A 57,671-nucleotide genomic window follows, 5' to 3' on the forward strand; every position below is an offset into this window, starting at 1 on the left:
CGGATCGAGACACTGGCCAACCGGGTTCTCGCGGAACGGAGCCGCAGCGGGTACCGCCTGCCGATGGCCGGCGCGCGTTATGGCTGGGGCTCCAACGCGACGATGCTCAACCGCGCGATGCTGCTGGGCGTGGCCTGGCAGATCGGCCACAAGCCGGCATGGCGCGACGGCGTGGTCGATGTCGCCGACTATCTGCTCGGCCGCAACGCGCTCGACCGGTCGTTCGTCAGCGGCTTCGGCACGCGGTCGATGCACGCGCCCCATCACCGGTTCTGGGCGAAGGCGGCGGACGCGCGCTATCCCGCGCCGCCGCCGGGCGTGGTGTCGGGCGGGCCCAATTCCGCCGCGATGACCGACGACGTCGCCGCGCCGATGCGGGGCAAGTGCGTCGGCCAGACCTGCTGGACCGACGACTGGCGCGCCTTCACCATGAACGAGGTCGCGATCAACTGGAACGCCCCCCTGGTCTGGGTCGCCGCGTTCCTCGACGCGACACGCGACCGGGCGACCGACTGACAAAAAAAAGGGGGTGGGTAGCCACAACGGCCACCCACCCCCTCAGGGCCGACGTTCGGGGATCAGAACGTCAGACGGGTCGTGACCGAGAACTGGCGGTCGCTGATGAAGCTGGAACGCGGTGCCGTCTGCCCGTCGCCGGTCAGCAGATAGGCGGTCTTCGTCACGGTGTTCAGCAGGTTCTGCGCCTCGACACCGATCTTGAAGTTCTTGTTGACCGTGAAGAACATCGACGCGTCCATCTGCCCGGCCGCCAGCGCATAGACCGGCAGGAACGGGAAGCAGCAATCGCGGTTCGTCAGCAGGAACTTCGAGCGCCAGCTGTACGCGACCCGCGCATAGATGCTCGACTTGTCGTAGAAGGCGGCAAGGTTGAAGTTATACTTGGACAGGCCGGCGAGCGGCAGGTTGGCATAGAGCGATCCGGTATCCACCGGCGGCGCATTGCTGGCATCGGCATTGCTGGGATTGCCGTTCGGGATTTTGCCCGGATCGACATAGGTGAACGTCGCCTGCGTCCCCAGTCCCGACAGGATACCCGGCAGGAAATCATAGGTCTGCTGATAGCTGAGTTCGGCGCCCTTCACGTTCCCCTTGCCCGGCGCGTTCGCCGGACCGTTGACCAGCACGTCGAACGTCTGGCCATTGTTCGTCACCGACCGGTTGTACCCGTAATTGTCGAGGATGATGTTCGACAACTGCTTGTAGAACAGCGCGCCGCTCAGCGTGCCGACCTTGGCGAAATACCATTCCGCGGTCAGGTCGAACTGCTTGGCCTCGACAGGACGCAGGAACGGGTTGCGGGCGGTCGACTGGAAGCCGAAACTGCCGGTCGAGTTCGGCGTCACGCCGGTGAAGTTACGCAGATCGCCGAAGCTGGGCCGCGAGATCGCCTTCGATCCGGCAAAGCGGAACTGCAGTTTCTCGGTCGCCTGCAACTTGATGTTCAACGCCGGCAGCCAGTGATTGAAGCTTTGGCTGGCGACATCCGGGAACGATGCGGCATTGGCGAAGGCGAGTGCCGCCGACTGCTGGGCCGGATTCAGGGCGCAGAAGGCGTTGTTGATGTTCGAGGGGTTGGTACAGAACGCCACCGTATTGGCGGCGGTGCCGATGATCTGGGCGTTGGTCGGAAGGGTCAGCGCGCCAAAGGACTGGTCCTTGGTACGGACGAACCTGACGCCGATGTTACCCGACAGCGCCATGCCGCCGCCCAGATCGTCGATCCCGAAATCGGCGCGGGCATAGGCGCTGATCGTGGTTTCCTTGTTCCTGTAATATTCGTTCGACCGGAAGTAATCGTCCACCAGCCCGGTGCGATCCTGCAACGGCACGTAACTGCCGCCGCCCGCCGCGGCGGCGGTGCGCAGCAGCGCGGTCAGCGCATCGTGATCGCGCAGCGTCGCATCCGAGATGTACAGCGTCGAAGGCGGGTTGGTCGACTTGTTGCGGAAGAAGTCGGTGTACGAGAACAGCTCGGTCGACCCCGCCGTTGCGGTGCCGAGGACCTGCGGCCCGCCATTCGTCCACGTCTCGGACAGCGCGCCCCAGTTGTTGTAGTCGTTGGTACGCACGGTCTGGTCGCGCTTGGCATAGCGGCCGCCGACCGCGACCTTGCGCAGGAAGCTGTCGTCGCTGACATCGTAGCGCGCATCGCCACGGAACGCGTATTCGTGGCCGTCATTGTCGCTGCGATTGTTCATCGCATCGTGGAAATAGATCGCGGTCGGGTTGGCGAAATACTCCGCCGCGTCGCGGCCCTGCGGCTGGAACACCACGCGCGGTGTCTTGCCGGTCACATCGAGACCGAAACCGCCATAGCTGGTGGTGCCGACATTGTCGTCGATGCTGTCCGAGAAGGAATCGACATACTGCGCATCGAAATTCAGGTGCAGTCGCTCGACCGGATCGATCTTGGCGTTGAACGAGAAGTCCTGTGTGACCGAGCGACCCTCGGTATAGCGGTTGGCGAACACGATCGGCCCGCCATTGGGGGCGAACTGCGTCAGCACCGTGCCGTTGTTCAACGTCGGCCGGAAGCCGGGGCGATACAGCGAACCGCTCGTGAACACCCCGTTGTCGTCATAGGTCGGGGTGGTGCCGGGCAGCGGCTTGACCAGCACCGAATCGCCCAGGCCGACACTGGGTTCGATCGTATGCTCGATCCAGTTCTGGCGGGCATCGGTGCGCAGATATTGCGCGGTCAACAGCACCGTCTTCGCCGCGTTCTCGAACTGGCCGGCGGCCGAGACGCCGATGCGCTCGCGGTTGAACGACTGGGTCCGGTTGCCGCCGCCCATCGGCACGTAAACCGATTGGCGACCTGCCGGCACGGGATAGGTATCGAACAGCGTCGTCGCATATTGGGTACCCGCATTCAGTCTGCGGCCTTCGCCCGCATCCTGCACGCCATTCCCGTTACGGTCGTCGTTGAAGCGCGGCAGATAGGCGGAGATGAACACCGAGTCCGACCGGCTGCGCAACTGCGAATAGCTGCCGCTGGCGAGGATACCGAAGCGGCTGCCGCCGTCCGTGTCCCATTGCTGGCTGTACAGGCCCACGACGGAAGGCGCGCCGCGCTTTTCCAGATCGCCATAGTTCATGCTGCCCGACAGGTAGATCAGCCGCTGCTGCTGATCGAACGGCTTGCGGGTGTTGATGTTGACCGTGCCTGAGATGCCGCCCTCGATCAGGTCGGGGGTCAGGTTCTTGAACACCTCGACCGAGCCGATCAGTTCGGCCGGCACGTCGTTGAAACCGATCTCGCGTCCGCCCGACGTCGCGAACGTGTCGCGCCCGTTGAATTCGCCGCGGACATAGCTGAGGCCGCGGATGACGACGCCCGAGCCTTCGACCGAGAAATGCTGCGAGTCGCTGGGCGCGGCGAAGCGGCTGATCGCGACGCCGGGCACGCGCTGGAGCGCTTCGTTGACCGAGCGGTCGGGCAACGCGCCGATATCCTGCGCGGTGATCGCATCGACGACGGTGTCGGAATTCTTCTTGATGTTCTGCGCGGTGGCGAGGCTCTGGCGGACGCCGGTCACGACGATCTCCTCGCGCTCGGTGTCGGGCGGCGTGACCGGGGCGGCCTGCGAGGCACCCGAGGTGCCGGTGGTGGCGCCGGCCTGATCGACCGCGGTCGTCGCGGTGCCGGCGGCGACCGATGGCGTACCGGATGTCGTGCCCTGCGATCCCGCGGCCAGCGGCTTGGTCGGCGTCGCATCGTCCTGCGCCAGCGCCGGCTGCGCCGCACACAACAACGCCAACGCGGATACACCAGCGCCCATGCTGCCGATCACCTTGCGATCAGCCCGACGCCCTGCACGCTCCGTCATATCTACCCCTTCAGTCCTCATCCCGAGACCGCTTTCCGATTCGAGCCGGAAAGATCTGGTCGGCATTCTGGTCAGCAGGCACCATTGCCCGACTATCCAGTGCTGCTACCGCTACCGATAAATCGTCACAAGAGAAATATCGAAACTTGATATAAGTATTCCGCAATCGTGGTTTTTAAGACATACGGACGATGCGGGGCACGGCCCGCGAAGGGGAGAGGCATTGCCGGAACGGGATCGGGATCGGGTCAGGGTCGTGATCCTCGGGGGCGGCACCGCGGGATGGATGACCGCCGCCGGGCTTGCCAGCCTGGCCCCCGGCGCCGCCAGCGTTCATCTGGTCGAGTCGGCGGATATCGGGATCGTCGGGGTCGGCGAAGCGACCCTTCCCCATCTTCGCGCCTTCATCACCCGGCTGGGCATCGACGAACGCGCGTTCATGGCCGCGACCCATGCGACGTTCAAGCTCGGGATAGAATTCCGCGACTTCGGCCGGGTCGGCGATTCCTATATCCATCCCTTCGGCACCTATGGCCGGTCGCTCGGCGATATCGGCTTCCATCATCTCTGGCTGCGGCGGCATCAGGCAGGGGCGGCGGCGCCGATTGGCGACTATTCCGTCGGCGTGGTCGCGGCGCAGGAACGGCGGTTCGCGCACCCCGGTCCGGACCCGGACGATCTCGCCACCGGCTACGGCTATGCGTACCAGTTCGATGCCACGCGCTTCGCCCCTTTCCTGCGCGCCCATGCCGAGGCGCGGGGCGCGACGCGGACCCAGGGACGCGTCGACGGCGTCGAGCGCGATCCCGCCAGCGGCGATGTGCGCGCTATCGTGATGGCCGATGGCGAACGGATCGAAGGCGATCTGTTCATCGACTGTTCCGGCTTCCGCGCACTGTTGATCGGCGATGCGATGGACGAGGCGTGGGAGGACTGGTCGCACTGGCTGCCCTGCGACCGGGCGGTCGCGGCACCCTGCGCCTCGCCCCCCGGCCCGATCGAACCGTTCACCCGCGCGACCGCGATGGCGGCGGGCTGGCGCTGGCGTATCCCGCTGCGCCACCGCGTCGGCAACGGCTATGTCTATGCCAGCGACCACCTGTCGGACGGGGCGGCGACGGATGCGCTGGTCGAGGCCCTGGAGGGCCCGCCGCTCGCCGAACCACGCCTGCTCCGCTTCCGCGCGGGGCGGCGGCGGCGCAGCTGGGTGGGCAACGTGCTGGCGATCGGGCTGGCATCCGGTTTTCTCGAACCGCTGGAATCGACCAGCATCTATCTGGTGCAGATGGCGATCACGCAGCTGATCGAACATTTCCCGGACCGCACCGTCACCGCCGCCGACCGCGATGGGTTCAATGCGCTGGTCGATGCGGAATATGATCGCATCCGCGACTTCCTGATCCTGCACTACCACGCCACGACGCGCGACGACTCCCCGTTCTGGGACCATGTGCGGACCATGGCGATTCCCGACAGCCTGGCGGAGAAGATGGCGTTGTGGCGTCGTACCGGCCACGTCTCCCGCTATGCGCATGGGTTGTTCCTGGAGCCGAGCTGGATCGCGGTCTATCTGGGTCAGGGCATCGTGCCCGCGGGGTGGGACCCGCGCGCCGACCTGCCCGATGCCGCGGCGCTCGACCGGGCACTGGCGGCGTTGCGACGGGGCATCGCCGATGCGGTCGGCGGATTGCCCGATCACGGCACCTATCTGGCCGGCATGGGCGTGGCGGCATGACGGTGACGGGCAATCCGCGCCTCGCACTCCGCGCCATCGCGGTCATCGGGGATGGCCCGGTCGGGCTGATTGCCGCGATCGCCTTCGCCATGGCCTTGCCGCAGGCCATGGTGACGGTGATCGCCACGCCGGACGATCCCGCCGCGCTGGCCGATCGGTTGCCCGTCGCCGGCCCGCGCACGCTCGCCTTCCTCGCGACGCTGGGGATCGACGAGCCGGCGCTGGTCGCGGCCGGTGCCACCCACCGGATCGGCGAACGCTTCGCATGGGGTGACGCCGCCTTCACGCTGGGCACGGGCGAGGGCGTGCCGATCGCCGCCGGTGCCGCGCTTCACCAGTTGTGGCTGGCGCACGGCGCGACCGGCCGGTTCGAGGAACTGGTGCCGGCGGCGACGCTGGCGGCGGCGGGCCGCTTCGTCCTGCCCGAACCGGACCCGCGCTCGCTGCTGTCGCGGATCGATCATGGCCTGCGTATCGACCCGGTGCGCGGGCGCGCGATGCTGGCGGCGCGGGCTGGGGCCGCACGGGTCGCGATCATGCCGTCCGCCGACCTGCGGGTCGAGCGGGAGGCCGACGTCGTGCGCGCGGTGACCCTTGCCGACGGCACGCGGATCGCCGCCGACCTGTTCATCGACGCCAGCGGCCCCGCCGCCTTGCTGGCAGCGGACGATGGCTGGATCGACTGGAGCGCCGCGTTGCCGGTCGATCGCCTGTTGCTGACCACCGCCGCCGGTGCCCCCTCCCCCACCGATGTCTATGCCGCGGTGCCGGCGGGCTGGACCGCGACCTGGCCGCTGGCCGATCACACCCTGACCGCCTTCGCCTATGCGGGGGACATTACCGATGATGCGGAGGCCAGCCACCTGTTCGGCACGCCGGCCGATACGATCGCGCTCCATCCCGGTCGCCGGGTGCGGCCGCTGGTCGGGAACGTGCTGGCGCTGGGCGATGCCGCTGCGACGGTCGGGCCGCTCGGCCTGCCGGGGTTCGCGCTGGCCTGTGCGCATCTGTCGCTGGCGCTGGACCTGATGCCCGCATGCGATCCCGATCCATTCCTGATCGCCGAATACAACCGCCGCGCGACGCTGCAGGCGGACCGGCTGTGCGATCATGCCGCCGCCTTCTATCACGTCGCGCCGCCGCCGGGTGCGTTCTGGGATGCGGCGCGCGTCCGGGCCGTGCCGCAGGGGCTGGCCGTCCTGATGGCCCAGTTCCGCCAGCGTGGCACCCTGCCGCCGCTGGAGGAGGAGATGGTGTCGCGCGCCGACTGGACACAGGCGCTGCTCGGCCTCGGCGTGCGCCCGGTGCGCGCCGATCCGATCGCGCTGTCGGTTCCCGCCGCGACCGCCACCGACGCGCTGGCCCGATTACGCGATGCGATCGCGACGTTGCCGGGGCGGTTGCCGCCCTATCCGGACTATTTGGGGATGCTGATGCGAGGACGTGCATGACCGGGGCGCCCATCCGTCGCGTGGTGATCGTCGGCGGCGGCACCGCCGGCTGGATGGCGGCCGCCGCCGCCGCCCGTTTCCTCGACGATGGCCAGCGTACCATCACGTTGATCGAATCCGATGCGATCGGCACCGTCGGCGTCGGCGAGGCGACGATTCCGCCGATCCGTGGCTTCAACGCCCGGCTGGGCATCGACGAGGCGGATTTCCTGCGCGCGACCGGCGGCACGGTGAAACTGGGGATCGAGTTCGTCGGCTGGCGCGATGGCGGCGACCGGTATTTCCATCCGTTCGGCACGCATGGGCAGGATATCGAGGGGCTCAATTTCCATCAGCTCTGGCTGAAGCTGCGCCACCGCGACGGCATCGGCCCGATCGACGATTATTCGCTGGCGGCGGTCGCGGCCCGGCACCGTCGCTTCGCCCCGCCGCCGGGCGACCCGCGCTCGCCGCTGGCCGGGCTGGATTACGCCTATCACTTCGATGCCGGCCTCTATGCCGCCTTCCTGCGCGCCCGCGCCGAGGCACAGGGGGCGCAGCGGATCGAGGGACGCATCCTCGACGTCGACCGGGATGGCGACACCGGTTTCGTCCGTGCCGTGCGACTGGAAGGCGACCGCCGCGTCGAGGGCGACCTGTTCATCGACTGCTCCGGGTTCCGCAGCCTGTTGCTGGGCGAGGCGATGGGGATCGGGTTCGAGGACTGGTCGCACTGGCTGCCCTGCGACAGCGCTATCGCGGTGCCGACCGAGCGCAGTCGCCCGCTGCTGCCCTTCACCCGTGCCACCGCGCGTCGGGCGGGCTGGCAATGGCGCATCCCGTTGCAGCATCGCACCGGCAACGGCCATGTCTATGCCAGCCGCTTCATCGATCACGACGAGGCGGAACGCACCTTGCTCGCCCATCTCGACGCGCCCGCCACCGCCGCCCCCCGCCGCCTGTCGTTCACCGCGGGCCGGCGGGCGCGGATGTGGGCGGGCAACGTCGTTGCGCTGGGGCTGGCGGGCGGGTTCCTCGAACCGCTGGAATCGACCAGCATCCACCTGATCCAGACGGGTATCTCGAAGCTGTTCGGGCTGTTCCCCGACAGGCGGTTCACCGCGGTGGAGCGGGATGAATACAACCGGCTGATGGCGAGCCAGTTCGATGCCATCCGCGACTTCATCATCCTGCATTACCATGCGACCGCGCGCGACGATTCCCCGTTCTGGCGGCATGTCCGCACCATGGCGATCCCCGACACGCTGGCGCGCAAACTGGCGCTGTTCCGTGAAAAGGGCCGCATCTTCCGCTACGACGACGAACTGTTCTCGATCCCCAGTTGGGTCGCGGTGATGCTGGGTCAGGGGATCGATCCCGATGGCTACGACCCCGTCGTCGACGCGCTCGATGCCGACCGGGTCGCCGATGCGCTGCGCCGGATGCGCGCCGGCCATGCCGACATCGCCCGGCAACTGCCCGCGGTCGAATGACCGCCCCTTCTTCAGGACAAAGGAACATGACGGACATGATCGATCGCCGTTCGGTAATCATGGGGGCTGCGGCGCTGACGGGCGCCTGCACGATGGCGCCTCGTCCGGGCGGAGCCGGCACGGCGGCGCCCCCCTTCGTCACGGTGGACGGGCTGGGCCTGCGCCGTCATGGCGCGCCCTATCGCTATGCCGGCGCCAATATCTGGTATGGTGCATGGCTGGGCGCGCCGACCGCCTATGGCGACCGGGCGCGGCTGTCGCGCGAGCTGGACCGGTTGCAGGCGCTAGGCGTGCGCAACCTGCGCGTGCTGGGATCGGCGGAACTGTCGCCGCTCAAAAATTCGATCACCCCCGGCTTCCGCGATGCCGGCGCCACCTACAACGCCGATCTGCTCGCCGGGCTGGACTGGACGCTGGCGGAAATGGCCAGGCGCGACATGACCGCCGTCGTCTACCTGACCAATTTCTGGGAATGGTCGGGCGGGATGATGACCTATCTCTACTGGGTCAACGGCGGCGACTATATCGACATGAACGATCCGGCGCACCCATGGCCCGAATTCGCCGATCGTACCGCGGCCTTCTATGCCAATGGTCGGGCGCAGGCGCTGTACCGCGATTATATCCGCGCGCTCGTCACCCGCGTGAACGGCGTGACGGGCAAGCCCTATGCCGCCGATCCGACGATCATGGCGTGGCAGCTGGCCAACGAACCCCGCCCCGGCGGATCGGATGCCGTGGCGGTGCCCAACCTGCCGCATTACTATCGCTGGATCGACGAGACCGCGCGCTACATCAAGACGCTCGATCCCAACCACCTCGTCTGCACCGGTTCGGAAGGGCTGAAGGGATCGATCGAGCGCGAGGACGTGGTCCTTGCCGCGCACCGTTCGACGGCGATCGATTATCTGACGACGCACATCTGGCCGAACAACTGGAGCTGGATGGAGGCGGGCAACCTCGCCGGCACCTATGATGCCGGTGCCGCCAGGGTCGCGGATTACATCGCCGCGCACATCCGCCTCGCCACCACGCTCGGCAAGCCGCTGGTGATCGAGGAATTCGGTTACCCGCGCGACGGTGCCACCGCCTATGACCCGACGATCCCGACGACGTTCAAGGATCGTTTCTATCGCCAGATCTATGCCGCGATCGAGGCGGACGTCGCGCGCAGCGGGCCGCTGGCCGGATCCAATTTCTGGGCATGGAACGGCGAGGCGCGGACGCCCCATGCCGACCACCGCTTCCGGCGTGGTGACCTCGGCTATATGGGCGATCCCCCGCACGAGCCGCAGGGCTGGTACGGCGTGTTCGACAGCGACGCCTCGACCCAGGCCGTCATCCGCGCCCATGCCGCCGCGCTGGCGAAGGGCTGAACGGATGGATCACGGCACGACCCGACGCGGGACGCTGGCGGGCATGGGCGCGCTGGGGCTGTTGCACGCCGCCCCCCTGCTGGCCGCCCCCTCGCTGGCCGCCGCACCGGCGACGCGGGCGTTGAGCAACCCCGCCGCATCGACCGGGGCACAGCGCCTCTATGCCTATCTGTGGAGCCAGTATGGCAGGCGGACGCTGACCGGCCAGCAGGAGGTGGGCCGGTCCGCGAACGGCGGCCAGCCCGAACTCGATTACCTGCGCCGGACGACCGGCCGCCTGCCCGCGATGCTCGGCCTCGACTATATCGATCCGGCCGATAACGACGCGGTCAACGAACGGGCGGTCGCCTGGGCGCGGTCGGGCGGGATCGTCACGCTCTGCTGGCACTGGGGCGCACCCGATATCGGCACCGGCTACGAGAATTCGAAAAAGGATTTCGACGTCGCCGCCGCGCTGCGGCCCGGCACGCCGCAGCACGTCGCGATGCTGCGCGACATGGATCAGGTGGCCGTGCTGCTCGCGGGCCTGCGCGACCGGGGCATCCCGGTGTTGTGGCGGCCGTTCCACGAGTTCAGCGGCGACTGGTTCTGGTGGGGCAAGCATGGCCCCGACGCGTTCAAGGCGCTGTGGCGGCTGATGTACGATCGCTATACCCGCGTCCACCGGCTGACCAACCTGATCTGGGTGCTGGGCTGGGCCGGACAGAATGTCGATGCCGCCTGGTATCCCGGCCGCGCGCAGGTCGATATCGCGGGGGCGGACATCTATGTGCAGGATCACGGCAATCTCGCGCCGATGTTCGCGCAGGTGAAGGCGATCGTCGGCGACACGCTGCCGATCTGCCTGCACGAGAATGGTCCGGTGCCCGATCCGGCGCTGCTCGGCCCCGATTCCGACTGGTTGTGGTTCATGACGTGGCATAGCCGCTGGCTGACGGGCGCGGACCAGAACACCCCCGATCTGCTGCGCCGCTATTTCGCATCGCGCCGCTACGTGACGAAGGATGAACTACCCGCATGGTTGAAGGCATGAGGATCGCCGCCGCACTCGCCGCCCTGTCGCTGGCGGGGACGGCTCCCGCCGCCGGGCCGGCCGCCGAAGCGGTGACGGTGACACCCGCACCGGCCACCACCGTCGCGGGCGCCGCGCTGCCCCTGAACATCGGCGGGCGGGTCGAGCGCACGCCGGACGGCTATCGCCGGCAATGGCCGGGCACCTATCTGGAGGGCGCGTTCCGGGGCAAGGCGGCGCTGATCCGCATCGGCACCGGCGACATCGTGCTCAACGTCGCGGTCGATGGCCGGCGTGTCGCCCACCTCGTCAAGCCGCAGCCCGGCCTCTACCGGATCGGCGGTCTGGCCGGGGGACGTCATACCCTGCGCATCGACGTGGCGGGGGAAAGCCAGTCCGGTCCGACCATGATCGGCGGCCTCTATGCCACTGGCACCACCCGCCCCCTGCCCGCCCCGGCCCGTTCCCGCCGGGTCGAGTTCATCGGCGATTCGCATACCGTCGGCTACGGCAACATCTCCCCCACCCGGACCTGCACGCCGGCCGAGGTATGGGCGACGACCGACCCGGCACAGGGTGTCGCCGGGCGCCTCGCCCGCCGCTACGATGCCGATTACCGGGTCAATGCGATCTCCGGTCGCGGGATCGTGCGCAATTACGACGGCGGCATCGGCGACACGCTGCCCATCGTCTATCCCTTCACGCTGTTCGACAAGGTGGCGCGCCACGACGACGCGGCATGGCACCCGCACCTGATCGTCATCGCGCTGGGCACCAACGACTTCTCGACGGCGCTTCATGCCGGCGAACGCTGGTCGACCCGCCCCTCGCTCCATGCGGATTACGAGGACCGGTACGTCGCCTTCGTCACCGGCCTGCGCACCGAGCATCCGGGCGCGCACATCCTGCTGTGGGCGACCGACATGGCCGATGGCGAAATCGCCGCGCAGACGGCCAGGGTCGCCGCCCGCCTGAACGCCGCCGGGGATGCCCGTGTCGCGTTCGTCGCGGTGCCGGGACTGGCGATGTCGGGCTGCGACTATCACCCCTCGACCGCGGACGACCAGATCATCGCCGACCGGCTGGCCACCTATGTGGAGGCGCATCCCGCCCTGTGGACCGGACGGTGATGGCAAATAGCCGGCACGACAGGGCGGGCGGGCTTCGCCCCGCGCGCGATGCGGATGCCGACCTGAAGGAATAATGGATCGATCATGCTGAAAAAGTCATTTCCTCACTTGCTGGCCGCCCTGCTGCTGCTGGGTGCCGCCGCGCCTGTCCCGGCGCAGGAGGTGCTCGATCCCGATCCCAATACGCTGGCGCCGTCGAAGGACCCGAGGCGGACCGCGAACGGCCTGGCCCCGACGCCGCCGATGGGCTGGAACAGCTGGAACAAATTTGCCTGCAAGGTCGACGAAGCCACCATCCGCGCCACCGCCGACGCGATCGCGTCCAACGGGATGCAGGCGGCGGGATACCAATATATCGTCATCGACGATTGCTGGCACGGCACCCGCGACGCGAACGGCTTTATCACCGAGGACAGGGCACGCTTCCCCGGCGGGCTGAAGGCGTTGTCCGACTATGTCCATGCGAAGGGGCTGAAGTTCGGCATCTATTCGGATGCCGGCACCAAGACCTGCGGCGGCCGTCCGGGCAGTCAGGGGCACGAATATCAGGATGCGCTGCAATATGCGCGCTGGGGCGTGGACTATCTGAAATACGACTGGTGCTCGACGGGCGTCCGCAACGCGGAGGAGGCGTATGCGCTGATGTCGGATGCCCTGCGCGCATCGGGCCGCGCCATCCTGTTCTCGATGTGCGAATGGGGCAATTCGAAGCCGTGGCTGTGGGCGTCGAAGATCGGCAACATGTGGCGCACGACCGGCGATATCACCGACAAATGGACCGGCCATCATGGCTATAGCTGGGGCGTGACGTCGATCGCCGACATGAACGAGCCGCTATGGCCCTATGCCGGCCCGGGCCACTGGAACGACCCGGACATGCTGGAAGTGGGCAACGGCGGCATGACCGATACCGAGTACCGGTCGCACTTCTCGCTATGGGCGATGATGGCCGCGCCGCTGATCGCGGGCAACGATGTCGTCGCCATGGACGCGGCGACGCGGGCGATCCTGCTGAACACCGATGTCATCGCGGTCGATCAGGATGCGCTGGGCATTCAGGGCCACCGTGTCTGGAAGGATGGCGATCGCGAAGTCTGGTCCAAACCGCTGTCGGATGGCGGCCGTGCCCTGTTGCTGTTCAACCGCGGCGATGCGCCGGCGACGATCGCCGCAGACTGGGCGATGCTCGGCCTGCCGCGCTCGGTCCGGTTGCAGGTGCGCGACCTGTGGGCGCATCGCGAACTCGGCAAACGTTCGGGCCACTATCAAGCCGCAGTTCCGCCGCACGGCGTCGTCATGCTCAGACTGAAGCCCTGATCCGCCGACCGGGAAACCACGCCCCGACACCATCACCGGCTCCTGTCCATCGTCGGCGCACAGGAGCCGGTCGATCGCAAAGCTGCCATGCCTGTAACCATGTTCTTGGTCGAAGCCGTGGATTCGCGATGATCCGATTCAGGCGTTCGCCATGGGTATCCAGATATCCCCTCGGATTTTTCGCATCATCTGCATGAAATCCCGGATTTACTGATACCGCTCACAGTTCTCCTCCCACTACATGCAATGCGTTATAAGCAACCGGTGGTTACGATCACTGATAACGCTATTTCATGAAATGGTATACGAATATTGGGCTTGGTATTGTTCCTACCGGATCTCAAATACTGCCGTGGAAAGCGATCATTTGCATTGACACGCAATTCCATGATGTGCGTATCTGTCCTACATATTGAGGTGTGAAGGGCGATAATGCTCCGCACCTGCTTGTCGGGGGGGATCAATGAGCACGATTGCGTCATTCCGTTTACGTCGCGTGGCCGCCACCAGTTCGTGGCTGGCGATCGGACTGGCGATCGGCGCGATGCCTCATGTCGCGGCGGCACAATCGAACAGCGGCGCACCGGCGACATCGAACGGCCCGCAGGCCAATGCACCGTCCTCCGACAGCGAGATTCTGGTCGTGGGGTCCCGCGAGAGCCAGCAGACCGCCAACCGGCGCAAGCGCAACGCCCGTACCGCCACCGACTCCATCGTCGCCGACGATATCGGGTCGTTCCCGGACCGGAACGTCAACGAGGCGATCTCCCGCATCCCCGGCGTCGCGCTGTCCCGCAACGAATTCGGCGAGGGCGACGGGGTCGCCGTCCGTGGCAACGGCCCCGGCCTGACCCGCGTCGAACTGGACGGTATCGGCGTCCAGTCGACCAACGGCCTCGCGATCGATGGTGGCGCGACGCGCGGCGGCGATCTGCGCGAACTTTCGGCGGAACTCATCAAGAGCGTCGACGTGGTCAAGGGGTCGACCGCCGACCAGACCGAGGGGTCGCTGGGTGGCGGCGTGCAGATCAAGACGCGTAGCGGCCTGGATTTCAAGAAACCCTATTTCTCGGTGCGCGCCGGCGCCCAGCAGAATTCGCTGGGCCGCGACTGGACGCCGGATTTCAACGCCGTGGCGTCGCGCCGCTATCTGGGCGGCCGGCTGGGCGTGATCGTCAGCGGCACCTATGCCAAAATCCAGAACAACGGCCACAATTACGAGAACACGACGAGCAACAACCGCAACTATTCGCGCCTGTACGATTTCGACAACTCGCCCGAAAAGACCTTCGCCTTCAACCCCGACACGGTCGGCACCGATGCCGCGGACGTGCCGATCGCGAACAGCTTCGCACCGGGTGGCGGCGCATTGACGCCGCGCCGGCTCGTTACGCTGGCCGCCGGCGCGCAGAGCAAGGCGGAATGCATCAGCATCTTCCCGTTCAACACCACGGGATCGGCGACGCAGCGGACGCAGCGCATCCTGGAACAGCAGACCTGCCTGAACCAGTGGAACGACTACACCCCGTCGCTGATCCGCCATTTCACCAACGAACAGAATGACGAACGCTACTCGCTGGATGCGCGGTTCGACTTCCAGGTGAACGACAATCTGGTGCTGTTCTTCAAAGGCACCCGTGCCGACCGCAAGGTCCACGACCAGAACCGCAGCCGCACGCCGATCACGCTGTTCAGCGCCAACCCGGCGGGCAGCTTCGTCGATTCCACCATCACCACCGTCCCGCGCACGCGCACGGTTTCACCCAATGCGCCGGCCGGCTATTATCTGTTTGACCCGCAATACGGCCTGAACAACATCGCCAACAATCCGACGCTGGGCAACGTGCTGAACGTGGTGCCCGGCAGCGTCGTGGTCGATGCGAAGCACAACGTCACGGGGATGACGTTGACCAACAACTCGGTCAACATCGACCAGATCGAGAACGAGATCGATACCAAGACCGCCTATGTGCAGGGCGGGGCGGAATGGCGCAGCGACCGGCTGGAGATCGACCTGTGGGGCGGCATGACCCGCGCGCGGACCAGCCGTGCCGACATGCGCACCGCGCGCTCCTATCAATATGGCGACGCCACGCTGGCGCTGCAGGACAACGGCCTGTGGGACATCCAGCTTCCCGCCAATTATGACGAGACGAACCCGGCTAACTTCGTCCAGGTCAACCGTCCGCCCTGCGTCGCGGGCGGAACGAACCCGGCGACCTGTATCGGGCAGAATGCGGTCGCGGCATCGGCCAACGGCCCTGCGACACCGCAGTATCTGGTGTCGCAGCTGCCGCTGGTCACGCCCAGCTTCTCGGTCCTGTATTCCCCGCGTCTCGGCATCGCGTCCGAAAAGATCGGCAAGTTCGATTTCGCCTACAAGACCGAGGATCTGCTGCCGTTCATCAACCGCATCAAGGTCGGTGCGATGTATCGCAACAACCGCATCAGTCGCTGGGGCGGCGGCGGCTATACCACGGTGTCGCAGCAGGGCGTGTTCGGCCAGCCCGGTTATGTGCCCGCGGTCATCGTGCCGACCGCGCAGGTCCGCGGCACCTTCCGCGCGTGTGAGCCGACCGCGGGATCGGCCGCCGCCGGTGGCCTGTCGTGCAACTTCGGCTTCGTGCCCAGCACCAACCCCGCCAATATCCGCTCGGGCGTCGACACGCTGACCCCGCAGGCGCTGCGCGACCTGTTCGCCGGCACGCTCGACAAGGCGGATTCGAAGTTCTTCGGGGACCTGCCCAACCGCGGCAACCTGCCGCCCTCGTGGCAGGGCATCCGCACCGACGAGCTGTTCTCGCAACTCGGCGCATCGCAGTTCCTGAACTTCGACTGCCTGATCAGTTGCGTCGGCAGCGACGGCCAGACCTATGCGCAGCCGGTCGCACGCACCAACGAGACGATCAGGAACGTCTATGCGATGGTCGACTTCAACCAGGATCTGCCGCTGGGCTTGCGGTTCGACGGCAACACCGGTGTCCGCGGCGTCTTCACCAAGGTCTCCGGCACGGCCTTGCAGACCATCTCCGCGGTCCGCGTGCTGCCGGGGTTCAACGCGGCCGATCCCAACAACACCGGCACGATCTCGACCCAGACCTTCTCGTTCCCCGCCACCATCAATTCGTCGACGCGCGACTGGCTGCCCACGGTCAACCTTAACCTCTGGGCCTTCCGCGACAGCCTGGTCTTCCGGGCCTATGGCGGCAAGACGGTCGCGCGGCCGTCGACCGACCGGCTGCTGCCGGGCGGCAACTGCACCGCCTATGACGAGCGGCAGGCGCTGATCGCGGGCGACGACGAATTCGGGTGCAGCGGCCGGCTGGGCAATCCGGGGCTGAAGCCGTTCACCGCCTGGAACTACAACTTCAGCCTCGAATGGTATGCCAATGCCGACACGCTGTTCTCGGCCACGTTCGGCCGGCTCGACGTGAAGGTCGGCAACCCGATCGGCGTGACGGTGCTGTCCCGCCCGTTCGAGGGCAGCACCGTGACCGATCCCGTCACCGGCCGGCCGCTCAGCGAGATCGAATTCTCGATCCCCACCTGGGCGAACGGGCCGGGCTATAAGCGCAACATCTGGGAATTCCAGGCGAAGACCGCCTTCACGATGCTGCCGTGGATCTTCCGCCACACCGGTGTCGACACCAACCTGTCGATCCTGTCGTCGATCGTCACCTCCGGCCAGCGCGAACCGCTGACCGGCGACACGATGCTGCCGCCCGACGAATCGAAATATTATCTGAACACCTCATTCTGGTATGACGACGGGCGGTTCAACTTCCGGCTGGCCTATCAGAAGCGGACGACGCGGTTCAGCTGCATCACGCCGTGCGGCGGCAACACCGGCGATATCAACTATCCGGGCGAACAATGGACCAACGTCCGGCTGGTCGGCCCCGGCTACAATCCCGGCACGGCCCGCTTCATCGACGGCAGCGAGTTCCTCGACGCCAAGGCGGCGTGGAACATCACCCGCGCGCTGCAGGTCTATGTCGAGGCGCGCAACATCTCGCGGGAGGCGCAGACGATCTCGACCGGGCCGTACATCAACTTCGCCGACGGCACGCCGCGCATCATGAAGATCCAGTATGGCGGCCGTCGTATCCTGGGCGGTGTCCGCTTCCAGTTCGGACGATAACGCGGGAAAAGCGAGAGGGGAGGTGCAGGGGCGGCGGCGCGCGGAACGCCCGCCCTCCCCGCCATCGGGCTGGACGGAAAATCACCGCCATCCGGGACGATAGACGATGCGGACCGCCCCCCTGCCGTGATAGGGCCGGCGATGATGACGACGAAGCACCGCCACCCACGTATTTACGCCCGCCTCGGATGGCAGGCGGCCGGATATCTGCTGCTCGGCGCCGGCGCATGGCCGGCCCTTGCCGGGGCGCAGGACATGCCGCCGCCCGCATCGCCGCCGCCGACGGCCCCGGCCATCATCCTGCCGCCACCGATCCTGCAACCGGTGCCGCTGCCCCGATTGTCGACCGGACAGGCGATCCAGCTTTCCAGCCTGATCGGCAAGGACGCGGTGGCGCAGGGGTTGAGCGACCAGCCACCCGCCACCCCGGCGGATAATGACGGGTTGGTGCGCGCCGCGCTCGACCATGCCAGGGCGGTCCATGCCGGGCGGCTGGCGGAGGCGGATTTCCAGCGCGACTGGGCGATGCGGCCGGTGGCCTATGATCCCCTGCCCGGCTTCCTGAATGCCGTGGCCAACGATCGGCTGGCCGCCTGGATCGCCTCGCTGCCGCCGCCCTATGCCGGCTACGACACGCTGGTCGCCGGACTTGCCCGCTACCGCGAGATCGCCGCGGCGGGGGGATGGACGTCGATGCCCGCGGGACCCGATCTGGCCTTCGGCGCCACCGGGCCGCGCGTGGCGGCGTTGCGCGGGCGGCTCGCCGTGGAGGACCCGCAATTGACGGGGTCCGGTGATCGCTTCGACGCCGCCCTGATCGAGGCGGTCCGGCGGGCCCAGCGCCGGTACGGCCTCAACCCGACCGGCACGGTCGGTGCGCAGACGCTGGCCGCGCTCGATGTGTCGGTCGACGCGCGCACCCGCCAGATCAAGGCCAATATGGAACGGTGGCGCTGGCTGCCCCCCACGCTGGAGAAGAACCGCGTGCAGGTGAACATCGCCGCGGCGGTGCTGACGCTGTTCGACGGCGACGCGCCGGTGCTGTCGATGAAGGCGGTGACCGGGCGGCCCGGCGACGAGACGCCGATGCTGACCTCGCAGATCCACAGCATCGTGCTCAACCCGCCGTGGAACGTGCCCTCGGGCATCGCCAACCGCGAGCTGTGGCCCAAGGAAAAGGCGAATCCCGGCTATCTGGCGCGCAACGGCTTCCGCATCATCGACGCGGGTGACGGGGCCAGGCGGTTACAGCAATCTTCCGAACGCAGCGCCTTGGGCAAGTTCAAGTTCGACTTCGCCAACCCGTTCTCGGTGTATCTCCACGACACGCCGGCGCAATCGGGGTTCGCGCGGTTCGACCGGCTGGCCAGCCATGGCTGCGTCCGGCTGGAAAAGCCGGCGGCGCTGGCCAAGCAGTTGATGAACGCGACGCCCGAATGGTCGTCCGAGACGATCGACACGACGGTCGCGGCCGGCAAGACCGTGCGCGCCAGACTGGCGGAGCCGGTCGCGGTATATCTGCTGTACTGGACCGCGTTCGCCAGCCCCAACGGGCAGGTCAGCTTCCGCAGCGATCCCTATCGGTGGGACGGAACGCTGGCCGCCAAGATCGAGGCACGGTCCGCGCGTCAGACGCTGGCCCTGCGCTGAGAAGGAAGAACGATGACTGCACGAACGACCCTCGCGATCGCCGCGGCCCTGTTGACCATCGGCCTCGGCGGGTGCTCGCGATCGAGCGAGGAGCCGGCCCCGGTGGAGCAGAATCTGGTGGCGCCGGTCGAGATGGCGGAGCCGGCCCCCGTCGACACGCCGGAACCGCTGCCCACGCCATCGGCGACACCGGAGGTCAATCTGGCGGCGGAGGCGCCCCCCGCCATCGCACCCGGCCCGGACGAGCAGATGCTGGACGACGCGTCCGCCACCGGCATGACCGCACGCGCCTCCCGCGACGAGGCGCCGGCCACCGACACCGCCCCGGTCGAGCAGGTCGAGCGGAAATAGGCATGTGTCGCGATCCCGACCCGGCGGATCGCCGGCTGGCTTCCTCGACGATCGCCCCGCGACAGATGGTGAAGGATGTGGCGGCGGCGATCATCGTGCGGGATGCGCATGTCCTGATGGCCCGCCGGGCACCCGGCCAGAATCTGGCGGGCTATTGGGAATTTCCCGGCGGCAAGGTGGAGCCGGGGGAAACCATCCGGACATGCATCGCGCGCGAACTGGCCGAGGAACTCGCCATCACCTGCGAACCCGGCGAGATCATGATGCGGCATCTGCATCGATACGAAGGCGGCGCCATCAACCTGATCGCCATCCATGTCCGGATGACGTGCGATCACTGGCAGCTTTCGGTGCATGACGACGCCCGGTGGATCGGGGCGGACGCGCTGATGGTACTGCGGCTCGCCCCGGCGGATATCCCCGTCGCCCGCGCCGTCAGGGACGAACTGCTCGTGACGACCGATCGGCGGTCCTGACCACGCAGGACGAAGCCGGCAAGGCTCCTTCCCCTGCATCCGGAAGACCGTGCCAGCTGGCCTCCCGCCAATCGTACCCGACCGCATCGACGGACATTCTCGCGCCGTTCCCGGCCCTGGCCATCCGGCGGACGGTCGACTGTTTCCAATACGTCACACTGGCCCCTGAAACTTGACGATCCAGCCACCGGCCCACGCGACGAATCTTGACGGCGCCGGGGCCGATTGAATAAATAAAAATGACTTAAGAAAAGGCATCGGCGGCAGGATTGTCAGCGGATGCCGACGTGGGAGGATGATGATGGGTGATTTTCGCAAGCCGCTGCGCCGTATGTTGCTGGTTTCGGCGGCATCGCCCGTCATGCTGGGTATCGTCGCGCTGACGGCGACTTCCGCTGCGGCACAGACCGGCAACACCGCCGGCGCCCCCGCCACCAGTCAGGACCCGGTCGCGGCGCCCGATCAGTCGGACGGCGACGCCGATATCGTCGTCACCGGCATCCGCGCATCGCAGGCCCGGTCGATCGAGGTGAAGCGCAACGCCGACAGCGTCGTCGAGGCGATCAGCGCGCAGGACATCGGCAAGCTGCCCGACGTCACCATCTCCGATTCGCTCCAGCGCATCTCCGGCGTCCAGATCCGTCGCAGCGCCGGCGAGGGCGCGGAGGTCAACATCCGTGGCCTGCCGCAGGTCACGACGCTGATGAACGGCGAGCAGTTCCTGGGCGCCAACTCGGTCACCTCGGTGCAGCCGAACTTCACCGACATCCCGTCGCAGCTGTTTTCCGGCGCCACCGTGTTCAAGTCGCCGACCGCCTCGCTCCAGCAGGCGGGCCTGACCGGCACCGTCGACTTGCTGACCCGCCGGCCGTTCGACTTGAAGCGCGGCCTGACCATGTCCGCCGCCGCCGAGGCGCAGTATGGCGACCGGACCGACAAGTTCAATCCGTCGGTCAACGGCCTGTTGTCGTACAATGCCGGCCGCGTCGGCCTGCTGGTGTCGGCGGCGTACAGCGACCTGACGCTGGGCAACAGCTATCGCGGCGTCCAGGATTACGGCGTGGCGATCCGCAGCGAGCGCAACTTCGTCGACAACGGCGTGACCCGGAACGATTTCGGCGTCGGCCTGCCCGCGGGCCAGTTCCGCGGCACGGCGGTGCGTCAGAACGGCGCCATCGTCGGCTATGACGTGAACGGCGACGGCGATGCCAATGACGCCTTCATCACCCCGCAGGCGCACACCGCGTGGAACCGCATCACCAGCCGCGAGCGTTTCGGCGCCAACGCCTCGCTCCAGTTCCAGATCAACGACGCGCTGAAGCTGACCGCCGACGGTTTCTACACCCGCCAGACCCAGTATGACCGGACCGCCGGCTTCCAGTTCGCCGCGATCGACTGGCAGTCGTCGCCCTTCCTGCCGACCCGGTCGACCAACACCGGCGCCGGCATCCGCGATCAGCGCGGCACGCTGCTCGATCTGAACACTGTCCAGACCTACCAGTACGACATGCCGAATTTCGACAGCTATGCGGAAACGTTCCGGATCAAGTCGGAATCGCAGAACTACAACCTGCAGCTCGACTGGGACAATGGCGGCAACCTGAAGGCGACCGTTCGCGGCGTCTATGGCAAGGCCAGCCGCAAGTCGGATCAGTCCTACACGCAGTTCAGCCTGACCAACGGCACGCAATGGGCCTATAGCGGCGTCGGCAACTATCCCGCCGCGCTGGGCGGCGATGTGCGCTTCAACCCGACCGGCTATGCCCCCTACAGCCAGCAGGCCACGGTCGACTACAGCAGCGGCGCCCCCGTCTTCACCTTCCCCCAGGCGTTCCTGACCCAGACCCAGGATCTCGGGCGTTATGGTCTGAAGACGATCTCGTCGGAGAACAACGTCTATCAGGACGGCGACATGTACGCCTTCCGCGGCGACGCCGAATGGAGCCCGAGCGAGCAGTTCTCGCTGAAGGTCGGGGGCCGCTACGGCAAGCGCAGCGTCGATCAGTTCACCTTCGAGCGGGTTTCGCCCTTCTACGCCGGCAACCGCGACAACGCGCAGAACCCGGCCGCCGGCTGCCTGGTCAAGTGGAAGGCGTTCGACGTCAACCTGAACGACGGCGCGTGCAGCGTGCGCGACGCATCGGGTGCGGCCTACACCGCCGGTTACACCCGGCTGGCCAGCGACCCCGTGTTCGCCGGGCTCATGAAGCAATATTCGCTGCCCGCCGCCGGTACGCCGCCGCTGTACGTCCTCGACCCGAAGGCGATGGACGATTCCGAGGCGTTCCAGAACAAGTTCTATCCGGGCAGCATCAACAACGTGAACCCGGCGGACTCGTTCGGCATCGATCTGAAGCAGATTTCGGGCTATGCCGAAGTCAGCGGCGAAGGCGACATCTTCGGCCTGCCGTTCCGCGCCAATGGCGGCCTGCGCGTCGTCAACACGCGCTTCAGCGTCCGCCAGAACATCGTCGGTGCGCCGCAGCCCTATGGCCTGTCGGGCCGGGATACCGGCGACGTCGTGACGAAGCGCGACTTCACCGATTTCCTGCCGGCGTTCAACGTCGCGGTCGACCTGACCGACAAGCTGCGCGCCCGCGCCGCCTATTCGAAGACGATGACGCTGCTCGACTTCCTGCAATGGGGTGGTGGCCTGAACGTCGATTATGCGATCAACACGCAGATCACGCCCAACCGGTTCGAGGCGACGGGCGCCAACGCCCGCGGCAATCCGCAGCTCGATCCGTGGCGCGCCGACAATGTCGAGGCGAGCGTGGAATACTACACCGGCCGGTCCAGCCTGATCGCGGCGGGTGTGTTCTACATCTCGGTCGACAGCTTCATCGCCAACGCCACCATCTTCCGCAACGACATTCCCGACAATGACGGCGTGATCCGTCGCCCGGTCCCGGTCCGCACCGCGGTGCAGGGCGAAGGCGGCACGCTGAAGGGCGTCGAACTGTCGACCAAGCAGTCGCTGGCCGATTACGGCGTCGGCGGCTTCGTCGGCGGCTTCGGTGTCGATGCCAACTACACGCTGTCGCTGGGCGATGCCGGGCTGACCGATCTGGCCGGCAACAAGCAGCCGTTCCAGGACAATTCGAAGCATCAGGCGAACGCCGCCCTGTGGTACGAGCAATATGGGTTCCAGGCCCGCGTCGCCTACAACTACCGCTCGAAGCGTCTGGTCTCGTCCGATTACGGCGGCATCGGCGGGCTGGCGCAGTATCAGAAGCCGACCAGTTATCTCGATGCCTCGGTCAGCTACGATATCCTGCCGAACGTCACCCTCTACGGTCAGGCGTCGAACCTGACGGCGGAAACCGAGCGTTACTACCTGACCTTCTCCGATCAGGTCCTGTACGAGAACGTCTACGAACGTCGCTTCATCGGCGGGGTCCGCGTCAAGTTCTGATCGGTTCGCACCATCATCCTCCCAGCCTCGCGCCGCATCCGCCACCCGGTCGATGCGGCGTTTTTTTCGATCGGTCCGGGTTTCATCATCCTGTTACGGTGGCGGCATGGATAGCGACGCTTTCTCCTCTTCTTCTTCCCCGATCCGGTCGATCGTCATCGTCGGCGGCGGGACCGCCGGCTGGATGGCGGCGACCTATCTCGCCCGCCGGCTCGCGCATCTGCGCCTGTCGATCACTGTCATCGAAAGCAGCGCGATCGGTACGGTGGGCGTCGGCGAAGCGACCGTGCCGGCGATCCGCGATTTCTTCGCGGCGATCGAACTGGGCGAACCGGAGGTGCTGCGCGAGACCGAGGGCACGATCAAATACGGCATCCGCTTCGCCGGCTGGCAACGGCCGGACCATGCCTTCTTCCACCCTTTCGGCCTTTACGGCATGCCAGCGCGCGGCGTCGCCTTCCATCAATACTGGCTGAAGATGCGCGCCGCCGGCGATACGACGCCGCTCGACCGGTTCAGCCTGTGTACGCAACTGGCGGAACGCGGCCTGTTCCTGCCGCCGACGGACCGGCCGCAGAACGATCTCGGCGTGTTCGACTTCGCGGTCCATTTCGACGCGTCGAAGTTCGCCGCTTTGCTCGGGCGGCTGGCACGGGCCAACGGCGTCGCGCATGTCGACGCGCGGATCGACCATGTCCACCGCCACGGCGGCGATGGCCGGATCGAGGGGGTGACGCTGGCCGATGGCCGCCGCATCGACGGTGACCTGTGGATCGACTGTTCGGGCTTTCGCAGCCTGTTGCTGGGCGAGGCGCTGGGCGTGCCCTATGTCGACTGGCGCCACTGGCTGCCGTGCGACCGCGCCGTCGCCATCCCCTGCGCCGCGGCGGTCGACGCGCACAGGCCGCTGACCACCGCGACCGCGCGCAGCGCCGGCTGGCAGTGGCATATCCCGCTGCGCCACCGCATCGGCAACGGCCATGTCTACTGCTCGGACTTCATCGACGATGCCGCGGCCGAGGATGTGCTGGTCGCCCATATCGAGGGGGCGCCGCTGGCCGCGCCCAACCGGTTGCGCTTCACCACCGGCCACCGCGCCCGGTTCTGGGAAAACAACGTCGTCGGCCTCGGCCTGTCGTCGGGGTTTCTCGAACCGCTGGAATCGACCAGCATCACCCTGATCCAGTCGGGGCTGGAACGTCTCGTTGCGCTGTTCCCGGACCGGGCGATGGACCCCCGGCTGGCGGCGACCTACAACCGCCAGTCGGTGCTGGAGTTCGAACGGATCCGCGACTTCCTGTTCCTCCATTACTGGTCGAACCGGCGCGAGGGCGAACCCTTCTGGGATCACATGCGCGGTCTGGCCCCACCGGAAACCCTGCAGGTCAAGGTCGACGCATGGCGGGCCGGCGGGGAGTTCGTCCGCAACGAATGGGATACGTTCCAGGACCCCAGCTGGCTCAGCATGTATACCGGGTTCGAAGACCTGCCGGTTCGCCACTCGCCGCTGGCCGACCAGTTCACCACCGCCGAACTGGCCGACACCTTCGCGCGGATGCAGGCGGCGATCGCCGCCACGCTGGCCCATGCCGAACCCCATGTCCGCTTCCTCGACCGGCTGCGACCGGCATGATCCCGTCCTGCCGACCCGGCGGCCGGCCTTGATCCGGACCCATTACATGCCGATACCGTTGAATTCGGCAAAACGATTGATCCATTGCGCGCGGGCCGTAGGGTGGAAGGGATAATGGTCAGTGACCCGGTCCCACCCCCCGCTTCGGCCCCGCCCCCCGCTTCGGCCCCATCCCCGGCCAGCGCCAATGGTCAGCCCGGCGTTCAACCCGGCGCCCGGCCCGCTGGCGGCGACACCAGCCGGCTGTTCGGGGCGAACATCGAACATGCCGGCCTGCACAACCAGCGCGTCGTGCTCCACACCATCCGGATCGCCGGTCCCTCGACCCGTGCCGCGATCGCCGGGGTGACGGGGCTGACGCCGGCCACCGTGGCGAACATCACCAACCGCCTGCTCGAAGAGGGATATCTGGAACGGGCAGGCCAGCGGCGCGGCGGGCGCGGGCAACCCGCGACCCGCCTCGTGATCCGCGCCGATGGCGCGTTCTCGATCGGCATCAACATCGATCGCGATCATCTGACGATGGTCGCGGCCGATTTCAGCGGCACGGTGCGTGCGCGCATCGGCCGCGACCTGCCCTTCCCGATGCCCGCCGACGTCCGCCGCTTCTTCCGGGAAGAGGTCGGTCCGCTGCTCCACCGGGCGGCGATGCCCGCCCATGCGATCATGGGGATCGGCGTCGCCCTGCCCGACGATCTCGGCGCGGTCGATCTGCCCGGCCGGCCTGCGGGATACGACTGCTGGTCCTCCACCGACATCCCGGCGCTGTTCGGCGGGGTGTTCGACGAGCCCCGCGACATCCCTGTGCTGGTCGAGAACGATGCCGCCGCGGCGGCGATCGGAGAGATGCAGTTCGGGCTGGGCCAGCATGTCGCCAGTTTCTTCTATCTGCTCGTCACGTTCGGGCTGGGCGGCGGCGTCGTCGTCAACGCCCTGTACGATCGCGGCGCCGATGGCCGCAGCGGCGAGATCGGCTTCATGACGGTCGACGACGGCGCCGGCGGGCGGACCGCGTTGCAGAACATCGTCTCGCTCGCCGGGCTGAACCGGATGCTGGCCGATGCCGCGCCCGCCGGGGGCAGCCATGAACCCGGCACGGCCGATCCTGCCGCTCGCGCGATCGTGGACGAATGGGTGGAGCGTGCCGCGCAGGCGCTGGTCCAGCCGTTGATCGCGGTCAACTGCCTGCTCAATCCGGGCGCGATCCTCATCGGCGGCCGCCTGCCGATCGCGCTGGTTCACCGGCTCGCGCGTCGCACCACCGACCTGATCGCCGCGCAAGGCGGCCATATCCCCGCCCTCGCCCCGATCGAGGCGGGCGCGCTGGCCGAGGATTCGCCGGCGGTCGGCGCCGCGCTGCTGCCGTTCGGCCATCTGATGCTGCCCGCCGATTCCTCGGCCATCCGCCAGCATGTCCGCGCCATGCCTCCCGCCCTGGCAAGCGCGTCCTGATACCGACAAGATTTCAAGAGGTTTCAATGAATCACGATCTGAAGCGCGCCGGCATCGCCGGCGTGGAACTGGGCGGCACCAAGTGCATCGTCGCGCTGGCCGACGCCGGACATGCGATCATCGACCAGCGATCGATTCCCACCACCTCCCCGACCGAGACGCTGGCGGGGATCGAGGCGGTGCTGGACGAATGGTGGCACGTTCGCGCCTTCGCCTCGCTGGGTGTCGCCTCGTTCGGCCCGGTGGACCTCGACCCGGCATCGCCGGCTTATGGTCATATCACCTCGACCGCCAAGCCGGGCTGGCGCGATACGCCCGTCGCCGACCGTCTCGCCGCGCGCTATCCGGTTGCCGTGACGTTCGATACGGACGTGAACGGCGCCGCCCTGGCCGAAGGGCGATGGGGGGCCGCGCAGGGGCTGGACGACTATGCCTACATTACCGTGGGCACCGGCGTCGGCGTCGGCCTGATCGTCAACGGCCGTCCCACGCGGGGGCTGGGCCATTGCGAAGCCGGGCATATGCGGATCGCCCGTCTCGCCGGCGATGACTGGTCCGGCGCCTGCCCCTATCACGGCGACTGTGTAGAGGGGCTGGCCGCCGGCCCGGCCATCGCCGCGCGGCTCGGTGGTCGGGGCGAACATCTGGCGGACGATCATCCCGTCTGGCTGACCGTCGTCGACGCGCTGGCGCAGATGGCACAGGCGCTGGTGTCGGCCACCGGCCCGCGCCGACTGCTGATCGGCGGCGGGGTGATCGCGCACCGCCCCTATCTGATCGATGCGATCGACCGGCGGCTGCGGGCGCTGATCGGCGATTATCTGCAACTGCCGCCGCGCGATGCGGGCTATGTCCGCGCGCCCGGTCTCGGCATCGCCGCCGGGCCGCTCGGCCCGATCGCGCTGGCATTGTCCGGCCATAACACCAGGTCAAAGCCGCTTGCCGAATAACGAAAGATGATGTCTTAATTCGGCAACCGCCGTGGTGCCATGGTATCGCGGGCAATCAAGAATGAATTCAGGGGGGATGGCATGATGGTCCGGAACAGGCGCGCGCATTGGGGCACTGCGATGTCAGCATTGGCGTCGACGTTGACGATCGCGCTGGCCGCCCTGCCGTCGTCGGCGGCGGTGCCTGCCGATGGCGGGCCGTATAATGCCAGCTTCCTGCCCGGCGGGATCGGGATCGAACGACCGCTGCCGGGGGCGACCGGCCTCGCCGCCGCCGGCGCGCCGTACAGCCTGACGAGCTGGGTTCGCGCCGATCGCGACATGGCCGGAATCGTCACGCTGATCGCGATCGGCGACGGGCGGGCGCTGACGATCGACGACGGCCGCGTCGCCATCCATGATGGCCGGACGGTCGTTCGCGGTCCCGCGCTGGCGGCGGGCCGCTGGACGCATGTCGCGGCGGTGTCGGACGGAGGAGCGCTGACGCTCTATGTCGATGGCCGCCGGGTGGCCGGTGGGCGTGCCGCCGCGGCCGCGGTGACGCCGACGCTCCTGATCGCCCCCGCCCTGCCCGGCCGCCCGCATTTCGGTGGCACGCTGGTCGGTGCGGCGGTCCACGATACCGCCCTGTCGCCGGCGGAGGTCACCGCCGCCATCCGCGCCCGCCCCGATTTTGCGGTCGTGCAGCTATGGCAGGTCGGCGTCGGCTGGCCGTTCCAGAAGCAGGCGAGCATCGGCCTCACCCGACAGCAGGACGCGTGGACGCTGCCGCAGTCGAAGGGCGGGGCCTTCACCGCCCCGGTCGCCAAGCCGGTATCGACCGCGCCCGTGGTGCAGCCGGTCGCCCCCGGTCGCTGGCAGATCAACGGCTGGCAACTCGCCGCCGCGCCCGAGGTGACGGGCGATGGTGCCGCCTTGTCCCGCCCCGGCGTCCGCGCCGATGGCTGGCGGGCCGCGACCGTGCCCGGCACCGTGTTGCAGACGCTGGTCGATCGCGGCGTCTATCCCGATCCCTATTACGGCCTCAACAACCTCAAAATCCCGGAAAGCCTGGCGCGGCAGGATTACTGGTACCGCACCAGCTTCACCGTGCCCCCGGCGGCGGCGGGCAAGCGGCTGACGATCATGTTCGGCGGCGTCAACTACGCGGCGGAGATGTGGGCGAACGGCCGCCGTCTGGGCGACACGCGCGGCGCCTTCATCCGGGGTCAGTTCGATTATCTGCCGGTCGCCGGCGAAAACGTGATCGCGGTGCGCGTGTCGCCGCCCCCGCATCCCGGCATCCCGCACGAACAGTCGGTGACGGCGGGGGTCGGCGAGAATGGCGGCCAGCTCGCCATCGACGGCCCCACCTTCGTCGCGACCGAGGGGTGGGACTGGATACCCGGCATCCGTGACCGCAACACCGGGCTGTGGCGCCCGGTCGAGCTGATCGCGCACGGCGACATCCGCATCCTCGACCCGCATGTCGTCACCGATCTGCCGCTGCCGCGTACCGACCGCGCCGACATCTACGTCACCGTGCCGATCGAGAACGCCGGCACCGCCAGGCCGGTCACGGTCCGCGTCGCCTTTGCCGGCGTGACCGTCGACAAGACCGTCACCGCCCCCGCCGGCCGCAGCGAGATCGCGTTCACGCCCGCCGAATTCCGCCAGCTGCGCGTCGCCGATCCCCGATTGTGGTGGCCCAACGGCTATGGCGACCCGTACCTGTACGACGTCACCTATCAGGTCAGCGACGCCGCCGGCCTGTCCGACAGCCGGCAGGACCGGTTCGGCATCCGCGAGGTGAGCTACGACCTGTCGCTGTTCGATGCCGGGGGCGCGCTCCGCCGCGTCAACGTCCAGACCACCGACGGCGCCCTGGCCGGGGCCAGGCTGATCGACGTCCGGCACGGGGCGATCAAGGAATCCCCGCGCGGCTGGGCGGAATCGCTGACCGCCGCCGGCACCACGTCGAAGGCGGTGACCGCGATCGACGAGGTGCTTCCCGAACCGCATCTGACTATCCGGGTCAACGGCGTGAAGATCGCCGCGCGCGGGGGCAACTGGGGCATGGACGACGCGATGAAGCGGGTCAGCTACGACTGGCTGAAACCGTTCTTCCGCCTTCAGAAGGAGGCGCACATGAACGTCATCCGCAACTGGATGGGCAATAATTCCGAAGAGGAGTTCTACGATCTCGCCGACGAGAACGGCATGATGATCCTGAACGATTTCTGGCAGTCGACCCAGAATTTCCAGATCGAGCCGGACGATGCCGGCCTGTTCCTCGCCAACGCGCGCGACACCATCGCCCGCTATCGCAACCACCCCTCGATCGTCCTGTGGTTCGGCCGTAACGAGGGCGTGCCCTATCCGGCGCTGAACGAGGGGCTGGACAAGGCGGTGTTCGAACTGGACGGCACCCGCTGGTTCACCGGCAGCTCGAACGTCGTGAACCTGCAGGGCTCCGGCCCCTATAACTACCGGCCGCCGGTCGGCTATTTCACCGATCTCGCCACCGGTTTCTCGGTGGAGACGGGCACGCCCTCGCTGTCCACCGCCGAATCCGTCGCCAGCTACACCCCCGCCGCCGACCGCTGGCCGCTGGGCGACGTGCTCGCCTATCACGACTGGCATTTCGCGGGGAACGGCGACACGAAGACGTTCATGCAGACGCTCGACACGATGTTCGGCGCGGGCACCAGCTTCGCCGATTTCGAGCGCAAGGCGCAGATGATGAACCTCGAAACGCACAAGGCGATGTACGAGGGGTATCAGGGACACCTCTGGACGAAGAATTCCGGCCGGCTGCTGTGGATGACGCATCCCGCCTGGCCGTCGAACGCGTGGCAGATCTATTCGTGGGATTACGACACCCATGCCGCCTATTACGGTGCGAAGAAGGCGGTGGAGCCGCTCCACGTCCAGCTGAACATGCCCGGCAACGAACTGGTCGTGCTGAACACCACCCGCGCGGACGCCCGTGGCCTGACCGCGAAGGTGCGGGTCGTCGGGCTCGACAACGCCGACCTGTTCACCCGCACCGACCGGGTCGATGCGCTGGCCAACCGGGCCACGGCGCTGGCCGCCGTCCCGCTCGACCGGCTGTTCGCCGCGCATCCGATGGTGCTGGTCAGCCTGACGCTGAACGATGCCGCCGGACGGACGGTATCGGAGAACTTCTACTGGCGCGGCCGCGACACCACCGCCTATCGCGCCCTGAACGCCCTGGCCCCCGCCGCCCTCACGACCAGCGCCACCGCGCCGGTCGTCGATGGCGAGGACAGGGCGATCACCGTGACGCTGGCGAACGATACCGGGGTGCCGGCGCTCAACGCGAAGCTGACGCTGGTCGATGCGGCGGGCCAGCGTATCCTGCCCGCCTATTACAGCGACAATTACGTCTCGCTCCTACCGGGCGAGCGGAAGACGGTGACGGTCCGCTATCCCGCGACGGTCGGGGCGGCCCCCCGCCTCACCTTGCGGGGCTGGAACGTCGCGGAGGGATCGGTCCCGACCGGTGGCGCCGCCGTGCCACCACGCTGACGGCGATGCCATGGGCCGGGGCGGCACGGCTGGCATGTAACCGGGATACGGCCCCCGGCACACGCCGCGAACAACGTCGGGCGGTCCTTCACCGTCGCGCCTGATGACAGGCGCGACGGGCCACCCCTTCGTATCCGAAACCGTCGCCAAGTTGATCGAGATCATTTTTTGCGACGCTGCCCAAGGAACGGACAAGCGCTCCCCGGCGTCCGGCATGAACCTGGATTTGACGAGGCTGCATGACCGGACCGACATTGGTGTTTCTCCACGCGCTCGGCGCCAGCGCGGGGGAGTGGACACAGGTCATCGACCGTCTGGGCGGATACGAATGTCTCGCGCTCGACCTGCCCGGCTTCGGCGATGCCGCCGATGCCGGCCATGCCGACGTGGCGGCGATGACGGACTGGCTGGCGGACCTGATACGCGCCCGCCGGATGGCATCGTGCGTGATCGTCGGGCACAGCATGGGCGGCAAGATCGCGACTTTGGTCGCCGCGCGCGCTGCCGCCGGTGATGCCGGATTGTCCGGCGTGCTGGGTGTCGTGCTGGTCGCGGCCTCGCCCCCCGCGCCCGAACCGATGGACGAGGATCGCCGGGCCGGGATGATCCGCTGGTTCGCCGACGGGCGCATCGCCCAAGGTGATGCCGCGACCTTCGTCGATGCCAACACCGCCGCGCCGCTGCCGGGTGCCCTGCGCGACCGCGCCATCGCCGACGTGATGCGCTCGAACCGGGAAGCGTGGCTGGGCTGGTTGGAGCGCGGCAGCCGCGAGGACTGGCGCGCCGCGGCGGGACGGATCACCATCCCCGCGCTGATCGTCGCCGGGGCGGAGGACGGCGATCTGGGCGAGGACGCGCAACGCCGGCTCAACCTGCCACATTATGTCACGGCCGATCTGCGGGTCGTGCCGGATGCGGCGCACCTGATCCCCTATGAGCAACCGGAGGCGCTCGCCGCCCTGATCCGCGATCATGCCGCGATGGTCGCGACGTCGATGCTGCCGGCGGATTTCGTCCGGCTCCTCGCCTCCGACCGGGTCAGCCGCAGGACGCGCGCCGCGATGCTGGACCGGATGCGCCCCCCGGTGCCGGCGACCGCGCCCTGGACCGACCTCGACCGGGAAACCGTCGCCGCACTGGTCGCGCAGGTCCTGCCCGGTGGCGGTGGCGATCTGGCCGATCGCATCCTGACGGGGATCGCCGACGGCCCCGGCGACGGCTGGCGCTTCGCCGCGCTGCCGCCCGATGCCGAGGCATGGCGGCGCGGGCTGGCGACGTTGAACGCCGTCACCGGCGATTTCGCGATGCTGCCGTCCGCCGCCCGGGCGGACTGGCTGGATCGCCTCGCCGGCGGGGAAGTCGGCATCGCGGATGACGGGGCGCGGCTTTCCCCCGCGCAGATGGCACTGTGGTTCGAGGACGTCCGCGCCGAAACGGCCCGCACCTGGATGTCGCTGCCCGCGACCATGGCGGCGATCGGTTATGACGGGTTCGCCGTGGGCGGCGATCGTCCCCGCAAGCAGGGCTATACCCGCACCGGTGCCGACGATCCGGAAGCCTGGCAAATCGCGCCGGAGCCGGTGGCGTGAGCACGATCGGGCATGACGCGACGACGCCTGTCGACGCGGTCGTGATCGGCACGGGCGCGGGCGGCGCACCGCTGACCGCCCGTCTCGCCAAGGCGGGCCTGTCGGTGGTCGCGCTGGAGGCGGGACGCGCCTTCCGCCCCGACGATCACGTCGCGGACGAGGTCGCGGCCGACATCTACTGGATGGAGGAACGGCTGAGCGGCGGCGCCACCCCCACCGCGTTCGGGTCGAACAATTCGGGCATGGGCGTGGGCGGATCGACGCTGCACTGGGGTGCCTTCTGCCCCCGCCCCGACCCCCGTGACCTGCGGCTGAAGACGCTGACCGGCGAAGGCGCCGACTGGCCGATCGACCATGCCGAACTGATCCGCTATATCGAGGAGGTGGAGCGGTTCACCGGCGTGTCGGGTCCCGCCGCCTATCCATGGGACGCGGCCCGCCGCTACGCCTACCCGCCCGTGCCCCGCAACGCGGCGGCAGACGCGATGGCGCGCGGCTGCGCGGCGACCGGCATCATCGCCACCGATGCGCCCGCCGCGCTCGTGTCGCGCGATCACGACCAGCCGCACTGGGGACAGCGTCAGGCCTGCGTCAATTGCGGCACCTGCCATCAGGGATGCCGCAACGCCGCCAAGACCAGCATGGACACCACCTACCTGCCCGTCGCCGCCGCCCATGGCGCCGATATCCGGGCCGGATGCCGGGTGCTGTCGTTCGAGTTCGACGGCACGGGCCGGATCGGCGCGGTCGTCTACCATCAGGACGGCGAGGAACGTCGCCAGCGCTGTTCCACCGTCTTCCTGTGCGCCGGCGGGGTGGAGACGCCGCGCCTGCTGCTCAATCTGGGCATCGCCAATTCCAGCGGTCAGGTCGGGCGTAACTTCATGGCGCATGTCGCGACGCAGGTCTGGGGCCGGTTCGATGCCGACATGCGGATGAACCGCGGCTACCCCTCGTCCCTCATCAGCGAGGACATGATACGACCGGGCGACGCGGGCTGCGCCGGCGGCTACCTGATCCAGAGCCTGGGCGTGCTGCCCGTCAATCTGGCCAACGGGCTGGCGCGCGGCGCGGGCATGTGGGGCGCGCGGCTGGAGGCGATGCTGCGCGGCTACAACCGGATGGCGGGGATCGGCATCAACGGCGAATGTCTGCCCCATGCCGACAACCGGCTGACGCTGGCCGACGAAACCGACGCCTTCGGGCATCGCAAGGCGCGGATCGATTTCAGCTATCACGCCAACGAACAGGCGATCGATCGCCATGCGCGGCGCACCCTGACCGCGATCTGGCAAGCGGCGGGCGCGCAGGACGTGCTGGCGGTCGATCGCTCCGCGCATACCATCGGCACCTGCCGCATGGGGCATGACGGCGACCGGGCGGTGGTCGATCCCGACGGGCGCAGCTTCGACATCCCCAATCTGCTGATCTGCGACAACTCCGTCTTCCCCAGCGCGCTGGCGGCCAACCCCGCGCTCACGATCATGGCGCTGTCGCTGCGCACCGCCGACCGTTTTCTCACCTCGGACCGTTGAGGAGTTCATCATGGATTTGGGTATCGGCCATCGCATCGCGCTCGTCAGCGGCGCGGATTCCGGCATGGGCAAGGAAACCGCCCGGCTGTTGCTGGAGGCGGGCGTCCGCGTCGCCGTCACCGACCGAGCGGACGGAACGCTGGATGCGGCGGTGGACGAGCTGTCGTCGCTGGGCGAGGTCATCGGGGTCACCGGCGACGTCACGAACCCCGATGACGTGCGGGCGATCTGGGCATCGGTGCGCGACCGGCTGGGCGATCCGGATATCTACGTCAACGCCGCAGGCGTCACGGGGGCGACGGGCGATTTCCTCGATGTCGACGATGCCGGCTGGCTACAGACGCTCGACATCAACCTGATGGGGGCGGTGCGGATGTGCCGCGAGGCCATTCCGGCGATGCGTCGTGGCGGCTGGGGCCGGATCGTCCTGTTCGCCTCCGAAGACGCGGTGCAGCCCTATGTCGACGAACTGGCCTATTGCGCGTCGAAGGCGGGCATCCTCAGCCTGGCGAAGGGGCTTTCCAAGGCCTATGGCGGCGATAACGTGCTGGTGAACACCGTCTCACCCGCCTTCATCGCCACGCCGATGACCGACAAGATGATGCGCAAGCGCGCCGACGAGCGCGGCGAACCCTTCGAGGCGGCGATCGACAGCTTCCTCGCCGAGGAGCGGCCGGGCATGGTCCTGAAGCGGCGCGGACGCGCGGAGGAAGTGGCGGCGGCGGTCGCCTTCCTGTGTTCGGAGCGCGCCAGCTTCATCAACGGGGCCGGCCTGCGGGTGGATTCCGGGTCCGTCTTCACCATCGCCGGATAAGATAAACACCACGATGTCATGGGGATATTAGCGGCGCGTCGATCGCTTGGTCCCGTGACACGATGACACGGGATCATGACGATGGCTAAAACAGCGCCTAGAACAGCAGTAGTGACGGGCGGCAGCGCCGGTATCGGTCTGGCGACGGCGGAAAGACTGGCCAAGGCGGGCTGGCAGGTCGCGATCATCGCGCGCGATCAGGAACGGCTCGACGCCGCGCGCGCCATGCTGGCGGCGCACGGCACGGCCATCCTGGCGATCAGCGCCGATGTCGCCGATGCCGAGGCCGTCGATGCCGCCGCCGACCGGATCGAGCGGGAACTGGGGCCGATCGGGGCATGGGTGAACAACGCCATGTCGACCGTGGTGGCCCCAGCCGACCGGATCACCCCGGCGGAGTATCAGCGGGTCACCGGGACCACCTATCTCAGCCAGGTGTACGGCACGCTGGCCGCGCTGCGCCATATGAAGCCGCGCGGACACGGGGCCATCGTGCAGGTGTCGTCGGGTCTCGGGATTCGCGCGGTGCCGTTGCAGGCCGCCTATTGCGCCGCCAAGTTCGCGGTATCCGGCTTCACCGATGCGCTGCGCGCCGAACTGATCGGCGACAAGGTGCCGGTGACGTTGTCGGTGGTCTATCTGCCCGCGGTCAACACGCCGCAGCCGGGCTGGGCGCGTAACCATACCGGGCGTGAACAGGTTCTGCCCGATCCGCTGTTCGATCCGCGCCTGTGCGCCGAGGCGATCGTGTCGGCGATCGACCATCCCCAGCGCGAGATCTGGGTGGGGCGCTCCACGCTCCAGATGGCGATCGCGCAGGCGCTGGTGCCGAACTTCGCCGACCGGCAGGCCAGCGGGTTCGCGGAGCAGCAACTGGGCGACGCGACGGGATCGAAGACCGGCAACCTCGATGCGCCCGTGCCCGGCCCCGCCCGGATCGACGGCGACGCCACCGACCGCGCGATCTCGAACCGGCACGAATTCTTCACGTCGCGCCAGCGTGACATGCTCAAGATCGGGATCGGCGGCGGGATCGCCGGGCTGGGGGCGCTGGCCGGCTTCGGCCTCTCGCACCTGCGGTCACGATCGAACCGCAACGGCTGATATCCGGGGGTCAGGCCGGCGGCGCCACCATCCCGGCCAGCCGCCTGCCCGACAGCCATGCCGCCTCGACCCGGCTGCCGGGCAGCCAGTCGCCGCAGACGCCCAGTCGCCGCGCCCCGTCCCACAGCGCGTCCTGACCCAGCCGTCCCGATTTCGCGTAGCGCCAGCGATGGGCGCTGGTGGCGATCGGTGACGGCAGGTCCACGCCGCTGTCTTCGGTGAACGCCGCGATCAGCGCCCCTTCCACGCTGGCGGGGTCGTCCTCGATATGCTCGGTCGACCATGCCGCGGTCGCCTGCAATACCCACGCCTCCGCCGCGGCGCGACCGGGCTTGGACGAGTTGCGCACGGCGGAGGCGATGATGCCCCGGTCGGCCAGACGATCGGCCCCGATCGGCAGCCGCCGGTCATAAGCCGCCATCACCGTCCAGCACGGATCGGACGGCGTCGCCCGCGCCTGCCCGGCCCAGTCCGGCCGGTATGCCTCGACCAGCGGGGCGACCTGTTCGGCGGGCACCGCGACGATCGCCGCGTCGAACGGCATCGCGTCGACATCGTCGCCATGGCAGGCCCAGCCATCGCCGGTCCGCGTCAGCCGGTCGATACGGCGATGCCAGCGCACGTCCAGATGCGCGGCGAGATCGCGGATCGGGGCGTTCATCGCCGGGGTGCCGACCCAGGCATCGTCACCCGCCGCCGCCCAGCGCGCGACATGGCCGCCATCGGCCCAGCGTTCGATCCGGGCGACGAACGCCGGGTCGCGCGCGGTCATGTATTGCGCCCCGTGATCGAACCCGATCTCGCCAAGGTCGGTCGTCAGCCGCCGCGTCGACATGCGACCGCCCGGACCACGCCCCTTGTCGAACACGACGACGTCATGGCCCGCCTCCACCAGCGCGGTCGCGCAGGACAGGCCCGCCATGCCGGCCCCGACAATCCCGATCCGCATCCGTTATTCCTCCAGCAGCCGTGCCGTGGCCTCATGACCCGGCCCGATATACGCGTTGCGGGGCAGCGTCGCCGGCACCGACACGGCGGGGACCGCCCGTGATGCCGCCGTCGCCAGCCATGCCGCCCCGCCATCCCGGTGGCGGGTCGATCCGTCGCCGCGCCGCGCGACCCGGCCATAGACCGCCCGCTCGTTATCGGCGGGCGCGCCCGCGAACATCGCCGCGATGTTGCCATAGGTGGACGGGTCCCGGCCATCCAGGCTCAGTCGATCGTTCAGGTAACAGGCGGTGGCCCAGGCGGTGTCGGGATCGGGCGTCATCGCGATGATCCGCTTGCCCCAGTACATGCGCAGGTTGTTGTGCATCCAGCCATCGATCAGGAACTGGCGCTGGCAGGCGTTCCAGCTTTCGTCGCGCGTCTCGCCGCGCAGCATCGCCGTCAGCGTCTCCGCCTCGGGCCGGGGATCATCTGCATGGTCCGCCAGCGTGTCCCGCGCCCAGGCCGGCACGCGGTCGTATCGGGCCGGCGCGTCCAGCGTGCGTGCCTGATGGTGGAACCACTCGCGCCAGCCGAGCAGTTCGTCGGCGAACTTGGCCTTGTGCCGGGCACCGGCGGCGGCCGCCGTCACCGCGGCCATCACCTCGCGCGGCCCCAGCACGCCGAAATGGAGATAGGGCGACAGTCCGCTCGCCCCTTCCGGTCGCGTCGCGTCGTTGCGGGCGGTGGCGTAACCGGGCAGCACGTCCGCGACCAGCCGGTGCAGCCGGTCCTGCGCCGCGACGCGACCGGCCGGGTGCATGACGCTGGCCGGCAGGCTGTGATCGATCGACAGCCCGGCGATCAGCGCGTCGGTATCCATCCCCTCGATCCGGTCCGGCGTGAAGGGCAGCGGGCCGTCATGGGGCGCGACCGTCGGCACCACGTCCTCCCCCGCCATCCAGCCGGCCCGCTCCGGCTCGTGCCGCCGCAGGAAACCGGATCGCCCGCGCACATCGTCGCCGATCACGGCGGGCGGGACCAGGCAGGCCGCGTTGACCGCGAACACCGCCACGGCCGCGCGCGCGGCGACCCGTTCCGACTGCCGGCGCGCGACGAAGGCAGGCTGATCCTCCAACACGATCGCCGCGGCGTTCGCGCCGAGGCGGTGGACCAGCCCACGCTCACGATGCCCGGCACGATCGACATGGTGGACGCAGGTCAGCCCCCGCGCCCGGCAATCCGCCGCCAGATCGCGACCGGCCCCCAGGATGAAATGGTGCAGGCGATCCGACGCATAGGGATAATCCTCGGCGATGCCGTGATAGACCAGCACCGGCAGCCGCAATGCGTTGCCGAGGCACACGGCCGCGTCGATCACCGGGTTGTCGCGCCCCCGCAACGCCTGTTGCAGCCAGCACAGCACATGATCCCCGGTCGTGCCAAGGGGCTGGTCGTTGAGCGCACGCACCCGTGGCGCCTCCCGCCAGTCGGCAAGCCCCGTCGGCAGATCGCGCGTCATCGCTTCATGCTCCCCGACATCCGTCCTGTCCGCCCGGCCGCACGGGCGGAGGCCCGGCGCCAGGCCACGAACGCGATCACACCCACGCCACCCAGCGCGACGATCGGTACCCCGCCGCCGCCCGGGCGGCCACGCGGCTCCACCTGTTTTCCGCCGGGCGGGTGATCGTCATACCGCGACAGGTCGACATCCTTCGACCGCCCCCCGAACAGCTTGCCGGTGACGCGGCGCACCACGGGGCGGCTCGCCACGTTCAGCACCGCGTGCAGCAGGCGGATACCCGGCCGGCTGTGCGGATTGGCGAGGCGCGGCGCGATCGTCGGAACGCCCTGTGCATCCTCGACCATCGGCCGCATCGCCTGTTCATAGGCGGCGAACGCCGTCGGCACGTCGGCGGTGCGGATCAGTTCCGCCGCCAGCACATAGGCACCGGTGATCGCCAGCGTCGTGCCATAGCCGGCGATCGGGGTGGCGCACCACGCGGCGTCGCCGGTCAGGGCCACGCACCCGGCCGACCAGCGCGGCATCCGCACCTGCCGAAGGACATCGAAATAGAAATCGTCGGTGTCCGCCATGCCGGCCAGCACGCGCCCGGTCTGCCAGCCAGCCCCGGCAAAGCGGTCCCGCAGCCACGATTTCTGGCGGTCGGCGTCCCAGTCCTGCTCGCCGCCGGGCGGTTGCTGCACCGACAGCATGGCGCGGGTGGTGCCGTGCCGGTCGGGGCGGAGCGACACGCTGCGACCGCCCGGTGCGTTGTACCACCGCCACATCCGGTCATCGTCCGGCATCCGCGGGATGGTGAAATAGGCGATCGTCAGGTTCATCCAGCGCGACCGGTTCTCCCCCGGGAACACCAGCGCGCGCGTCGCCGATCCCACCCCCTCCGCGATGATGACCGCGTCATATCGCTCGACATGGCCGCTGGCGAAGGTGACGGTCGCCCCCGTGCCGGCCTGCCCGATATCGGCGATGCGATCGCCGAAGCGATAGGTCGAATGCTCGCGGGCCGCGTCGTACAGCAATCGGGCCAGGTCGCCGCGCAATATCTCCATCTCGGCGGTCGGCCCGTCGGTGCCGTCGGCGGGGAAAGCGGCCGCCACCCGGCCGTCCCCCCCGACCCATGCCGTGCCCTCCTCGCCCGTACCATGATCCAGCGCGGCGCGCTCCAGCCCCATCCGGCGCATCACGTCGCGACCGACGCCGCGAACGTCGATGTTCTGGCCGCCGTCACGGAAGGCGGGCGCCCGCTCGACCACGGTGACGTCGAAGCCGGCGCGGCCAAGCCACCAAGCGACGGTATTGCCGGCGACGCTCGCGCCGGCGATCAGGATATGGCGGGACATGGAAAGGCTGCTCCTCGTCCCGCTCAACGATCGGCAGCCGATAAGTCGCCCGGCCATCCCGATAATCCGCCCGATACTCCGTGCCGCCATGCCGGGGCGGCGTTTGCCCGGCTGGCGCGTTCCGGCCATCATGAGCCACTCCCATGACCGCTATCCCTATAGCGCCATCGTCGATCGCCCGGCCTATGACTGGCCGGGCGGCCGTCGCCTCGCCCTCTATCTGGGCGTCAATCACGAGGTGTTCGATTTCGGCGGCGGAATGGGACCGCAACTCGCCCCGTCGCAGACCGAACCCGACGTGATGAACTATGCGTGGCGCGATTACGGCAACCGCGTCGGGGCATGGCGGTTGATCGGCCTGTTCGACCGGCTGACGCTGCGCACCACCGCGCTGCTCAATGCCGATGTGCTCGACCGGTGCCCCGGTCTGGCGGAGGCATGTCGGGACCGGGGCGACGAGATCGTCGCGCACGGCGGCAGCAACGCGAAGGCGCAGGGCAGCATGTTCCGCCCCGGCGAGGACCGGATGATCGCCGACGTGACCGACCGGCTGGCCAGTCTGGGCGTCCGCCCCACCGGATGGCTGGGTCCGTGGATTTCCGAAAGCCGCCACACCCCGGATCTGCTCGCCAAGGCCGGCTATCGCTATGTCCTCGACTGGGCGCATGACGATCAGCCGACCCGTCTGTCGACCGCCCATGGCGGGTTGCTGTCGGTGCCCTATTCGCAGGAGATCAACGACCTGCCCGCCATCGTCGCCCGCCATCAGGAGGCGGAGGGGTTCGCGGGGATGATCCGCGATGCGGTCGCGCAGTTGCTGTCGGAATGCGATCGTCGCCCGCTCGTCCTCGGCATCGCGCTCCACCCCTTCATCATGGGGCAGGCGCACCGCGTGCCCGCCCTCGCACGGGTGCTGACCGAATTGCGCGAGGCCGACGATCCCCGCATCTGGTGGACGACCGCCGGCGAGATCGCCGCGCATGTCGAGGCGAACGGACTGGCCGCCTGACCCGCCCCGCCCCGTTGCGCGGCGATCAGCCGGTCAGGCCGCCGTCGGAACCAGCCCGACCGGCGATCGACCCGCCCCCGTCCGGACCTGACCGGACCGGCGCACCTGCGCGCCACGTCCGCCCCTGTCGGGCCGCGCGACCTTGAACCGGCTGGCCTGATCGGCAAGCTGCCCGACATCGCCCGCCAGATTGCGCGCGGCGGCGGAGGTCTGTTCCACCATCGCGGCGTTCTGCTGGGTCGATTGGTCCATCATCCCGATCGCCGCCGAAATCTGGGTGATCGCCGCCGACTGCGCCTGATTGTCCGCCGCCATCGTCGCCAGCAGTTCATGCACCTGCGTCACGTCGCCCGAGATGTTGGCAAGTGCGCCATCGACCTTGGTCACCGCTTCGACCGCGGTGACGATATCGGTCTGCGTCATCGTCAACTGGTCACGCGCCCGCTTGGCTTCTTCTTCGGCCCGCATCGCCAGCGCCGACACCAGATCGGCCACCACCGCAAAGCCACGCCCGGCATCCCCCGCCCGGCCCGCTTCGACCGCGGCGTTCATCGCCAGCACCCGCGTCTGGAACGCGATCTTGTCGAGACCCTCGATGACGCTGTCGATGCCCTTGGCACTGTCGCTGACGCGGCCCATCGCCTGCACCGCCTCGTCCGCCACCGCGCGACCGCCACCGACCGTGGCGATCGCCTGATCGGCGCGTTCCACCGTCCGTGTCGCCGCCACCGCCGACGCACGCAGGCGGCCGTCCATCTGCGTCACCGACGCGGCGGTCTGCTCCAGCGAGGCGGCGTTGCTTTCGGTGCGGCGCGCCAAGTCTTCGGACGCCTGCGCGATCTCGCCGGAGCCGGTGCGGATCGCGGTCGCGCTTTCCGATACCGAGCCGATCAGGTCGTGCAGCCTGTGCAGCGCGCCGTTGAAGTTGGCCTTCAAGGCCGCATATTCGGCGGGGAAATCCGTATCGATCGTCGTGGTCAGGTCGCCCCCCGACAGGTGCGACAGATGGATGGATACGGTATCGACCACCATCTTCTGCTCGGCATCGGTGCGGGCCTTCGCCTGATCGGCCGCCTGTTTGGCGATGCCGTCCTGCCGGAACACGGCCACCGCGCGCGCCATCTCGCCGATCTCGTCATGCCGTTCGGTACCGGGCACGGACAGGTCGTGGCGTCCCTGCGCCAGCGCGGTCATCATCTGCCCCATCGCCGCCACGGGGCGAAACATGACGCGCGCCGCGATCATGCACCCGGCAGCGGCGATCAGGGTCACCACGATGGCGATCGCCAGTTGCCGGCGCTCCACCGAATCGACCTGCGCGAAGAAGTCCGCGGTCGGGATGCCGACGAACAGCACGCCGATCACCCGGCCATCGGCATCCCTGATCGGATCATAGGCGGCGAAATAGGGCTTGCCGAGGATATCGGTCGTGCCGCGATAGCGTTCGCCACGGCCCAGCACCGCGTCATGGGCCGGCCCCTGCTTCAGCGTGGTGCCGATCGCCCGCTTCCCGTCGTCCTTCTTAACGTTGGTGCTGATCCGCATGTCCTCCCGGAATATCGTCGCCGTGCCACCGACCAGCGACTTGATGCGGTCGACCACCGCATCGTTGCCGTTGAGGAGCGTCCCGCCGACATAGAGGCGATCGCCCTCGGCCCGGAAGCCCTTGCCGGCGGTATGCAGGACCGACCAGGCGACGCGCATGTTGCTTTCCTGGCGCTCGGCACCCTGGATCGCCGCGCTGTCGTACAACACGGTATGCATGCCGATCGCGGTCGTCGCGGACAACGCGATCAGGGCGATGACGATCATGATCGTCATCTTCGCCGACATGCGCAGCCGGTTGAGCGTGTTGCCGATCGCCCTCGTCATGGTCACTTCCTCGCATTCCGGTACGGGGCCGCGGTCGACGGCCGGTCGAATGAACGGGGGGACAAGCCCGATCCGCATCCCGCCGTCCCCATTATCCGCCGAATATTATAGCAGTCTTAATGCCCTTTCCGCCGCGGCCGCCGATGCGGACATCCGGCCGGAACATCCATGTTGCGTCACGGCGACCATCGGGCATGATGCCGCGGCAACCACGCCGGGAACATCCTTTGCGCCTTACCCTCGCCCTTACGCTGCCCACCCCCGCCCCCACGCCCGTCATCGCGGAGCGGGCGAAGTGAGGGCGCCGTCCGCCCTGCGCCTCGCGGCGGTCGCGTTGCTGCTCGCCGGTGGCGGCGGCGCCGTCCACGCACAGGCCGACAAGCCCGCCGCGACCCCCGCGAAGAAGGCGGAGGACACCACGAAACGGCCGCCGCTGCCCGCCGACCGATCCATCGCGCAGACCGCGCGGATCGGCGGCCGGACGATCGCCTATCGCGCCACCGTCGGCACGATCACGGTTCGCGACGACACCGGCAAGGAGATCGGGCAGGTCACCTATACCGCCTACACGGTGCCCGGCCGCGATCCCGGCCGCCCCGTCACCTTCGCCTTCAACGGCGGACCGGGGGCGGCATCCGTCTACCTCAATCTGGGGGCGGTCGGGCCGAAGCGCGTGCAGTTCGGCGCACAGGGGGATGCCCCGTCCGATGCGCCGATCGCGCGCGACAACCCCAACAGCTGGCTGGATTTCACCGATCTGGTCTTCATCGATCCGATCGGCACCGGCTTCAGCCGCAGTCTGGTCGACGAGGCGGAAACGAAGAAGGTGTTCTTCGCGAACGATCCCGATATCCGGTATCTGTCCAAGGTCGTCTACGACTGGCTGGTCGGGGAGCGGCGGCTGCGCTCGCCCAAATACCTGATGGGCGAAAGCTATGGCGGCTACCGCGCGCCGCGCATCGCCTATGAACTGCAATCGCAGATCGGGGTCGGCGTGAACGGCCTCATCATGGTGTCCCCCTATCTCGACCCCGCCGTCGGTGACGATGCCACCGCCCTGTCCCCCCTGCCATGGATGATCGGCCTGCCGTCGATGGCGGCGGCGACGCTGGAACGGCAGGGGCGGCTGACCCCGGCCGCGATGGCCGATGTGGAGGCGTATACCCGCGGCGATTTCGCCCGCGACCTGCTGCGCGGCCGATCCGATCCGGCGGCGACGGACCGGATCGTCACGCGCGTCACCGAACTGACCGGGCTGGAACCCGCGCTCGTCCGCCGGCGCGGCGGCCGGATCGACACCGGCACCTATCTGCGCGAGATCCACCGCGCCGACGGGACGATCGGCAGCGTGTACGACTCCAACGTCACCGCCTTCGATCCCTTCCCCTGGTCCGCGCAGCAACAGTCGAACGATCCGATCCTCGACGCGCTGATCGCCCCCACGACCAGCGCGATGGTCGATTTCGTCACGCGCGAGGTCGGATGGAAGACCGACGCCCGCTACAACGCGCTGTCCTATGCCGTGAACCGCGCCTGGGATCGCGGCAAGCCGGCGGACACGCCGGTCGCCGATCTGCGCAAGGCGATCGCCAACGATCCGAAGATGCGGGTGATGATCGTCCATGGCTGGGACGACCTGTCCTGCCCGTTTTTCGCCTCCCGCCTGATCGTCGACCAGATGCCGGCCTTCGGCCAGGCCGAACGCGTGCAGCTCCGCGTCTATGCGGGCGGCCACATGTTCTACAGCCGCAACGACAGCGGCGCCCAGTTCAAGGCGGATGCACGACAGATTTACCGGTGAAGCCGGTCACGGCGACATTCTGGATGGCTCGCGCAGATGCCGCTGCGCGACCGCCCTCACCCGATGCCGCGCGCATCGGTCCGCCCCGTTTCCGGGGCGGTCGGCGAATGTTTGATAATTAAATGGCGGAGAGGGTGGGATTCGAACCCACGGTACCCGTGAGGGCACGCCGCATTTCGAGTGCGGTACATTCGACCACTCTGCCACCTCTCCGCAGAAGGAACGGGCCGGTCGCGTGAACGACGGGCCGATCGGTCGAGGGCGGGCCTCTAGCCCAAGGAATCGCGGCGCACAAGCCCGTTACGGCACGTCGTCGCCACCCCGGTCGCGTCCGCGATTCGCGGCTCGGCTTGTTGGCCATCGCGACAGCGCCTAGATGATGGGGATGCCCCGTCACGTCCACCTCGATCGCTCCGCCCCGTCCCGTCCGCCGTCGGGCGGGGCGGAGCCGGTCGCCCCGCCGATCGCGCATGCCCGCTTCACCATCGGCGATGTCGTGCGCCACCGTATGTTCGATTTCCGCGGCGTGATCTTCGACATCGATCCGGTCTTCGCCAATACCGACGAATGGTACGACGCGATTCCCGAAGGCATCCGGCCGCGCAAGGACCAGCCCTTCTATCACCTGCTCGCCGAGAACATCGAATCGAGCTACGTCGCCTATGTCAGCCAGCAGAACCTGGTGCCGGACGACAGCGACGAACCGATCGACCATCCCGCGATCCCCGGGCTGTTCACCGGCTTTGCCGACGGGCGCTACCGCCTGCGCGACGAACATCGCCACTAACCGTCGCCGGGCGCCTGCGCGAGGTTGACAAGCGACGCCCCTTTGCCTAGCTGGCCCTTCTTCCCGCCGGGCCATTGTCCGGCGTGGACTATGTATTTTGGAAAGTGATGAGGGCCATGTTCGCAGTCGTGCGCACGGGCGGCAAGCAGTATCGCGTCGCCGCAGGAGACAAGATCGTCGTCGAGAAGATCGACGGTGACGCCGGTTCGTCCGTGACGCTGGGCGATGTCCTGCTCGCGGGCGAAGGGTCGGAAATGAAGTCGGTTGCCGGCCTGACGGTCGCTGCCGAGATCGTGGCGCAGGCGAAGGCCGAAAAGGTCATCGTCTTCAAGAAGCGTCGCCGTCACAATTATCGTCGTCGCAACGGCCATCGCCAGAACCATACGATCCTCAAGATCGTTTCGGTCGGCTGAGCGGCACGCGAACAGGAGGTATTCGACATGGCACATAAGAAAGCAGGCGGTTCGTCGCGCAACGGTCGTGATTCGGCCGGCCGTCGTCTCGGCGTGAAGAAGTTCGGCAGCCAGGAGTGCGTCGCCGGCAACATCCTCGTGCGTCAGCGCGGCACCAAATTCTATCCGGGCGCGAACGTCGGCATCGGCAAGGATCATACCTTGTTCGCGCTGGTCGATGGTCGCGTCGCGTTTGCCAAGGGCAAGCTCGGCCGCAGCTATTGCTCGGTAGAGATTATGGCAGAGGCCGCCGAATAACATCGGACAACCGACCGGGTTGTCCACCAGGACGACCCGGTAGTTCCGGCAACGGAACCAGCCAGAAAAAGGGAGACGGGTCGCCCCGGCTCCCTTTTTTCTTGTGCTCCCTCCCCCGCCCGTTGTCGCCGTCCCGTCATCCCGGCGTGGCATGGCTGCGGGCGACGCGACGAGGAGAGGCAAGATGTTCGCGCGGACGCCAAGACTGACATTACGACCCGCCTGGCCGGAGGATGCCCCGGCGCTGACCGCGGCGATCGCCGACGAGCGCGTCGTGCGGATGCTGACGCGGGTGCCGCACCCCTATGCGCTGGCGGATGCCGCAGACTGGATCGCGCAGCCGCGCGGCGGCCACGACCCGCGCTTCGTCATCGTCGCGCATGATGGCGGCGAGCCACGGCTGATCGGCGGCATCGGCATCGGCATCGACGATGACGAAGGTGCCGCGAATCTCGGCTACTGGCTGACGCCCGCCGCCTGGGGCCGGGGCTATGCGACGGAGGCGGGGCGCGCCGTGGTCGACATGGCCCGCCACGCGCTGCCGATCGACCGGCTGGAGGCATGGCATTTCGCCGACAACCCGGCATCGGGCCGCGTCCTGCGCCGGCTGGGCTTCCGGCCGACCGGGCGCACCCAGGCGAAGCGTTCCGTCGCCCGGCCCGAGGCGGCGCCCAGCATCGAATACACGCTCGATCTCGCGGAAGACGGCCGAGCGCCGATGCCGATCGCGGCCTAGAGCCGGATGACATCAGGTGGAACCGGATGTTCGTCGTTGCGAGCGGAGCGCAGCAATCCAGGGCGTTCTGGTCCGGCGCTGGATTGCTTCGCTGCGCTCGCAATGACGGATCAATCTGATGTCATCCGACTCCAGCCTGTCCATCGCGCGCCCGGCGGGATGCCGCGCCCCTCCCGCCCATGCCCAGCGGGAAGGGACAAACGGCGATGCCGGTCGATCCGGCCGACCTGTCCTACAGGGCCCGATCGGGCTACGACGGCACGATATCGGGGCAAGGATCGCCAACGGTCCGCGCCCCGTCGCTCTTTCCACCGTCAACGCCCCCACGAATCACCCCTGTAGGATGGGACTTTCGTGACTTTCCGGTGTGACTTTCCGCCCTCGCCGGTCACGACCGAATCGCCCTATGCCGCCTGCAACCGCCGGGCATCGGGCAGCAGCGCATCCTCATATTCGCTCTCGGCCAGCGCGATCAGCGCGCGGTCGTCATGCTTCCACGGATGGAAGCCGGGCAGGAAATAGCTGAACCACACCCCCGCCACCTTGCGCGCCATGCCGGGGCGGCCGAACGCGTACCACGCCAGCTTCGCCCACACCTTCGGCCCGGTCATGCCGTCCTGCCGCAGCAGTTCCAGCATCCCCTTGCGCCGGCCCTGGAAGAACTTCCACGTCGTGATCAGCATCACCAGCGACTTCACCTTCCACCGCCGCCACCGGCTCCAGTCGCGTGTCGCGTGCAGCCAGGTGTCATAGGCGACGCCCTTGTGCTCGATCTCCTCGGCGGCATGCCATTGCCACAGCCCCGCCGCCTGCGCCTCGCCCCCCGCCAGATGGCGCGGATTGGCGATCAGCTCGTGCGCCAGCATCGCGGTGAAATGCTCCAGCGCCATCGTCGCGGCCAGATTGCCGATCGGGTGCCGCCCCTTGGTCAGCGCCAGCGCCTCGTCGACATGACGTTCCAGCAGCGTGACGTCATATCCTTGTGCGGTGACGTGCCGGTTGAAGGCGACATGCTCGCGGCTGTGGATCACCTCCTGCTTCACGAACGCCTGGATCTCGGCGTGCAGCTTCGGCGGGGTGCCGTCGCGGAACGCCTTCACGCTCTCGCAGAAATAGGCCTCGCCCTTGGGGAACGTCACCGACAGCGCGTTGTAGAACGCGGTCGCGATCGGATCGTCGTTCAGCCAGTATCGCCCCAGCCGCGTGCCGCGGCCGAAGCGCACGTCGCGCGGCGTGATCGTCAGGTCGGCGGGAGTGGTTGCCTTCGCCATAAACTTCTCCAAGGGTAGCATCAGCGACATACCGTCAAACTACTTACATTGATGTAAATAAGGTCCGCTTTTTCCCATGTCAAACCGCCGCCGTCTGGCGCCCGAAGAATCGCGCGCCGCCGCGCTGGATGCCGCGCGCGCGCTGCTGATCGAGGCGGGGCCGCAGGGCGTCACGCTGAAGGCGGTGGCGGCGCGAATCGGGCGGACCCACGCCAACCTGCTCCATCATTTCGGCTCGGCGGGCGGGCTTCAGCACGCGCTTGCCGAACGAATGGCGGCGGATATCACCGCCACGATCGGGGCCGCCGTGCTGGCGGCGCGCGCCGGCACGCAGGACCCGCGCACGATCGTCGACCTCACCTTCGACGCCTTCGATCGCGAAGGCGCCGGGGCGCTGGCCAGCTGGATGATCCTCACCGGCAATCACGATGCGCTTGGCCCGATCCTGCAGGCGATCCACGATCTGGTCGATCAGCTCGCCTCGGGCACCGGCATCGGCGCGCGGCCGATCGCGGAGGAGACGCTGCACCTGGTGCTGATGGCGCTGGGCGACGCGCTGCTCGGCGCGCCGATGGCCCGCGCGCTCGGCCTGTCGCGCACCCGCGCCCGCGAACTGGCGCTGGCGGCGCTGCTGGGGTCGGACGCCGCCCGCCAGCGAGAGGATGACGCGCCCGCCTCCACCGGGTAAGGGGGCGCCATGCATTTTCTCGACCAGGCCAAGATCTTCTGCCGCTCCGGTTCCGGCGGCCCCGGCGCCGTCAGCTTCCGGCGCGAAAAGTTCATCGAATATGGCGGCCCCGACGGCGGTAACGGCGGCAAGGGCGGCGACATCATCTTCGAAGCGGTCGCCGGCCTCAACACGCTGATCGACTTTCGCTACACCCAGCATTTCCGCGCCCCGCGCGGCTCGGGCGGGTCGGGCAGCAACCGCACCGGCGGCGGCGGCGACGATCTGGTCATCCGGGTGCCGGTCGGCACGCAGGTCCTGTCGGAGGACAAGGAGGAGGTGCTGCTCGACTTCACCAAGGTCGGCCAGCGCGAGATATTCCTGCGCGGCGGCGATGGCGGTCGCGGCAATGCCAGCTACAAGACCTCGACCAACCGCACGCCGCGCCAGCACGGCACCGGCTGGCCCTTCGAGGAGGCATGGGTCTGGCTGCGGCTGAAGCTGCTGGCGGATGCCGGGCTCGTCGGCCTGCCCAATGCCGGCAAGTCCACCTTCATCAACACCGTCACCAATGCGCAGGCCAAGGTCGGCGAATACGCCTTCACCACCACCCGCCCGCAGCTGGGCGTGGTCCGCCACAAGCAGCGCGAGTTCGTGATCGCCGACATCCCCGGCCTGATCGAGGGCGCGGCCGACGGCGCCGGCATCGGCGACCGGTTCCTCGGCCATATCGAACGGTGCCGGGTGCTGCTGCATCTGGTCGACGCCAATGACGACGATGTCGCCGAAAGCTATCGCATCGTCCGCGCCGAGCTGGAGAATTACGGCGGCGGTCTGGTCGACAAGCCGCACGTCATCGCGCTCAACAAGATCGACACGCTCGACGACGAACTGATCGAGGCGTTGTCCGCCGAACTGGCCGAGGCATCGGGCACCGACGTCATCCCGCTGTCGGGCGCCAGCGGCATCGGCGTCGACTGGGTGCTGGATCAGTTGATCGAGGCGGTCGGCCCCGAAGCGGGCGCGGCGGTGGAGGACGATGGCGAGGAGGACCGGGTGGAATGGTCGCCGCTGTGATCGATGCCGTGATCGGTCGGCCATCGGCACGACGCGCGCCCCGCTGACGCTGCCCGTCATGATCTTCAGGCCCCTGCTTGCCGGTGCGACGCTGTCGGAACGGCTGGTCGCGTCGGTCGGCGCGATGATCGCCATCGCGCTGACGATCGTGGTGTGCGCCGGGTTGCCGCTGGCGATGGCCGACCTCCCGATCATCGTCGCCCCGCTCGGCGCGTCGGCGGTGCTGGTGTTCGCGGTGCCCGCCAGTCCGCTGGCGCAACCATGGCCGGTCGTCGGCGGCAACGTCATCTCCACGCTGGTCGGCGTCGCCGTCTTCAACACCGTCCCCGATACCACGATCGCCGCGGGGGTCGCGGTCGGCGCGGCGATCCTGGTCATGTCGCTGTGCCGCTGCCTTCATCCGCCGGGGGGTGCCGCCGCGCTGACCGCGGTGATCGGCAGTCAGGGCATCCACGCGGCGGGCTATGCCTTCGCCTTCGCGCCCGTCGGGATCAACTCGATCGCGCTCGTCTCGATCGCGATGTTCGTCCACCGCGCCACCGCCCGCAATTATCCGCACGAACCCATCGTCGCGCCGCCCGCACCCGGCCCGTCGCGGTTCGATCCCTCCGATCTCGACGCCGCGCTCGCCGACATGCACGAAAGCTTCGACATCGCGCGTGACGATCTCGACGCGCTGCTCGCCCATGCCGAACGCCACGCCATGATCCGGTCCGCCGGGCGCGCGGCCGCCGATCGCCGGCCATGACCGTCATCCTCCAGTCAGGCAGCGTCCGTCCGTGACCCTCTTCGCCCCCGCCACCACCTCCCGCCTCGTCGTCAAGGTCGGCTCGGCGCTGCTCGTCGATCCCGACGGGGCGGTGCGGCGCGACTGGCTGGCGACCCTCGTCGCCGACATTGCCGACAGGGCGGCGGCGGGGCAGCAGGTGGTGATCGTGTCGTCGGGCGCGATCGCGCTCGGGGCACGGCGGCTGGGGCTGGCGAAGGGTGGCCGCGCCAGTCTGGAAGACGCGCAGGCCGCCGCCGCCACCGGCCAGATCGTGCTGGCGCAGGTGTGGAGCGAACTGCTCGCCGGCCACGGCATCGCGGCGGCGCAGATGCTGGTGACGCTCGGCGATCTGGAGGACCGGCGGCGTTACCTGAACGCGGCGGCGACGCTGGGCCGGCTGGCCGGGCTGGGCGTGGTGCCGATCATCAACGAGAACGACAGCGTCGCGACCGAGGAAATCCGCTTCGGCGACAACGACCGGCTCGCCGCCCGCGTCGCGCAGGCGGCGGGCGCGCAGGGCGTCGTGCTGCTGTCCGATGTCGACGGGCTGTACGACGCCAATCCCACCCACGATCCCGCCGCGCGGCACATCCCGGTGATCGAGCGGATCGACGCGGTCGCCGCGATGGCGGATGCGCGGTCGGCCTCGGGTATGGGATCGGGCGGCATGGTGTCGAAACTGGCTGCCGCGCGGATCGCGGTCGGCGCGGGCATCCCGCTCGCCATCGCCTCCGGCCGGGTCGACAGTCCCCTGTCGGGCGAGCGGCGGCACAGCCTGTTCGTCGCCGAACGCGCGGCCCCCGCCCGCAAGGCATGGCTGGCCGGCGGCCTGACGGCGGCGGGCGCGATCCATGTCGATGCCGGTGCCGCGGCGGCGCTGGCGGCGGGCGGCAGCCTGCTGGCGGCGGGTGCGACGGCGATCGCGGGCGAATTCCTCCGCGGCGATCTGGTGACCGTGGAGGGACCGGCCGGCACGGTGGCTCGCGGCCTGTCCGAATATGACGCGGGCGAGGCGCGGCGGCTGCTCGGCCGGCGCAGCGACGAACAGGCCGTCATCCTCGGCTATGCCCCGCGCGCCGCGCTGGTCCATCGCAACCATCTGGCGCTGCTATGATCCTCGCCATCACCGGTGGTACCGGCTTCGTCGGCGGCGCGCTGATCCGCCACGCGGTCGCGGCAGGCCACACCGTCCGCGCCCTCGCCCGCCGTCCGCAGCCGGAGCGCGACGGCGTGACGTGGATCGCCGGCGCGCTGGACGAAGCCGTCGCGCTCGACCGGCTGGTCGCGGGATCGGACGCGGTCGTGCATGTCGCCGGCATCGTCAACGCGCCCGATCGCGCCGGCTTCGCGGCCGGCAATGTGGAGGGTACGGAGGCCATCCTCGCCGCCGCCACCCGTGCCGGCGCCATGCCGTTCGTCCACGTCTCGTCCCTTGCCGCGCGGGAACCGGACCTGTCGAACTATGGCTGGTCGAAGGCGGCGGCGGAACGGCTGGTCGCGGCATCGTCGCTGCCGTGGTCGATCGTCCGCCCCCCCGGCATCTACGGGCCGGGCGACATGGACCAGCTGGACCTGTTCCGGATGGCGCGCTGGGGCCTCGCGCTGCTGCCGCCGCCGGGGCGGCTGTCGGTGATCCATGTCGACGATCTTGCCCGGCTGCTGCTGGCGCTGGCGACCGGACCCGCCACCCGCGCCATCCACGAGGCGGACGACGGATCGGGTGGTATGACCCATGCCGATTTCTTCGCGACCGGCATCGGCACGGCGGTGGGGCGGCGGGTGTTGCCGCTGCCGATGCCCCGCGCGCTGCTGTCATTGGCGGCGCGGCTGGACCGGCGCTGGCGGGGGGATGCCGCGAAGCTGACCGCCGACCGGGTTGCCTATTTCTGCCATCCCGACTGGACGATCGATCCCGCCCGCCGCCCGCCGCCCGCGATCTGGGCTCCGCAGGTCGACACTCGCGCCGGGCTGGCGGACACCGCGCGGTGGTATCGCGCCCAAGGATTGCTATAGCCGCCGCAACGCCGCCGCATTCAGCGCCTAGGGAATTGTCATGAGCGACCGCCAGAGCATCTTCGACACCGTCACCGCCCAGATCGAACCCTTCAATAAAAAGGGCGTGGCGCTGACCGACGCCACCACCTTCCAGGGCGATCTGGAATGGGACAGCCTGACCGTCATGGATTTCGTCGCCGCGATCGAGGACGAGTTCGACATCATCATCACGATGAACATGCAGGCGGAGATCGAGAATGTCGGCCAGCTGGTCGATGCCGTCGCGACGCTGAAGGGCGACCGATGACCGAAACCGGATTGCAGGCAGAGGCGGTATCGCTCGATCCGTCGCCGGTCGCCCCCGAACGCGACCTGATGGGCAAGTTCGACCGGCTGATCGCGGAGCGGCAGGCGCTGCTCGACAGCGGCGTCATCGATCCCTTCGCGATCGTGATGGACGAGGTCCGCTCCCCCACCGAGGCGGTGATCGACGGGCGCGAGACGATCCTGCTCGGCACCTACAATTACATGGGCATGACGTTCGACCCGGACGTGATCGCCGCCGGCCACGCCGCGCTCGACGCGTTCGGATCGGGCACCAACGGCAGCCGGATGCTGAACGGCACCTTCCGCGACCATATGGAGGCCGAGGAGGCGCTGCGCGACTTCTACGGCATGTCGGGCGCGATCGTGTTCTCGACCGGCTACATGGCCAATCTCGGCATGATCTCGACGTTGGCGGCCAAGGGTGAATACGTCATCCTCGACGCCGACAGCCACGCCTCGATCTACGACGGCTGCGCGCAGGGCAATGCCGAGATCGTCCGCTTCCGCCACAATTCGGTCGAGGATCTCGACAAGCGGCTCGGTCGCCTGCCCAAGGAACCGGGCAAGCTGGTGGTGCTGGAGGGCGTCTATTCGATGCTGGGCGACATCGCCCCGCTGAAGGAGATGGTCGCCGTCGCCAAGAAGCACGGCGCGATGGTGCTGTCCGACGAAGCGCACTCGATGGGCTTCTACGGCCCTAATGGCCGCGGCGTGTACGAGGCGCAGGGGCTGGAGGGACAGGTCGATTTCGTCGTCGGCACCTTCTCCAAGTCGGTCGGCACGGTCGGCGGCTTCTGCGTGTCGAACCATCCCAAGTTCGAGGCGATCCGCCTCGCCTGCCGGCCCTACATCTTCACCGCCAGCCTGCCGCCGTCGGTGGTGGCGACCGCCGCCGCCTCGATCCGCAAGCTGGCGACCGCGCACGACAAGCGCGAACGGCTATGGGCCAATGCCCGTGCGCTGCATGGCGGGCTGAAGGCGAAGGGGTTCCGCCTCGGCACCGACACGCCCGACAGCGCGATCATCGCGGTGATCCTCGACGATCAGGTTCAGGCAGTGGCGATGTGGCAGGCGCTGCTGGAGGCGGGATTGTACGTCAACATGGCGCGTCCGCCCGCGACACCGGCGGGCACCTTCCTGTTGCGCTGCTCGCTGTGTGCCGAACATACGCCCGATCAGATCGCCCGTGTCCTCGCCCTGTTCGACGAGGCCGGCCGCGCGCTGGGCGTGATCGCGTAGCAACATCCATCGACTGTACGACCCGACTTTTCCGGGGGACGATGTTGGAGTAGGCCGGTTCAGTGGACTATGAGGGCGAAAGGGACGCACCGGCAGGCGCCGCATGGTGGCGAACCGTCACCGTCATCGTGCTCGCCCTGGCTGCCGCCATCGTCCTGGTCGGCCTGATCGTTACCCTGGGCGGCGCCAATCGCGAGCGGGACCGCGCGCTGACGCTGCAACGCCACAGCTACGACGTGATGATCCTCGCCCGCACGTTATCCGCCACTATCGCCCGGTCGGAGGCGTCGCTCGGCCGCTACGTCATCTCCAGCGACCGGTCGCAGGGCCAGTTGTATTTCGAGGGGTGGACGCTAGCCGGTTCGCAGATCGACCGGCTCCACCAGTTGACCATCGACAATGCGGATCAGGACCCCGCGATCAATCGCCTGCGCGCCGCCTATCAGGCACGCGGCGAGGAACTGTCGATCACCGCCCTGTCCACCCGCTACGGGAAGAACGGGCAGGCGCTGGCGCGGTTCAACCTGTTGCGCAACGCCGCCTCACTGGTCGCGATCGACCGCGAACTGGACGGCATCATCGTCCGCGAACGCCGCCTGCTGGAGGATCGGGTCAATCGCGCGACCGATTCGGTCGAACGATCCAGCCGTATCGCCGGCGTGCTGGCGGTGTTCGGCGTGTTGCTGGTGCTGGGCGCGGTGATGCTCGGCTGGATGAGCATGACCGCGGTCGAGGAACGCATCCGCGCGCGGGCCGATGCCGATGCCGCGCGCGAACGCGCGGAGGCGCTGGCGGCGGCGGTGGCGGATGCGACCACCGAGTTGCGCGTCCAGGAAGCCAAGTTGCGCCAGGTGCAGAAGATGGAGGCGGTCGGCCAGTTGACCGGCGGCATTGCGCACGATTTCAACAATATGCTCGCGGTCGTGCTGGGCGGGCTCGAACTGGCGCGGCGTCATGTCGATGGCGGGCGGGCCGGGCTGCTGCGCCATATCGACAGTGCGATGGATGGGGCCAACCGCGCCGCCGCGCTGACCCGCCGCCTGCTGGTGTTCAGCCGCGAAGAGGCGCTGAAGCCCGAACCGATCGCGATCGGCGCGTTGATCGCGGACATGTCCGACCTGCTCGACCGGACGCTGGGCGACGGCATCACGATCGAGGTGCAGCATGCCGCCGCGGACTGGCTGGTCCGGGCGGACCGGGTGCAACTGGAGAACGTGTTACTCAACCTGTGCGTCAACGCGCGCGATGCGCTGGACGGTCGTGGCACGATCCGCATCGGCACCGCCGCGCGGACCCTGACGGAGGGCGAACTGATCCATGGCGCGGCGGGCGATCATATCAGCCTGTCGGTTGCCGATGATGGCTGCGGCATGGCGCCGGAGGTGGCGGAACGGGCATTCGAACCCTTCTTCACCACCAAGGAATCGGGCAAGGGCACCGGTCTCGGCCTCAGCCAGATCTTCGCCTTCGTCCGCCAGCAGGACGGCGACATCGTGATCGACACCGCGCCGGGCCGTGGCACCACCGTGACGCTGTACCTGCCGCGGGACCGTTCGTCCGGTATCGCCGCCGCGCATGACGAGGCGCCCGTCCTGCCCGACCGGCAGCGCGACGGTCTGGACATCCTGGTGGTGGAGGACGATCCCCGGGTGCTGTCGGCGACGGTCGAGGCGCTGGTCGAGCTCGGCCACCGCGTGGTGCCGTGCAACGATCCCTTAGCCGCCCCAATGCTGCTCGACACGCATCCGGATATCGACCTGCTCCTGTCCGACGTGCTGATGCCGAACCAGACGGGACCGGAAATGGTCGCCGGCCTGCGCCACCGGCATCCGCATGTCGCCGTCCTGTTCGTCACCGGCTTCGCGGGCGAGGCGGGGGCAGTCGACCTGGCCGGGCATTTCGTCCTGCGCAAACCGTTCACGCTCGCCCGCCTGGAACAGGCGCTGGCGGAGGCGACGCACGGCCAGCGTCGTCCGCCTGAGGGGATCGCCGCCTGAACCGCCGAACGGCTCGCTTTTTCACCTGACGCGGCGGCTTCGCCCCCCTATACCCACGCGACCTTGCCGCCATTCGAGCCCCTCCCCCGATGAAGTCGATCGATCGCTACATGGCGCGGCTCATCGCGCTGCCCCTGTTCGCCACGCTCATCATCTCCGCGATGCTGCTGGTGCTCGACCGCATCCGTCGCCTGTTCGATTTCGTCGCGACGCAGGGTGGGCCGATCGGCGTGGTGTGGCGGATGCTCGCCAACCTGCTGCCCGAATATCTCGGGCTGGGTATTCCGATCGGGCTGATGCTCGGCATCCTGCTGGCGTTCCGGCGCCTCGCCACCTCGTCCGAACTGGACGTGATGCGCGGCGTGGGGATGAGCTATGGCCGGCTGCTGCGGGTGCCGTACATGTACGCGGTCGGGCTGGCGCTCGTGAACCTCGCGATCGTCGGTTATGTGCAGCCGATCGCCCGCTATTATTACGAAGGGCTGCGGTTCGAACTGCGTACCGGCGCGCTGGGCGCGTCGATCAAGGTCGGCGAGTTCACGCATCTCGGCCCCCGCATGACGCTGCGCATTGAGGAAAGCCGCGACAAGGGACGCGATCTCAGCGGGATCTTCGTCCATGTCGACACGCCCAAGAACGATTGGATCGGCGTGACCGCGGAGCATGGCCGCTTCATGGCGACCGACGATCCCAACGTCATCATCTTCCGCCTGACCAACGGTATCCTCGTCCACAACCGGCCCGAGTTCAAGGTACCGCGAGTGTTGCAGTTCAGCAGTCACGACTTGCCGATCGACCTGCCCAAGCTGGAGAATTTCCGTCAGCGTGGCGGCCGGAACCTCGAATTCACCCTGCCTGAACTGGCCCGGCTGGGTCATGCCGCGGGCACGACCGAGCAGCAGCGCGATTCCAGCCGGTCGGAATTCCATTTCCGGCTGGCGGAGGTGGCGACGATGTTCCTGTTGCCGATGCTGGCACTGGCGCTGGGGGTGCCGCCCAAACGATCCTCGTCGGCGCTGGGCGTGTTCCTGTCGATCGTGATGATCGTCACCTATCACAAGGTGAACGAATACGCGCAGAGCTTCGGCGAACTGGGCCGCGTCGATCCGGCGCTGGCGCTGTGGGTGCCGTTCGCGATCTTCGCCGGACTGGTGTTCTGGATGTACTACACCATCGCTTATGTCCCCGGCGGCCAGCCGATCGGTGCGCTGGAACGCGTGTTCTCCAAGGCGGGCAAGGCGATCGCGGATCGCCTGCCGGGGCGGCGCCGTCGCCGCCGGGCGCAGGAACGGGAGCAGGCGGCATGACCAACAGCATGTTCCCGTCGCGTACCGTCGCGCTCTATACCGGCCGCCTGTTTCTGGTCCGCACGTTCGCCATCCTGTTCGCGCTGGTGCTGGTGCTCCAGACGCTCGACCTGTTGAGCAGCAGCGGCGATATCCTGGCGATGCCGGGCAACACGCAGGCACAGGTGTGGACATATGTCTCGCTGCGCGCGCCGCAGATCATCTCGTTCCTGCTGCCCTTCTGCGTGCTGCTCGGTACGATCTTGACGCTCATCACCATGAACCAGAACAGCGAGGTGGTGGCATTGAAGGCGGCGGGCCTGTCCGCGCATCAGGTGCTGGCGCCGCTGC

Annotated in this window: 43 protein-coding genes and 1 tRNA gene (2 of these 44 running past the window's edge); 37 read left to right on the forward strand and 7 right to left on the reverse strand. The window is 68.4% G+C overall.

All coding sequences use genetic code 11. The annotated features are described in order from the left end of the window. Positions 1 to 516 carry the final stretch of a glycoside hydrolase family 9 protein gene (locus IFT82_RS10215; protein ID WP_192126416.1) on the forward strand. The gene continues 1,308 nt to the left of window position 1, outside the view, so only the last 516 of its 1,824 coding nucleotides appear in the window; the start codon falls outside the window, past its left edge; its stop codon occupies positions 514 to 516. A 62-nt stretch (positions 517 to 578) separates the two neighbouring features. Here the strand turns inward: IFT82_RS10215 and IFT82_RS10220 are convergent, their stop codons facing one another. Beyond that, complete coding sequence (locus tag IFT82_RS10220; RefSeq protein ID WP_192126321.1) at positions 579 to 3,851, reverse strand: TonB-dependent receptor; 3,273 nt, start codon at positions 3,849 to 3,851, stop codon at positions 579 to 581. A 256-nt stretch (positions 3,852 to 4,107) separates the two neighbouring features. On the opposite strand from IFT82_RS10220, the gene IFT82_RS10225 reads away from it, so the two are divergent. The 20 genes from IFT82_RS10225 (at position 4,108) to IFT82_RS10325 (ending at position 35,985) form a co-directional block, all read left to right on the forward strand. After that, positions 4,108 to 5,586: a tryptophan halogenase family protein gene (locus IFT82_RS10225; RefSeq protein WP_342355090.1), complete on the forward strand. Its 1,479-nt coding sequence runs from the start codon at positions 4,108 to 4,110 to the stop codon at positions 5,584 to 5,586. After that, complete coding sequence (locus IFT82_RS10230) at positions 5,583 to 7,037, forward strand: tryptophan 7-halogenase (protein ID WP_192126323.1); 1,455 nt, start codon at positions 5,583 to 5,585, stop codon at positions 7,035 to 7,037. The genes IFT82_RS10225 and IFT82_RS10230 overlap by 4 nt, the downstream gene beginning before the upstream one ends. Further along, positions 7,034 to 8,509, forward strand: coding sequence for a tryptophan halogenase family protein (locus IFT82_RS10235; RefSeq protein WP_192126325.1), 1,476 nt, complete (start codon positions 7,034 to 7,036; stop codon positions 8,507 to 8,509). The genes IFT82_RS10230 and IFT82_RS10235 overlap by 4 nt, the downstream gene beginning before the upstream one ends. Before the next feature lie 26 nt (positions 8,510 to 8,535). Beyond that, positions 8,536 to 9,885, forward strand: coding sequence for a glycoside hydrolase 5 family protein (locus IFT82_RS10240; protein WP_192126327.1), 1,350 nt, complete (start codon positions 8,536 to 8,538; stop codon positions 9,883 to 9,885). Between the two features lie 4 nt (positions 9,886 to 9,889). Continuing rightward, a complete protein-coding gene (locus tag IFT82_RS10245; protein ID WP_244646655.1) occupies positions 9,890 to 10,918 on the forward strand; it encodes a glycosyl hydrolase in 1,029 nt (342 codons plus the stop codon). Next, complete coding sequence (locus IFT82_RS10250; RefSeq protein ID WP_192126329.1) at positions 10,915 to 12,027, forward strand: SGNH/GDSL hydrolase family protein; 1,113 nt, start codon at positions 10,915 to 10,917, stop codon at positions 12,025 to 12,027. The genes IFT82_RS10245 and IFT82_RS10250 overlap by 4 nt, the downstream gene beginning before the upstream one ends. Positions 12,028 to 12,111: 84 nt before the next feature. Then, positions 12,112 to 13,344: an alpha-galactosidase gene (locus IFT82_RS10255; protein WP_192126331.1), complete on the forward strand. Its 1,233-nt coding sequence runs from the start codon at positions 12,112 to 12,114 to the stop codon at positions 13,342 to 13,344. Positions 13,345 to 13,840: 496 nt separating this feature from the next. Then, positions 13,841 to 17,485 (forward strand): TonB-dependent receptor, encoded by a 3,645-nt coding sequence (locus IFT82_RS10260; RefSeq protein WP_342355091.1) that lies wholly within the window; start codon positions 13,841 to 13,843, stop codon positions 17,483 to 17,485. A 141-nt stretch (positions 17,486 to 17,626) separates the two neighbouring features. Further along, positions 17,627 to 19,135, forward strand: a complete 1,509-nt coding sequence (locus IFT82_RS10265; RefSeq protein WP_244646656.1) for a L,D-transpeptidase family protein — start codon at positions 17,627 to 17,629, stop codon at positions 19,133 to 19,135. A 12-nt stretch (positions 19,136 to 19,147) separates the two neighbouring features. After that, a complete protein-coding gene (locus tag IFT82_RS10270; RefSeq protein ID WP_192126333.1) occupies positions 19,148 to 19,486 on the forward strand; it encodes a hypothetical protein in 339 nt (112 codons plus the stop codon). Between the two features lie 2 nt (positions 19,487 to 19,488). Continuing rightward, a complete protein-coding gene (locus IFT82_RS10275; protein ID WP_244646657.1) occupies positions 19,489 to 19,962 on the forward strand; it encodes a (deoxy)nucleoside triphosphate pyrophosphohydrolase in 474 nt (157 codons plus the stop codon). Positions 19,963 to 20,257: 295 nt separating this feature from the next. Beyond that, positions 20,258 to 23,377, forward strand: coding sequence for a TonB-dependent receptor (locus tag IFT82_RS10285; RefSeq protein ID WP_244646658.1), 3,120 nt, complete (start codon positions 20,258 to 20,260; stop codon positions 23,375 to 23,377). A gap of 106 nt (positions 23,378 to 23,483) precedes the next feature. Next, positions 23,484 to 25,010, forward strand: a complete 1,527-nt coding sequence (locus IFT82_RS10290; protein ID WP_192126334.1) for a tryptophan halogenase family protein — start codon at positions 23,484 to 23,486, stop codon at positions 25,008 to 25,010. A gap of 114 nt (positions 25,011 to 25,124) precedes the next feature. Next, positions 25,125 to 26,462, forward strand: a complete 1,338-nt coding sequence (locus IFT82_RS10295) for an ROK family transcriptional regulator (protein WP_192126335.1) — start codon at positions 25,125 to 25,127, stop codon at positions 26,460 to 26,462. A gap of 26 nt (positions 26,463 to 26,488) precedes the next feature. After that, a complete protein-coding gene (locus IFT82_RS10300) occupies positions 26,489 to 27,412 on the forward strand; it encodes an ROK family protein (protein WP_192126336.1) in 924 nt (307 codons plus the stop codon). A 120-nt stretch (positions 27,413 to 27,532) separates the two neighbouring features. Then, complete coding sequence (locus IFT82_RS10305; RefSeq protein WP_192126337.1) at positions 27,533 to 30,943, forward strand: glycosyl hydrolase 2 galactose-binding domain-containing protein; 3,411 nt, start codon at positions 27,533 to 27,535, stop codon at positions 30,941 to 30,943. Positions 30,944 to 31,182: 239 nt separating this feature from the next. Next, entirely contained in the window at positions 31,183 to 32,532 is a 1,350-nt protein-coding gene (locus tag IFT82_RS10310; RefSeq protein WP_192126338.1) for an alpha/beta hydrolase, read from the forward strand. Next, positions 32,529 to 34,067: a GMC oxidoreductase gene (locus tag IFT82_RS10315; protein ID WP_192126340.1), complete on the forward strand. Its 1,539-nt coding sequence runs from the start codon at positions 32,529 to 32,531 to the stop codon at positions 34,065 to 34,067. Before IFT82_RS10310 ends, IFT82_RS10315 begins: the two co-directional genes overlap by 4 nt. A 10-nt stretch (positions 34,068 to 34,077) precedes the next feature. Next, positions 34,078 to 34,881, forward strand: a complete 804-nt coding sequence (locus IFT82_RS10320) for an SDR family NAD(P)-dependent oxidoreductase (RefSeq protein ID WP_192126342.1) — start codon at positions 34,078 to 34,080, stop codon at positions 34,879 to 34,881. Positions 34,882 to 34,962: 81 nt separating this feature from the next. Beyond that, positions 34,963 to 35,985, forward strand: coding sequence for an SDR family oxidoreductase (locus IFT82_RS10325; RefSeq protein WP_192126344.1), 1,023 nt, complete (start codon positions 34,963 to 34,965; stop codon positions 35,983 to 35,985). Positions 35,986 to 35,995: 10 nt separating this feature from the next. On the opposite strand, the gene IFT82_RS10330 is transcribed toward IFT82_RS10325, so the two are convergent. Genes IFT82_RS10330 through IFT82_RS10340 form a run of 3 tightly spaced genes read right to left on the reverse strand, consistent with a single transcriptional unit; the run spans position 35,996 to position 39,777 of the window. After that, on the reverse strand, positions 35,996 to 36,934 hold the full coding sequence (locus tag IFT82_RS10330) for an NAD(P)/FAD-dependent oxidoreductase (RefSeq protein ID WP_192126346.1): 939 nt from the start codon (positions 36,932 to 36,934) through the stop codon (positions 35,996 to 35,998). 3 nt (positions 36,935 to 36,937) lie between these two features. Continuing rightward, positions 36,938 to 38,434, reverse strand: a complete 1,497-nt coding sequence (locus tag IFT82_RS10335) for a deoxyribodipyrimidine photo-lyase (protein WP_192126348.1) — start codon at positions 38,432 to 38,434, stop codon at positions 36,938 to 36,940. After that, a complete protein-coding gene (locus tag IFT82_RS10340; protein ID WP_199860428.1) occupies positions 38,431 to 39,777 on the reverse strand; it encodes an FAD-dependent monooxygenase in 1,347 nt (448 codons plus the stop codon). Before IFT82_RS10340 ends, IFT82_RS10335 begins: the two co-directional genes overlap by 4 nt. 130 nt (positions 39,778 to 39,907) lie before the next feature. On the opposite strand from IFT82_RS10340, the gene IFT82_RS10345 reads away from it, so the two are divergent. Then, complete coding sequence (locus tag IFT82_RS10345) at positions 39,908 to 40,786, forward strand: polysaccharide deacetylase family protein (protein ID WP_192126351.1); 879 nt, start codon at positions 39,908 to 39,910, stop codon at positions 40,784 to 40,786. A 33-nt stretch (positions 40,787 to 40,819) separates the two neighbouring features. Here the strand turns inward: IFT82_RS10345 and IFT82_RS10350 are convergent, their stop codons facing one another. Next, the gene (locus IFT82_RS10350; protein WP_244646659.1) at positions 40,820 to 42,658 is read right to left on the reverse strand and encodes a cache domain-containing protein; all 1,839 of its coding nucleotides are present in this window, start codon (positions 42,656 to 42,658) and stop codon (positions 40,820 to 40,822) included. A gap of 295 nt (positions 42,659 to 42,953) precedes the next feature. On the opposite strand from IFT82_RS10350, the gene IFT82_RS10355 reads away from it, so the two are divergent. Next, the gene (locus IFT82_RS10355; RefSeq protein ID WP_342355092.1) at positions 42,954 to 44,459 is read left to right on the forward strand and encodes a S10 family peptidase; all 1,506 of its coding nucleotides are present in this window, start codon (positions 42,954 to 42,956) and stop codon (positions 44,457 to 44,459) included. Between the two features lie 123 nt (positions 44,460 to 44,582). Here the strand turns inward: IFT82_RS10355 and IFT82_RS10360 are convergent. Further along, positions 44,583 to 44,672, reverse strand: a tRNA-Ser gene (locus tag IFT82_RS10360). A 172-nt stretch (positions 44,673 to 44,844) separates the two neighbouring features. On the opposite strand from IFT82_RS10360, the gene hspQ reads away from it, so the two are divergent. From hspQ to IFT82_RS10380, 4 genes are all read left to right on the forward strand, one after another. Then, positions 44,845 to 45,246, forward strand: coding sequence for a heat shock protein HspQ (gene hspQ, locus IFT82_RS10365; RefSeq protein ID WP_446740960.1), 402 nt, complete (start codon positions 44,845 to 44,847; stop codon positions 45,244 to 45,246). A gap of 116 nt (positions 45,247 to 45,362) precedes the next feature. Continuing rightward, complete coding sequence (gene rplU / locus IFT82_RS10370; protein ID WP_192126353.1) at positions 45,363 to 45,659, forward strand: 50S ribosomal protein L21; 297 nt, start codon at positions 45,363 to 45,365, stop codon at positions 45,657 to 45,659. A gap of 27 nt (positions 45,660 to 45,686) precedes the next feature. Beyond that, a complete protein-coding gene (gene rpmA / locus IFT82_RS10375) occupies positions 45,687 to 45,956 on the forward strand; it encodes a 50S ribosomal protein L27 (protein ID WP_056531103.1) in 270 nt (89 codons plus the stop codon). Positions 45,957 to 46,140: 184 nt separating this feature from the next. Continuing rightward, a complete protein-coding gene (locus IFT82_RS10380; protein ID WP_192126354.1) occupies positions 46,141 to 46,692 on the forward strand; it encodes a GNAT family N-acetyltransferase in 552 nt (183 codons plus the stop codon). A gap of 404 nt (positions 46,693 to 47,096) precedes the next feature. Here IFT82_RS10380 and IFT82_RS10385 read toward each other — a convergent pair whose 3' ends face one another. Beyond that, positions 47,097 to 47,963: a metal-dependent hydrolase gene (locus IFT82_RS10385; RefSeq protein WP_192126356.1), complete on the reverse strand. Its 867-nt coding sequence runs from the start codon at positions 47,961 to 47,963 to the stop codon at positions 47,097 to 47,099. A gap of 76 nt (positions 47,964 to 48,039) precedes the next feature. On the opposite strand from IFT82_RS10385, the gene IFT82_RS10390 reads away from it, so the two are divergent. The 10 genes from IFT82_RS10390 to lptG all read left to right on the forward strand — a co-directional run. Further along, entirely contained in the window at positions 48,040 to 48,651 is a 612-nt protein-coding gene (locus IFT82_RS10390) for a TetR/AcrR family transcriptional regulator (protein WP_192126357.1), read from the forward strand. A 9-nt stretch (positions 48,652 to 48,660) separates the two neighbouring features. After that, positions 48,661 to 49,707, forward strand: a complete 1,047-nt coding sequence (gene obgE / locus IFT82_RS10395) for a GTPase ObgE (protein ID WP_192126358.1) — start codon at positions 48,661 to 48,663, stop codon at positions 49,705 to 49,707. Positions 49,708 to 49,765: 58 nt separating this feature from the next. After that, positions 49,766 to 50,455 carry an HPP family protein gene (locus tag IFT82_RS10400; RefSeq protein WP_199860429.1) on the forward strand — a complete coding sequence of 230 codons (690 nt, stop codon included), beginning with the start codon at positions 49,766 to 49,768 and terminating at the stop codon, positions 50,453 to 50,455. 31 nt (positions 50,456 to 50,486) lie between these two features. Further along, positions 50,487 to 51,590 (forward strand): glutamate 5-kinase, encoded by a 1,104-nt coding sequence (proB, locus tag IFT82_RS10405; protein WP_192126360.1) that lies wholly within the window; start codon positions 50,487 to 50,489, stop codon positions 51,588 to 51,590. Next, a complete protein-coding gene (locus IFT82_RS10410; protein ID WP_192126361.1) occupies positions 51,587 to 52,489 on the forward strand; it encodes an NAD-dependent epimerase/dehydratase family protein in 903 nt (300 codons plus the stop codon). The genes proB and IFT82_RS10410 overlap by 4 nt, the downstream gene beginning before the upstream one ends. Positions 52,490 to 52,529: 40 nt before the next feature. After that, on the forward strand, positions 52,530 to 52,778 hold the full coding sequence (locus IFT82_RS10415; protein WP_192126362.1) for an acyl carrier protein: 249 nt from the start codon (positions 52,530 to 52,532) through the stop codon (positions 52,776 to 52,778). Continuing rightward, positions 52,775 to 54,037 carry a serine palmitoyltransferase gene (spt, locus tag IFT82_RS10420; RefSeq protein WP_192126363.1) on the forward strand — a complete coding sequence of 421 codons (1,263 nt, stop codon included), beginning with the start codon at positions 52,775 to 52,777 and terminating at the stop codon, positions 54,035 to 54,037. Before IFT82_RS10415 ends, spt begins: the two co-directional genes overlap by 4 nt. 62 nt (positions 54,038 to 54,099) lie before the next feature. After that, on the forward strand, positions 54,100 to 56,034 hold the full coding sequence (locus tag IFT82_RS10425; protein WP_192126365.1) for an ATP-binding protein: 1,935 nt from the start codon (positions 54,100 to 54,102) through the stop codon (positions 56,032 to 56,034). A gap of 89 nt (positions 56,035 to 56,123) precedes the next feature. Beyond that, on the forward strand, positions 56,124 to 57,341 hold the full coding sequence (lptF, locus tag IFT82_RS10430; RefSeq protein ID WP_192126367.1) for an LPS export ABC transporter permease LptF: 1,218 nt from the start codon (positions 56,124 to 56,126) through the stop codon (positions 57,339 to 57,341). Next, positions 57,338 to 57,671, forward strand: partial view of an LPS export ABC transporter permease LptG gene (lptG, locus tag IFT82_RS10435; RefSeq protein WP_192126369.1) — the 5' portion only. 764 nt of this gene lie beyond the right edge of the window; only the first 334 of its 1,098 coding nucleotides appear in the window; its start codon is at positions 57,338 to 57,340; its stop codon lies off the right edge, out of view. The genes lptF and lptG overlap by 4 nt, the downstream gene beginning before the upstream one ends.

It is taken from the genome of Sphingomonas sp. CFBP 8760 (assembly GCF_014841615.1).
Taxonomy (GTDB): domain Bacteria; phylum Pseudomonadota; class Alphaproteobacteria; order Sphingomonadales; family Sphingomonadaceae; genus Sphingomonas.

Bases quoted from the DNA above. Each gene is read 5' to 3' on its own strand.
- IFT82_RS10350 (WP_244646659.1), bottom strand. From the start codon at position 42,658: ATGACGAGGGCGATCGGCAACACGCTCAACCGGCTGCGCATGTCGGCG.
- IFT82_RS10270 (WP_192126333.1), top strand. From the start codon at position 19,148: ATGACTGCACGAACGACCCTCGCGATCGCCGCGGCCCTGTTGACCATC.
- IFT82_RS10340 (WP_199860428.1), bottom strand. From the start codon at position 39,777: ATGTCCCGCCATATCCTGATCGCCGGCGCGAGCGTCGCCGGCAATACC.
- IFT82_RS10290 (WP_192126334.1), top strand. From the start codon at position 23,484: ATGGATAGCGACGCTTTCTCCTCTTCTTCTTCCCCGATCCGGTCGATC.
- IFT82_RS10295 (WP_192126335.1), top strand. From the start codon at position 25,125: ATGGTCAGTGACCCGGTCCCACCCCCCGCTTCGGCCCCGCCCCCCGCT.
- IFT82_RS10305 (WP_192126337.1), top strand. From the start codon at position 27,533: ATGTCAGCATTGGCGTCGACGTTGACGATCGCGCTGGCCGCCCTGCCG.
- rpmA (WP_056531103.1), top strand. From the start codon at position 45,687: ATGGCACATAAGAAAGCAGGCGGTTCGTCGCGCAACGGTCGTGATTCG.
- IFT82_RS10250 (WP_192126329.1), top strand. From the start codon at position 10,915: ATGAGGATCGCCGCCGCACTCGCCGCCCTGTCGCTGGCGGGGACGGCT.
- IFT82_RS10320 (WP_192126342.1), top strand. From the start codon at position 34,078: ATGGATTTGGGTATCGGCCATCGCATCGCGCTCGTCAGCGGCGCGGAT.
- IFT82_RS10275 (WP_244646657.1), top strand. From the start codon at position 19,489: ATGTGTCGCGATCCCGACCCGGCGGATCGCCGGCTGGCTTCCTCGACG.
- IFT82_RS10230 (WP_192126323.1), top strand. From the start codon at position 5,583: ATGACGGTGACGGGCAATCCGCGCCTCGCACTCCGCGCCATCGCGGTC.
- IFT82_RS10325 (WP_192126344.1), top strand. From the start codon at position 34,963: ATGGCTAAAACAGCGCCTAGAACAGCAGTAGTGACGGGCGGCAGCGCC.
- IFT82_RS10235 (WP_192126325.1), top strand. From the start codon at position 7,034: ATGACCGGGGCGCCCATCCGTCGCGTGGTGATCGTCGGCGGCGGCACC.
- IFT82_RS10335 (WP_192126348.1), bottom strand. From the start codon at position 38,434: ATGACGCGCGATCTGCCGACGGGGCTTGCCGACTGGCGGGAGGCGCCA.
- IFT82_RS10255 (WP_192126331.1), top strand. From the start codon at position 12,112: ATGCTGAAAAAGTCATTTCCTCACTTGCTGGCCGCCCTGCTGCTGCTG.
- obgE (WP_192126358.1), top strand. From the start codon at position 48,661: ATGCATTTTCTCGACCAGGCCAAGATCTTCTGCCGCTCCGGTTCCGGC.
- IFT82_RS10400 (WP_199860429.1), top strand. From the start codon at position 49,766: ATGATCTTCAGGCCCCTGCTTGCCGGTGCGACGCTGTCGGAACGGCTG.
- IFT82_RS10330 (WP_192126346.1), bottom strand. From the start codon at position 36,934: ATGCGGATCGGGATTGTCGGGGCCGGCATGGCGGGCCTGTCCTGCGCG.
- IFT82_RS10285 (WP_244646658.1), top strand. From the start codon at position 20,258: ATGATGATGGGTGATTTTCGCAAGCCGCTGCGCCGTATGTTGCTGGTT.
- spt (WP_192126363.1), top strand. From the start codon at position 52,775: ATGACCGAAACCGGATTGCAGGCAGAGGCGGTATCGCTCGATCCGTCG.
- IFT82_RS10390 (WP_192126357.1), top strand. From the start codon at position 48,040: ATGTCAAACCGCCGCCGTCTGGCGCCCGAAGAATCGCGCGCCGCCGCG.
- IFT82_RS10300 (WP_192126336.1), top strand. From the start codon at position 26,489: ATGAATCACGATCTGAAGCGCGCCGGCATCGCCGGCGTGGAACTGGGC.
- rplU (WP_192126353.1), top strand. From the start codon at position 45,363: ATGTTCGCAGTCGTGCGCACGGGCGGCAAGCAGTATCGCGTCGCCGCA.
- IFT82_RS10245 (WP_244646655.1), top strand. From the start codon at position 9,890: ATGGATCACGGCACGACCCGACGCGGGACGCTGGCGGGCATGGGCGCG.
- IFT82_RS10410 (WP_192126361.1), top strand. From the start codon at position 51,587: ATGATCCTCGCCATCACCGGTGGTACCGGCTTCGTCGGCGGCGCGCTG.
- IFT82_RS10240 (WP_192126327.1), top strand. From the start codon at position 8,536: ATGACGGACATGATCGATCGCCGTTCGGTAATCATGGGGGCTGCGGCG.
- IFT82_RS10220 (WP_192126321.1), bottom strand. From the start codon at position 3,851: ATGACGGAGCGTGCAGGGCGTCGGGCTGATCGCAAGGTGATCGGCAGC.
- IFT82_RS10265 (WP_244646656.1), top strand. From the start codon at position 17,627: ATGATGACGACGAAGCACCGCCACCCACGTATTTACGCCCGCCTCGGA.
- hspQ (WP_446740960.1), top strand. From the start codon at position 44,845: ATGCCCCGTCACGTCCACCTCGATCGCTCCGCCCCGTCCCGTCCGCCG.
- IFT82_RS10310 (WP_192126338.1), top strand. From the start codon at position 31,183: ATGACCGGACCGACATTGGTGTTTCTCCACGCGCTCGGCGCCAGCGCG.
- IFT82_RS10415 (WP_192126362.1), top strand. From the start codon at position 52,530: ATGAGCGACCGCCAGAGCATCTTCGACACCGTCACCGCCCAGATCGAA.
- lptF (WP_192126367.1), top strand. From the start codon at position 56,124: ATGAAGTCGATCGATCGCTACATGGCGCGGCTCATCGCGCTGCCCCTG.
- IFT82_RS10380 (WP_192126354.1), top strand. From the start codon at position 46,141: ATGTTCGCGCGGACGCCAAGACTGACATTACGACCCGCCTGGCCGGAG.
- IFT82_RS10345 (WP_192126351.1), top strand. From the start codon at position 39,908: ATGAGCCACTCCCATGACCGCTATCCCTATAGCGCCATCGTCGATCGC.
- IFT82_RS10385 (WP_192126356.1), bottom strand. From the start codon at position 47,963: ATGGCGAAGGCAACCACTCCCGCCGACCTGACGATCACGCCGCGCGAC.